Below are 55216 nucleotides of genomic sequence, written 5' to 3'. Positions count from 1 at the left end.
TGGATGTTTAGGGATTTGCAACAGAACCGAAAGCTCTGCTAGCAAAAACGCCATTGCCTCGCCATCGCCCTTCAGGGGCAAATGTCTTAGGGGACGTCCGGAGGTCGACTTTGGATCTCTTGCTTCTCAAATGCCCAAACAGAGGTATTTGATTTCCAGATAATCCTCGATCCCGTACTTCGAACCCTCGCGGCCGTTTCCGCTTTCCTTCATGCCGCCGAACGGAGCGACTTCCGTCGAGATGAGACCCTGGTTGATGCCGACTATGCCAAACTCAAGCGCCTCGGCGACACGCCAGACCCGCGAGATGTCGCGACCATAGAAATAGGCAGCAAGGCCGAACTGTGTGTCGTTTGCAAGCCGGATGGCGTCCTCTTCCGTCTTGAACCGCAGGACCGGCGCGACTGGCCCAAAAATCTCTTCACGAAACACCATCATGTCGCTGCGTGCATTGGACATCACGGTCGGCTCGAAATAAGTACCGCCCAACGCGTGGCGCTTGCCCCCTGTTGTGAGAGCCGCGCCCTTAGCCGTAGCGTCCGCAATCATCTCTTCGACCTTGGCAACGGCAGCATCATCGATGAGCGGGCCGATCTCCACACCATCGTCCATCCCGTCCCCGACCCTCATTGCCGAGGCCGCGTTGCTCAGCTTCTCGACAAACGCGTCATGAATGCCGTCTTGCACCAAGAACCGGTTGGCGCAGACGCAGGTTTGGCCCGCATTGCGGTATTTCGAGGCGAGCGCGCCTTCGACCGCCGCATCGACGTCGGCATCGTCAAAGACGATAAACGGCGCGTTGCCGCCCAATTCCATCGATGTCCTCTTCACCGTGTCCGCGCATTGCCGCATCAACACTTTTCCAACGTCGGTCGAGCCCGTAAAAGTGAGCTTGCGCACGAGCGGGTTCGACGTCATCTCGCCGCCGATTGCGCGGGCGGAACCCGTCACGCAAGAAAGTACGCCTTTCGGAATCCCGGCCCGTTCGGCCAGGACACAAAGCGCCAGCGCCGATAAGGGAGTCTGGCTTGCAGGCTTAACCACCACCGTGCAGCCTGCGGCAAGGGCTGGAGCGGCCTTGCGGGTAATCATGGCCGCCGGAAAATTCCACGGCGTTATGGCTGCACAGACACCGATGGGCTGTTTTAAAACGACGATCCGGCGGTCCTGTGCATAGCCGGGTATGGTATCGCCGTAGACGCGCTTGGCCTCCTCGGCAAACCACTCGATGAAGCTTGCCGCATAGGCGATTTCGCCGCGGCTTTCCGCGAACGGCTTGCCCTGCTCTGCGGTCATGATCCGGGCAAGGTCCTCCTGATTGGCCATGATCAGTTCGAACCAGCGGCGCAACATGGAAGCGCGATCCTTGGCCGTTCGTGCTGCCCAGGGCTTGAGCGCTGCATTTGCAGTCTCAACGGCTCGCCGCGTTTCGGCGGCGCCGAAACTGGGAACTGTGCCGATGACCGCGCCGCTCGCCGGATTACTGACAGCGATCGTCTCGCCGCCGGCTTCACCCAGCCATTCCCCATCGATGAAGCACCGGTCACGCAGCAGCGAGGGGTCGCGGAGGTCGAGTTTTGTCATGCCTTGTTCCGTTCCAACATGTGAGTGAAAGTTCAACCCAGCCAGCAACGCGTGTCGCTATGTAGCCGCAATCGCCGACAGAGCGGTCCGCAGCCGATCGTTGAGCGGCTTCGGACGACGTGTCTCGCGATCGACATAGACGTGGACGAAGAAGCCTTCGGCTGCGGCCGCCTCTTCCTCCTTCCGAAACAGGCCAACCTCATAGCGAGCGGAGGACGTTCCGAGCTTGGCGACGCGGATACCGGCCGTCACCGTGTCGGGGAAAGCGAGTTCAGAAAAATAGCGGCACCCGGTTTCGACGACGAGCCCGATCTGGTCGCCGCCATGGATGTCCAGCACGCCCTCGCCGATCAGCCAACCATTCACCGCTGTGTCGAACAGTGAATAATGCACCACATTGTTCATGTGGCCGTAAATGTCGTTGTCCATCCAGCGCGTGGTGATGGTGCGAAACGCCTTGTAGGCATTGCGCGACGAGGGTGAAGGCCGGTCGCTCATCGTCTCACCAGGCCGCGCGGTAGATTGCGAGCGCATCCAGCTCGGCGACATTGCGCGGATTGTTGACCAGCAGTCGCTGCTGATTCATCGCGTCCGCCGCCATCTTTTCCAGATGCTCTTCGCCGATGCCGACATCACGCAGGCGCGGCTGTAGTCCAAGTCGTTTCGACAGCGAGGCCAGTTCCTCGATGAACGCCGCGCAGCGTCCCTGGACACCCTCCTCCCGCGCGAGACGTGGGAAAGCGTCCGCGGCGATCTCGGCGTAGAGGTGGGCGGCATCGGGCGCGTTGAAGCGCAGGACATGCGGCAGGACCAGCGCATTCGAGAGGCCGTGCGGGACATGGAATGTCCCGCCGATTGGATAGGCAAGCGCATGGACGGCGGCCACTGGCGAATTGGCGAAGGCCTGGCCGGCGAGCATGGAGCCGAGCAACATCGCCCCCCTCGCCTCGACATCCTTGCCATCAAGCACCGCTTTTTCGATGTTGGCGCCGATGAGTTGCAGCGCCTGTCTGGCCAGCATCTTCGACAGCGGATTGTTGTTACCGTTTTTCGAGGCATAGGCTTCGATGGCGTGCACCATCGCGTCGACGCCGGTGGCTGCGGTGATTGCCGGCGGCAGGCCCAGCGTCAGTTCCGGATCGAGCACCGCAATGTCTGGCAGGATGATCGCGCTGGAAACGCCGCGCTTCTCCTCTTCACCGACTGTAATGATCGAAACCGGCGTGACTTCCGAGCCTGTTCCCGCCGTCGTGGGCGCCAGCACCAGAGGCAGGCGCGGTCCTCTCGCCTGCGCCACGCCCCAGGCGCCGTCAATGTCTTCGCCAGAGCCCAGAAGAAGGGCAGCCACCTTCGCCACGTCGAGCGACGAGCCGCCGCCGAAGCCGGCGACGCCGGTAGCTCCTGCTGACCGACCAGCTTGTACCGCCTTCATCACGGTCGCCAGCGAAGGATCGGCCTCGACGGAATCGAAAATCGCAACCGACGCTCCGACGCTTTCCAGCGAGGCGATGGCTGCGTCGCAAAGGCCGAGCTTGCGCAGGCCGGGATCGGTCACTAACAGCACCGTCGGGCCCAGCCGCTTGCCCGCGATCGCGCCGAAGCGTTTGGCGCAACCGGCTTCGAAGACGATCGAGGGCGTCGTATTGAAGGTGAAGGCTTGCATTGGCGAATTCCTCTAGGGTCAGGCCGAAACGACTGGCTTTTCGATCAGATCACGCAATTTGAAACGCATGACCTTGCCCGACCCAGTGCGCGGTATTTCAGGGATGATGTGAACGGAGGCCGGAACCTTGTAGCTGGACAGGATCGTCCTGCAGTGGGCGATGACGGCCTCGCCCTCAAGAGCAAGGCCCTCCCTGGCCACCACGAAAGCGACAGGCACCTCGCCCAGCGTGGCGTGAGACATGCCGACCACCGCGCAATCCTTCACCCCCTCGAGCGGCAGGATCGCCTCCTCCACCTCCCCCGGCGCAATGTTCTGTCCACCGCGGATGATGATCTCCTTCAGCCTTCCGGTGATCGTGAGGAAACCGCTCTTGTCGCAGCGCGCGAGATCGCCGGTGTGATACCAGCCGTTCTTCAGCGCCGCTTCGGTTTCCTGTGGCTTGTTGTGATAGCCGATCATCAGGTTCGGGCCTCGGCAGATCAGTTCCCCTTCTTCGCCGGTGACAACGTCCAGCCCAGTGGCAGGGCTGATGATGCGCACGGCAAGCCCCGGCACGGGCAACCCGCAGGAGCCGGGAACACGATACTTGCCGGGCCAGTTCATGGTCACCATGGTCGACGTCTCGGTGATGCCATAGCCGTCGAGCAGTTCGATGCCGAAATAGTCTTCGAATTCATGATTGAGGGTGCCCGGCATGATCGCGCCGGCCGAAACGCAGCGGCGCACGCCCGCAAACGGCTTGGCGCCGGATGCCTGTGCGGCCTGCATCAGATAGTGGAACATGGTCGGCACGCCGGGCACTATTGTGAAATTTCCCTTTTCGAGCAGGTCCATCGCGCCCTGCGTGGAGAACTTCTCCATCAGAAATTCGCTCGCGCCTGTCGCGAGGATGCCGAGCACGGCAATGTTGAGAGCATAGGAATGGAACAACGGCAGCGCCGACAGCACCCTGTCGTCTTCGCCAAGGCCAAGGATCGGCGCCCAGCAGGCCGCGGTCACCCAAAGCATGCTGCGGGTGGTCAAGAGAACGCCCTTGGCGCGGCCCGTCGTCCCCGAGGTGTAGATGATATAGGAAGCGCGGTCGATGTCGTCGGCTTCTAATTGGATGCCCGATGCGGGCACCGCACAGAGTTCGGCGAAGGAAAGCGCGCCATGTTGCGCCACGCCTTCGCCGGTCAGAAGAACGACGGTCGGATTGGGACCGCCCGCAGATATCCTTGCCAGCAGTTCGCTGCGGGCGGGGCTGGTCACGATGACGTCCGCTCCGGAATCTTCAAGTCGATAGGCAACCTCGCCCTGCGTCGCCTCGAAGCTGATCGGAACCGACACGCCGCCGGCGCGAACAGTCGCCAGGCATGTGACAACCCAATCCACCGAATTTGGCAACCACAGCGCAACGGTCTTGCCCTCGCTCACCCCGCGGGCGCGAAGCTGAGTGGCAAGATTTCCGACCGCCCTGTCCAGTTCGCGATAGGTGAGCGTCTTAGCTGCGTCCGCGAACGCAACCTTGTCCGGAAAGCGGCTCGCTTGCCGCTCGAGGAGTTCGGCCACGGGGGCTATGAGATCGGTTCTGATCATCGCTTTCTCCCAATCGACTTAATCCCCCAGGGGGATCAGACCATGCTGAATCCGCCGTTGACGCTGATAACCTGGCCGGTCACCCAGGATGCCGCGTCAGAGGCCAGGAACGTGATCATCGGCGCGATGTCTTCCGGCTTGCCTATGCGGCGCAACGGATAGGCCTTGACGATCTTCTCGCGGTTCTTCTCGAGGAAATCCACATCGGAATGCGCGGTCTCGACGAGGCCCAGTGAAATCGCGTTCACCGTGACGTTGTTGCGGCCGAGTTCGCGAGCGAGCGACTTGCCGAGCGCAATCGTGCCGCCGCGGGCCGCCGCGGCAAGTGCCAGATTCGCCTCGCCGATGCGCGAGCTGTCGCCGACTAGGCTGAGTATGCGGCCTCCATTCTGGCGGATCATGTGCGGCGCAACCGCGTGACAGCAGTTGAGCGCACCGTAAAGGCAGACATCGATCTGGGCCTTCCAGTCGGCCGGCGTGGACTCGACGAATTTCTGGTATTTCACATAGCCGGCATTGTTGACCAATATATCGATACGGCCCCAATCGGCGATAATGGCGTCGGTCATCGCGGTAACCTGCGCATTGTCGCTGACGTCGGCGTTGTAGGCGCGCGCTTCGCCGCCAGTTGCGATGATGCTGTCGACGACGCTTGCCGCCTCGCTTTCGGAGCGGTTGTAGTTGACCGCGACCTTTGCGCCTTCGGCTGCAAGCGCACGCGCGATGTCACCGCCGACGTCGCGGCCGCCGCCAGTCACCAAGGCGACCTTCCCCTTCAAACCGAAATCCATGTCAATTCTCCTTGCTTGAATTCTGTGTGGCCGCGCCGATCAGGCGGAACAGACGTTCCGGCGTAACGGGCAGTTCCGAAATCTCGACATCTAGGTGCGACAGCGCATCGGCGATGGCGTTCGCAATTGCCGCCGGCGCGCCGATCGTTCCACCCTCGCCCATGCCACGAAACCCTCCCGGATTGTCCGGATTGACGGTTTCCAGATGGGCGACCTCGATGTCCGGCACTTCGACAGCCGTCGGCGCCATGTAATCGACGAGGCTCGCAGTCAGCAGTTGCCCCTGGCCGTCATAGACAAGCTCTTCGAGAAGCACCGCACCAATCCCCTGGGCGACGCCACCATGCACCTGTCCGTCGACGACTAGCGGGTTGATCATGCGGCCGCAGTCTTCCGCGACCACGAACCGCTGCAGCTTCACGGCATAAGTCTCCGGGTCCACCTCGACGACTGCGACATGCGTGGCCGTGGTCGTCGTGCCCAGATAGGGATCGAAACTTTCGCTTGCTTCGAGCTTTTCGCGCTTGTCCAGCGGCAGGGTCTTCATGTCCGAATACACGGCGCGCGCCAGTTCGGCAAAACTGATCTGATGATCCGTGCCGCGGACAAAAATCCGCCCGTCGCCCGTTTCGATGTCCTCGACCGAAGCTTCGAGCAGATGGGAGGCGACATGCTTCACCTTGTCGCGGAGCACCCTCGTCGTCAGGATCGCGGCGCCGCCTCCGATCACGGCGCTGCGACTGGCATAGGTACCCGTACCGTGGGCAGTCGCGGCGCTGTCGCCATGCACGATCTCGACATCCTGCGGCCGAACCCCAAGTTCCTCGGCGACGATCTGCGCAAGCGTGGTCTCCAGGCTCTGGCCATGCGAGGCCACTCCGAAGATGGCCGTCACCGCACCGGTCGAATCAATGCGGACCGTCGCGGATTCATTGCCGGTGTTGATCGGCATTCCCGGCGCCACTGAAATGCGCGAGCCGATGCCGGTCAGTTCCGCATAGCTTGCGATGCCGATCCCCATCCAGCGCCCGGCTTTCCGGGCTTCCTGCTGCTTCTCGCGAAGAGCTTCGTAGCCGACCACCTCGCAGGCCTTGTCGAGGCATTCCGTGAACCCGGATCTTTCCCAAATGATGCCCGATCCAATGCGATGGGGAAATTCATCCGGTCTCACCAGGTTTCGGGCTCGGATTGTCTTCGGGTCCATCCCGAGTTTCTTGGCCGCCATATCGACAAGCCGTTCAAGCACGAAAACCGAGGTCGGACGGCCGACCCCGCGATACGGTCCGGTCGGGGCTTTGGAGGTCGCCACGCCGCGAACGCGCCCACGATAGTGCGGAATCTTGTATGCGCCGGGCAGGAAGCTGACCACCTGAACCGGCTCAAGCGCGGCCGTCCAGGGGAAGATCGAGTAGGCGCCGATATCGCCCAGAACCTCGGCGTTGAGCGCCAGGAAGCGACCGGTTTCGTCAAAGCCAAGTTCCGCAGTGACCAGTTCGTCGAAACCCTGGCTGGTGGAGGCAAGATCCTCCATGCGATCGCTGACATATTTCACCGGACGCCCAAGCTTGCGCGCCAGGGCCGATACGATGATCTCTTCCTGATAGAGCGAGCCTTTGCCGCCAAATCCGCCGCCAACGTCCGGCGCGACAACGCGCACCTTTCCGGGCATTGCGAGCAGCGTCGACAAGAGATCGCGTATGATCCCGGGAATCTGCGTCGACGAGTAGAGTGTCACCACATCGCGTCCGCGATCGTAGTCGGCCAGATACGACCGGTTCTCCATGGACAGGGGGGACTTGCGATGAAACCGGAACCGTCCCTTCACGGTCAACGGAGCCGCGGCAAGCATTTCCTCCGCCTCACCTGTTTTGAACAGGCGTTCAAGGATGACATTGGTTCCGAATTCGGGGTGAAGCAGTGCTGTTTGGGATGCTGCAGCAGCCTCAGGGTCGATCACGACCTCCAGTTGCTCATATTCGATTTCAATGAGCGCCATCGCGTCTTCCGCAACGTAGCGACTTTTGGCAACGACCACAGCAACCGGCTCGCCGACATAGCGAACCTTGTCGATCGCCAGCGCTGGATTGGCCGTCGCATGGTAGTTCGCCATTATCGAGGTGGCGACGACAGGTGCGATCTCGCTGAAGTCTGCCGCCGTGAAGACGCCGAGAACCCCTGGGATTCCCTTGGCGGCGTCGGCATTGATGGAAACGATCCGTGCATGCGACTGGTCGCTGCGCAGGAACGCGGCATGCACCATTCGATCCAGCTTGATGTCGCCGACATACCGTCCAGCGCCCGTCAACAGCCGCGGGTCCTCGAGCCGCTGCACCGGCTGGCCGACATATTTCGGGCGGGAGGTCGAGAGCGCGTCACCGCCCGGACCTGCATGGTCCTGCGAAACGCCTGGACGATGGTCCAATACGTCATTCATAGGCATCGGCCCCTTTTCTCAAGGACTGCCACTGCTGGTCGTCGTGGCCGCACAGGACCGTGGCACCGGCTTTCTCAATCCGGCGGATTTCCGCATAGGAGCTCAACAGGAGATCGGCGTTCCAGGCGTTGCGCGGGACTTCGTCATTGTCGAGGTTTCGTTTCAGGCTGACCGCGTCCGAGGCAAGGAGAAACTCCCCGCTCTTTTCGAGAGCCGCGCGCAATCCGATCATGCCGGCCGTGTGGCCAGGCAAGGCAATCGTCACCAACTTGTCGTCGCCGAAAATGTCGTGGCTGCCGGTAACCGTTTCGACCGGCATCGGATGATCCCATTCGGCAGGCAGGTATCCTTGCGCGGCAGCATCCGCCGACTTCGCCGAGGAAAGTTCCGCCTCATGGCAGATGAAGGTCGCGTTGCGAAAAAACGCGTTGCAGCCGCAATGGTCGGGGTGGAAATGCGAGTTTACTACGAGGTCGATATCCTCGGGGGAAAGGCCGATCGCACCGAGGCTGGAGACGACGTCTGATTTGGGCGCGCCGATCGGCGTCATCACCTTGGCCAGTCCGCCCCAACGCGCTTCAGCGTCGGTTTCGACCGACGGATGGCAGCCGGTGTCGAACAGGACATTGCCGGAAGCGTGGCGGAAGAGATACGCGGACACCGGCAACTCGATTGTCTCGTCGCGATCGGCATCCGGGACATAGATACGTTTTTTCATCCGGAGACGTCCCCCGCTCAAGGCATGCATCTTCATGCGGCAATTCCGTCACGCTCGTTCGCCAGTTCCCGCACCGCCTTGACGATGTGGTCATATCCCGTGCAGCGGCAGATATTGCCGGACAGCCCGTCCCGGATGTCGTCGTCAGTCTTCAGCGGATGGCTTTCGAGAAGGTCTCGAACAGTCATCAGGAACCCCGGCGTGCAGAAGCCGCACTGCAGCGCGTGGTGCTTTCGGAAAGCTTCCTGGATGCGGTGAAGCTTGGCGACGCTCCCCAGCCCCTCGACGGTCTCGATTGTCGCGCCGTTCGCCTGGACTGCGAACATTAGGCATGAGCGGGCGGTTGAACCGTTTACCCTGACGGTGCATGCGCCGCAGATTCCGTGCTCGCAGCCGACATGCGTGCCGGTCAACCCGAGCGTGTCGCGCAGGAAATCCGACAAGAGCGTGCGCGGCTCGACCGCCTCGAAGACGGCTTCGCCATTGACGGTCAGTTCGATATCCACCTTGCCGCTCAAGAAATGCCTCCTTCGGCGCGGCGCGACGCTCGTTCGAGTACCCGCCTGGCCACGATCGGGATGAGATGGAGCCTGTATTCGGACGAGGCATGAAGATCGGCGTTCGGTTCAAGCCCCTCGGCGGCGAACTGCGACGCCCGCGCCATCAACTCCGTCGTGAGCGTCTTGCCAAGAAGATGCTCCTCCGCCGCGCGCGCGCGGATGGCGGTGTCCGCCACGCCGCCGAGCGCCAGGCGCGCCTCGGCAACGATGCCGTCTTTCAGCGCAATGATAGCGCCTGCCGACGCGATCGCGAAATCGCCTGCACGCTGGGAGACCTCCTCGAAGGCGGTTCCCGTGCCCGCCGGAAGATAGGGAAGATGCACTGCCGTCAGAATCTCGCCATCCTCCAGCCCGGTCACGAGCGGTGCGATGAAGAACTCGTCCGGCGCGACGCGACGCAATCCATCAGGTCCGTGTATTTCCAGTTCGGCGTCGAGCAGCGTGACCAGAAGCGGCCATTCGGCGGCGGGATCGGCATGGACGAGGCTGCCCCCGATCGTGCCGCGATTGCGGATGGCGACATGCGCGACATGCTGCAGCGTCTCGGCGATGATTGGGAAATGCCGCAAGGCCTCAGGGGACTTCAAGGACTGCGCATGACGCACCAACGCGCCTAACTTCAGGCCCCCGTCCCGCTCCTCGATATCCGAGAGCTCAGGAATGCTGTTTATGTCGACCAGAAACTCAGGCTGCACAAGTCGGAAATTCATCATGGGAACAAGGCTTTGCCCCCCGGCGATAACCTTGGCGTCGCCGCCGCTGGCAAGCGCGCTCAACGCTTCGTCCAGCGTTTTGGCTGCAAGATATTCGAAAGCTGCCGGCTTCATCTCATCAACATCCGCTTCATTTGCCGGTGAACTGCGGAGCACGCTTTTCGGCGAAGGCCGCGCGACCCTCGCGGTAGTCGCTGCTGGCGCTGGCGAAATCGATGCGGCGGTTGGCCTCCTCTTCATCGAAGGTCCCGAATGCCGATCCGTTCAGGATATATTTCGCGCCGGCGATCGTCAGCGGCGCGCTGTCTGCGAGCTTTCGTGCATAATCCAGCGCAGCAGCCATCGGATCGCTCGATACGTCATCGACGAACCCGATTGTCAGGGCCTTGGCCGCATCGAACCGTTCGGCGGAATAAAGGATGCGCTTGGCCTGGGTCAGGCCGACAAGCGCCGCCAGCTTGCGGGTTGCCTGCACGCCATAGATGATCGACAGCCTGGCCGCCGGAATGCTGAAGATCGCCTTGTCATGGGCGAAGCGGAAGTCGCACGACATCGCTAGATGCGCGCCGCCGCCGAGGCAATAGCCTGATGTAACCGCGATGACCGGCTTGCGGATATGGGTGATCACCGCACAGCCATAATCAACCGCCTCCTCGTAGGCGACGCTCTGGGCCTTGTCGTCGCGCGTCGAAGCGAACTCGCCGATGTCGGCTCCAGCGGAAAAGTCGGAACCTGCGCCGGTGAAGATGACTGACCGAACGGAGCGATCATGATCGAGCTTGGTGAAGATGTCGCCGATGTCGCGCCACATGGCATAGGTGACCGAATTGCGCTGTGCAGGCCGGTTCAATCTGACCGTCGCGACGTCGCCCTCGATGGCGCAAAGAATATCGCTCACGCCGCGGCTCCCGCCGTCGCGCCTTCGCTGACGATCTTGTTGAAGTCGTCGAAAAACTGCTTGGCAAGCTTCTTGGCGGTGGAATCGAGCAGGCGCGCGCCAAGTTGGGCGATCTTGCCTCCCACATCCGTGTTGACGTCGTAGTGGAGGACCGTTGCATCTGGGCCATCAGCTTCCAGCCTGACCCGCGCCGTACCCTTGGCGAAGCCGGCAATGCCGCCCTTCCCCTCGCCTGTGATGGTGTAGCCTTCAGGCGCCACAACGTCGCTGAACGTCACGCCGCCGCTGAACTTGGCCTTGATAGGCCCGACCTTGAGGACGATCTGCCCGGTCATGCTGTCGGCCGATTCCTGTACCAATTCCTGACAGCCGGGAATGACCTGACGCAAGACGTCGGCATCATTCAGCGCCCGCCAGACCGTCTCGCGGTCCTTGGGGATTTTGACTGAGTCCTTGAGCTCCATCTCATCACCTTTCGAATTGACGTTTTTCTTGTGTCGGCGGCCCGGGCAGATCGAGCCAAGGCCGCCGCGTTGCGCGCGGGAGGATGCGCCGTCTATTTCTTGACGAGTGGGCAAGTGCTTTCCGAGAGAGGCCGGAATGCCTGGTCGCCGGGAATGACCGAAACCAGGTTGTAGACGTCCCACTCGCCCTTCGACTGATCGGGCGTCTTGACCTGATAGACATACATGTCGTGCACCATGCGGCCGTCCTCGCGGATCTTTCCGCCCTTGGCGAAGAAGTCGTTGATCGGCATCTCGCGCATCTTGGCCATCACAGCCTGCACTTCGGTGGTCCCGGCGGCGTCGACCGCCGCGAGATAATGCATGGTCGACGAATAGTCGCCGGCGTCGCCCATATGCGGCTTGCGGCCGACCTTCGCTTCGAACTTGGCCGCGAAAGCACGCGTCTCGTCGTCCCGGTCCCAGTAGAAGGCGTTGGTCAGGATCATGCCCTGGGCGGCCTCAAGGCCGAGCGCGTGAACGTCGGTGAGCCACACAAGCAAGCCCGCGATGGTCTTGCCAGAAACGCCGAGACCGAATTCGCCGGCCGATTTGACGGCGTTGACGAAGGTGGTGCCCGAGCCCGCGATCGCAACCACTTCGGCGGGCGATGCCTGCGCCTGAAGCATGAACGCGCTGTGGTCTGACGTCTCGATGGGGTAACGAACCGCACCCGAAACCTCGCCGCCATTTGCCTTGACGATGGTGGTCGCATCGGCTTCGAGCGCATGACCGAATGCATAGTCGGCAGTCAGGAAATACCAGTTCTTCTTGCCCTGCTTGATCAGCTCGTTGGCCGTGCCATTGGCAAGCGCATAGGTGTCGTAGGCGTAGTGGATGCTGTTGGGAGTGCAGCCGTCGCCGGTCAACCGCGAAGAACCCGAGCCGTTGACGATGGCGATACCTTCTTCTTCCTTGGCAACCTGGGCGACAGCAAGTGCGATGCCTGAATTGATCAGGTTCGCGATCATCGTCACGCCCTGCGCTTCATACCATTCCTTGGCAGTCGCCACTGCGACCTCCGGCTTGTTCTGGTGGTCGGCTACGACGACCTCGACCGGCTTTCCAAGCGCCTTGCCGCCGTAATCCTCGACGGCCATCTTGACCGCCGTCACAGCCCCTTCTCCGGATTCGTGCGAGAATTGGCCGCTAATGTCGGTCAGGACGCCGACCTTGACCGCACCCGTATCCTGCGCAAGCGCCCCGGCCGGCATGAAAGCGGTGCTTGCCGCGAGCGTCATCGCGAAGCTCACACCGATCAGTTTTTTCATTCTTCTCATTTCGTTTCCTCCACCATCGCAACAAGGAGCCGATCTCTCTCTTTACCTACTTGCGATACAAGACTTTTTTACCGTTGCGGAATGACGCCGGCGCAATTCAGGCCTTGTTATGCAGCACATTTGCTCCCAAGAAAAGAAAGGTATCGACTTGCATTATTAGACGGCATGTGGTTTACAGCTGTCAAGCCACCTGGCGCGAAAAAGTGCGGCAGCCAAAAATTCGGAATGCCGGGCGACGCGAAACAGGCATAGAAAAACGCAATCCGGTTGGGAGGACTCGTGCCGGAAAATGAACCCATCATCGAAGCCCGCGGACTGACGCGGGAATTCAGCGGATTCGTCGCCGTCAACAATGTGGATCTGAAGATTCGCGGCGGAACCATCCACGCACTTATCGGGCCGAACGGCGCCGGCAAGAGTACGCTGTTCAACCTTCTCACCAAATTCCTGTCGCCGAGCAGCGGCCATATATTCTTCCAGGGCCGCGATATAACCTCGATGCGGCCGGCCGGTATTTCGCGCCTCGGCCTCGTCCGCTCGTTCCAGATTTCCTCGGTGTTTCCACACCTCAGCGTGCACGAGAATGTTCGTGTGGCGTTGCAGGCGCGCGAACGCTACACCTTCACCTTCTGGCGCTCGGAAGCGAAACTGAAGCGCTTCGATCCGGAAGCGACGGCTCTGCTTGAAAGCGTCGGCCTTGCAGATGCCGCCGACCGGACAGCCGCAGAGTTGTCCTATGGCCGCAAGCGCGCACTGGAACTGGCCACCACGCTGGCGCTCGACCCGAAAGTCCTGCTGCTGGACGAACCGATGGCCGGCATGGGGCGTGAGGATATCGGACGCACGGCCGACCTTATTCGCAAGGTGGCGGCGTCGCGGACAGTCCTCATGGTCGAGCACAATCTCGGCGTGGTCGCCGACCTTTCAGATACGATCACCGTGCTGCGGCGCGGCGAGATCCTGGCCGAGGGCAGCTACGACGACGTTTCCAGCAACAGCGAAGTCCGCAAGGCCTATATGGGAGGTGCGCATGGGTGAGCCGTATTCACGTCTCAGCGTGTCCGACCTGCATGGCTGGTACGGCGAAAGCCATGTCCTGCATGGCGTCAAGTTCCATGTCGGCAAGGGCGAGATCGTCACCCTGCTCGGGCGCAACGGCGCCGGCAAGACCACGACGCTGCGCACCATCATGGGCGTTGTGCGGAAGCGGCGCGGCAATGTCCTCTACGGCGGCGCCGACATCCTCGCGCTGGCGCCGCACAAGGTATCGCGCCTCGGCATCGGCTACGTGCCGGAAGAGCGTGGCATCTTCTCCTCGCTGAGCGTCATCGAGAATCTGATGCTTCCGCCGGTGTCGCTGCCGGGCGGCATGAGCATCGAGGAAATCTACGAGCTCTTTCCCAATTTGCGTGGCCGCAACCGGACATCAGGGACTAGGCTTTCCGGCGGCGAACAGCAGATGCTCGCCATCGCCCGCATATTGCGCACGGGCGCAGACTTCATCCTGCTCGACGAACCGACCGAGGGTCTAGCGCCGGTCATCGTCGATCAGATCGCCGAGGCTCTGAAAGTTCTGAAGGCCCGCGGTCTCACCATAGTTCTGGTCGAGCAAAACCTGCAGTTTGCGGCCTCCATCGCCGACCGTCACTACGTCATGGAACAGGGTGTCGTCGTCGACGAGATCGCGAATGACGCGCTGGACGCGAACATGGAACGCCTCAACACCTATCTCGGAGTGTGATCATGACCTCCCTGTCCACCTCGAAGGAATTGCGGCATGGCTGAGATTTTCGGCGTTCCCGTTGCCGTGCTGCTCGGCCAAGTCCTGCTCGGCCTGATCAACGGTTCGTTCTACGCCTTGCTGAGCCTCGGCCTGGCGATCATTTTCGGCATGTTGAATGTCATCAACTTCGCGCACGGCGCGTTCTACATGCTGGGCGGCTTTGCTGCGTGGTTCGCGCTAAGCGTCCTTGGCGTCGGCTACTGGCCCGGATTGATCATCGCACCGGTGGCGGTGGCCTTGTTCGGCGTCGTCGTCGAACGCCTGTTCCTTCGCCATCTCTATCGGATGGACCACCTCTACAGCCTACTTTTCACATTCGGGCTGGCGCTCGCGCTTGAGGGCCTGTTCCGCCATGTCTACGGCTCGGCCGGCAAGGCCTATCCCCTGCCACCCTCGCTGAGCGGCGGCTACAATCTCGGCTTCATGTTCCTTCCCGCCTACAGGGCCTGGGTGATCCTGGCCTCGGTCGTGGTCTGCTTTGTCACCTGGTACGGTATCGAGCGCACCCGGCTTGGCGCATATCTGCGCGCGGCGACGGAAAATCCGTACCTGGTTCAGGCGTTCGGGATCAATGTCCCGCTGCTCCTGACGCTGACCTATGCCTTCTGCGTCGGCCTCGCTGGCTTTGCCGGCGCTCTCGCGGCGCCGTTATATCAGGTAAGTCCGGGAATGGGGTCCAACCTCCTGATCGTCGTCTTCGCCGTCGTGGTCATCGGCGGCATGGGGTCCATCGTCGGCGCCATCGTGACCGGCCTCGGGCTCGGCGTCATCGAAGGGCTGACCAAGGTGTTTTTTCCATCCGCGTCCACGATAGCGGTGTTCATCATCATGGTGCTCGTGCTGCTCGTGCGGCCGGCCGGACTCTTCGGCAGAGAAAGATAAGACATGGCCAATTTCGCAGTTGCCGAAAAAGCTCCGGCCCGCTCCACCGCCTCCTTGAAGGGCGCGCTCCTTATCCTGCTGATCGCGGCAGCGCTCGTCGCCCCGTCCTTCGTCTATCCGCTCTTCCTGATGAAGATCCTCTGTTTCGTGCTGTTTGCGTCGGCGCTCAATCTCGTCCTCGGCTATGCCGGCCTGCTCTCCTTCGGCCATGCGGCATTCTTTGGCGGCGCGGCCTATATCGCCGCCCATTCCGCCAAGGTGTGGGGTTTTCCCTTCGAGCTCGCGATCCTCTCCGGCGTCGTATTCTCGATCGTTCTCGGCTTTCTCTTCGGCGCGCTGGCCATCCGCCGGCACGGCATTTATTTCGCAATGATAACGCTGGCGCTGGCGCAGATGGTCTACTTCCTGGCCGTGCAGATGCCGTTCACCGGCGGCGAGGACGGCATCCAGGCAGTACCCCGCGGCACGTTCCTCGGCCTCGTCGACCTTGGCGACACCACGTCGATGTATTATGTCGTGCTCGGCTTCACCGCCTTCGGCCTGTTCGTCATCTGGCGGACCGTGCGCTCTCCATTCGGTCACGCATTGGCGGCGATCCGCGAAAACGAGCAGCGCGCCACCTCGCTCGGCCTGAACGTCGAACGCTACAAACTGATCGCATACACGCTTTCGGCGGCCCTTTCCGGGCTTGCCGGATCGCTCAAGGCAATTGCATTCCAGCTCGCATCGCTCGCGGACGTCACCTGGCATATGTCGGGAGAGGTCATCCTCATGACCCTGCTCGGCGGCATGGGAACGCTCATCGGACCCGTCGTGGGCGCAACCTTCGTCGTCGGCCTGGAGCACTACCTCTCGACCAGCGGCCTGCCCATCACCTTCATCATCGGACTTGTCTTCATCGCCTGCGTGATGGTGGCGCGGCGTGGGCTCTATGGCGAGCTGCGCGCTCGCCTTGCATCGCGCGCTGCGGCATCTCCCAAGGCATAAGCAGACGCCCTTGAACAGGGCGTCCCCTATTCCTCCAATGTATAGCTAAGTTCGTAGTCGGTTTCATTCGCCATGATCGGCTGCTTGCAGTGGCTGCAAACCACCAAGGGCGCGAAATCCGAATTGCACAGGCGATGCCTGAGCGTCAGAGGCGGCTTGCCGTCGGAGAGCCAGCGGTCACCCCAGCGCATCATCACGATCATCGGCTGGTAGAGATCGCGACCCATTTCGGTGAAGCGATACTCGAAACGATCGCCATTCGCACCGTAGCGCTCCTTGCGGAACACTCCGCTTTCGACCAGCCGCGTCAGGCGATCGGTCAGGATATTGGTGGCGATGCCGAGCTTCTCGATCATCTCGTCGAACCGCCTAACGCCGAAAAAACCCTCACGAATGATCAGGAAGCTCCAGCGGTCGCCGATGATCTGCAGGCTGCGCGCCACAGAACACGGCCTGACCCTCTCCAGAAGAGCAGGATCGGAGCTCCTGCGGCTTTTCAACTTTACCTCGTAAGGTGAATAGCCGGCGCCCGGGCCGTCGCGAAAGGAAACCTCGCGGGCCTTGATCGGCTCATGGCATTCCGAACAGACGGTGACCGGATCGCAAGTGTGACCGCATGTCGTGTGGATCAGTTTCAGCGGAGGCTCAGCCCCCTGCGTCAGCCATTTGTCGCCGAACTCCATCAGCGACAGCATCGTCGAAAACAGATCCTTGCCGCGCTTGGTCAGAAAATAGCTTTTGCCGCGCTCGCCCGGCCTGGCGCCGATGACGAGAATATCGTTGTCGGTCAGCATCGACAGCCGCGTCGAAAGCGTCTGGCGCGGAATGCCAAGACGGCGCTGGAACTTTTCGAAGCTGCGCACGCCAAAGAAGGCTTCCCGGACGATCAGGAAGGTCCAACTATCGAGAACGATTTCGACGGTTTTTCGGACCGAGCAATGGCGTTCCAAATGAGGTTGCCTCAGTCGAAGTTTGAATTCAGCAGGAGTCGGATTGCTTTCGCCGCCGACTTGATGAACGGACATAGCCAACGGAAACCCTCAGTTGTGTACAAAAATTGGCCGCTTTGACACCTAGTCTGATAATGCAAGCTTCGCTCCATATCAATTGGCGACCGGCGAACTAGACTGGATTGAACTGAGTTTAGGGCATCGCTGTTCAACGAAGCCCGTGATAGGCAGACAACTAACTCCCTGCTGGAAAGGTCTTCCCGTGATGGCCAACGATAATCGTTCCCCGCGCCTCGCTGTACTGATTGATGCAGATAACGCGTCCGCCAAGATCGTCGACGGTCTTTTCGATGAGATCGCGAAGATTGGTGAGGCCAGCGTCCGGCGCATCTATGGAGATTTTGCCAGCTCGAGATCGAAAGCGTGGATCGATGTTCTGGCACGGCACGCAATCATTCCGCAGCAACAGTTCGCTTATACAACTGGCAAGAACGCGTCTGACATCACCCTGGTTATCGATGCGATGGATTTATTGCACAGCGGCCGTTTCGACGGCTTCTGTCTGGTCTCGTCCGACAGCGATTTTACGCGGCTGGCTGCTCGTATCCGCGAGCAGGGTGTCGATGTCTTCGGGTTCGGAGAACAGAAGACACCAGAGAGCTTCCGTCAGGCTTGTCGACGCTTCACCTACACCGAAAACTTACTCCCTGATGCGCCGGCCAATACGGAAGCAGCAGGACGCAAATCCCAACCCCTTCAGCCGCCGAGTGCGGCCGCGCCGATCATCCGCCGCGTTCTCGATCAGATGGAGACAGAAGATGGTTGGGCACCGCTGGGAGCGGTAGGTACGCAGCTGGCGAACCTATCCTCCGACTTCGATCCCCGCAATTTTGGCTTCCGCAAGCTAAGCGACCTCGTTCGCAAGACCAATGCCTTTGAGATCGAACATCCAGAAGGGCGGGCCATACGCATCCGCGAAAAGCCAGCATCGGCGAAGCTCTCATCCAGCCGGAAGTCCTGACTCATTTAACTGGAATCTTTGGGGAGCCGGCAAACAACAGACAGTCCGGTTTTGAGCCCCTGATGTGGGATAGCTGTCGGCAAAAAAGCGCGTCGATCCCAGAGACGGCTTCCGCCCTCCAGCCGGCAATAGCTGCCATTCCTCTCCCACCCCATTCTCGCCGAACCATGCGTGGTTAAACGATCAGTCAGCAACCCGTCTCATTCGGAACCTGTGCTGTAGTCGCAATTACGTTCCGCAGAATGTCTGCAGGACGCGCTCTTCGTCTGCTGGTGGCCGCGCGTATGCCTCCATCTCGGGCTGCTCGTCGAACGGGCGCGCCAGGACGGCGAGCAAACTCTGGAAAGGGCCAAAATCGCCTTCTACGGTGGCGGCGGCGATGGCAGCTTCGACACGGTGATTGCGTGCTATGTACTTCGGGTTCACCGTGCGCATCCGAGCAGGCCGGTCGGCTGCATTCTCACGCCGGGGCATGTTGCCATCAGGGTAAGATCGCGACGGGTGGAGGCCGTGTTTTCCGGCGATATCATGCATTGGCCGATGCAATGCATCCATCCGGAATGGAATTTCGGCTACGATGCAGACCCCGACCACGCCTATCGGACCCGGCGCGCCTTTCTTGAAGCCTGTTCAGACAGTGGCCACCTGGTCATGACGTCACATTTTCCCTTGATAGCCTTATTGCAGGTTTTGGTCGGCCTAGGGGCCGCTGTGCTTGCAGTATCCGTGGCGAGCGCTGAACCAGCTGCAGCAATCACGATTACCATCTTCGCCCTTGGATTGGTTGGTTCCGGCGCTGGTGTTTTGGCGGCATCGTGGTGGCCTTCGAGGCGATTGAAAGCAAATCTCCAGCAACGGCCCGCACAAGGCGACCCAGTCATCTCGCCCACCATCTGGGCGTTCCCGTCAGTTTCGCCGTCTTGGCTCGAGACGGGCGGATATCTGCCGGTGCGGATGATCGAAGAGCATTCCCGGATCATGACGCGCAGCGCCAGGGCGTCGCATAGGTCGTGCGGGAGACGTCACTCAGGCAGGCGGCTCTTCTCGGCTGCTGCAAGTGCTGCTTGGACCAGGGAATCAATCATCTCATCCGGGTAGACCTCATCCGGGCAGTATTCTTCTGCAACAGTCCGAGCCAATTGGCGCAATGTGTCTGGAGCCGTCGAGCCTGACGCCGCTATCTGTCTCATTACTGCGTGGATGATGTCGAAGTCGAAGGCGGAAATTGGAGCTATCATAGCTTCCGTCCTCTAATGTGGGGCGGAAGCTTGGTCTGCGCTCACAGCCGGCGATGCCCATACAGTTACCGCCGATGGAATTAGCGTATTCCTAGAAATCTCGATTAGCTACTCATCTTGGATTGCAATATGCAATTCATGGGATGAGCACTTCGGTTATCGTCGCATGCCGAAGCTTCTCTTCGCCCTTGAGGTGCCTCGCGATGACGCGCAGAGCCGGCTGGACAGGCACCGCGGCTTTGTTGCCGGGCGCCGATCGGCGTGGCGAACTTGCCGCTGTGGAGATATTCCAGCGCCTGCCACAGCTCGTCGCGCCTTGCCTGCGGCATAGATTGATTGGTTCCGGCGCGCTGGTGTTTTGGCGGCATCGTGGTCGCCTTCGAGGCGATTGAAAGCAAACCTCTAGCAACGGCCCGCACAAGGCGACCAGTCATCTCGCCCACCATCTGGGCGTCCCCGCCCGTCTCGCCGTCATCGGCACCGGCAGGCAATCACCCCTTTTGCAGCCACTCACGGCTGAGTTTACCGGCCGTTAACGCTGCCGCGGCACCATGGCTGAAGCGGCCATGTTTGCAGTACCGCCGACTAACCCCCCAATCACCCCGCTGCCGAAAGGTGGCGGGCCTTTTTTGGTTTTTTGGGGAACCTCAGCCCAAATCGTAGATTATCAGTAAGCCTGCACAAGGCGACGTGGTGTTGTCGCTTTCGACCACGTTCGAGGTGAAAGCCTGCCGGAGTTTTACCCACGGCAGGCTTTCACATATCGCGGAACCATTCTCGTATTGCCGAATTTATGATGCCGGAGCGACCCGACACCCCCCCACCGTCGTTCGCTCCTGAGCAGCAGGCCTGCCGCTTCTATTCCAACTGGAAGCGGTAGGCCTTTGCGTGAAAAAGGTAGGCGAAATGACCGACGAGCCAAGGGAACCGCTTAGCATGGGAGACTTCTTGGTTCGTCGCTTGATGGAAGAGACCGGCATCACGGAACAACAAGCTCGTAAGCTTGTTGCGGATCTCGGATATCAGTGGTCATCCCTTGTGAGGGAAGCCCGGTTCCTGGCGAAAAAACGCTAACGCCGGTACGCTTGGTCCTATCCGACCTTCCTGATGCGCCCCTTGTCGATCCGAAATATCCCTCTCGCGCCACCTTGGCGCTCGAAGTCGGTTTGCAGATCGTCCCACATACCAAGATGTCGACCGCAATCCTCACACGAGATAGGCGAATCCGGCTGCACATCATCGGGAATACGCATGCGAATGGTGCCGCAAGAGGGACATTCGAGCTTGTGATTGAGGTACTGAGCGTCGCCCATGATCAGATCCTCCCGCTATGCCTAAATCGTATTCAGGCGAGGACGGATTTCAAGGGGCCAGGATCTCCACCACCGTTGCATGCCGCAATTTTTCCTCGCCGCGCAGGTGCTTTGCCATGACTTTCAGAACGGGCTGGACAGGCACCGCGGCCTTGTTGCCGGCACCGATAGTCGTCGCGAAGTGGCTGGTGTGGAGAAATTCCATGGCCTTCCACAATTCATCACGTTGCGCTTGGGGGATGGCCGGGATTGCTCGGCCAACATATCGCAGCTTGGAATCGGTTTCCTGGGCCAGCAGCAGCGACGGTGCGTCTCCGCGCTTGCGCTCGTATCCGATAACCACGAATTCACCTGTCATGTAGGCCTTCGTTTTCAGCCAATCCTTCGACGGACCGCTGCGGTAGATGCTCGCGCGGCGTTTCGAGACGATGCCTTCGAGGCCCATCCTTTCCACTGCGCCGAAAAATTCAGCGCCGGAGCCCTCGAAAGACTGGCTGAATTGAATAGGGGTGTCAGGCCGGTTTGGGCCGAGCAGGATCTCAAGTCGGGACCGTCGTTCCTCGCAACGCACCTTATATAGGTCATTGCCGTCCACCCACAGAAGGTCGAAGGCGTAGAACAGCAGGCTGGCGTTCTCCCATCGAATAGCCGTCGCAAGCTTCTTGAAGTCAGATCGGCCAGTCTCGTCTTGCACGACCATCTCGCCATCAAGGATTGCGTCACATCGGATCGTCTCCCGCGCGGCAACCAGCACCGATCCATACTTGTTCGACCAATCATGGCCGTTACGGGTGTAGCCGTAGGCGTTGCGGCCGATGAGGTGGATCTGGGTGCGGTAGCCGTCATATTTGATTTCGTGGGACCAGCGGTCGCCTTCTGGCGGCTTGTCGACCAGCGTCGGAATACAAGGCGGGATGAACGCAGACCGGTCCTTGTCTGTCATCGATCAGCCGTTGCGAAAGCGGCCCGCTTGGTTGTTGCCAAGTCGGGCCGCCCGCATTGCGTGGTGGGGTGGGCATGGCAGCCGACGCAATACTCAACTCTTGGATTTAGGCCTTGCATCGACGTCGCACCTCACCGTGCAAGGCTTAGTGTTGCTCGCGCGAGAGTTGCGGGCAATAGCCCAATGGATGAGGGCAACCTAGCCAATTCGTAAGCGCTGTGCCGCCCACACATCGGCCAGCTTCGGGCTTGCGGGCAACTTTGCCATCACTCCATGTCGGGGACTTCGCCGGCCTGGTAGAGGATCGTGGGCTCGCCATACTCGCCGATCGCCGGATTTGCTTCCCGGCTCCATGCGATAACGCCGGCGTGCTCGCTCTCGATCATCTTGGCCAAGCGCCTGGCCGCGTCTTCGCTCTGCATCTGGCGAGGGTCGAACGCGGGCTTCAGGTCGCCTTCCTCGTCGCGGTTGAACGCAGCCACCACGATGAGCTTGGGCATTTTCTGTTGTGGGACGACATGACCGGTATTCGACATCGAGGAATCTCCTAGATCAACGACGCCTGGGATTGAGGTGAAACGATCTGCGTCTCCGGAAGATCCACTACGGTCAGCATGTCGGCAGGCAGCGGACGCTGCAGTTTGCTCGCCTCTGACCAAGGGGCGGTCAGCCACGTTTCGATCTCTTCTGGCGTCGTCAGGATGACGGGCATTGCCTTTTCGTGGATCGGGGCAACGACAGCGTTCGGACTGGTCGTCAGGAAGGCATAAACTTCCCAGTCGAGGACGCCGTCACGAATGGTGCGCGCGCCGCGCCATGGCGTCCACAGCCCCGCGAAGACCGCCAGCGACCGAACTTCATTGAGCGCAAACCAGAAATTCCGGTGCCGGCCGGTGAGCGGGTCTTTGTCGCCCTCGATCGGGCTCGGCTCTGCGAAGCTGGTGAACGGCACCACGCATCGGCTTTCGACGCCGAGAAAGGGTGCCCAATGCTTGCTGTCCGTCCGTCGGATGTTGGTAACGCCCTTGTCGGGCTCTTTCTCCAGCAGCGCCTTGAAATCGACTGTTTGCCCCTTCGCTTCAAGCTTTGCCGCCCGGGCCTTGGTGGCTTGGAATTGCACGTTCGAAGCCGTGGGCATGCCCCAATTGAGCATCGCCAGTTGCCGGCGCCCTTCGAAGTTGCGTACTACAGGCCCATTGCGGCCGGGATAGACGTCGATCGACGGCTCGAGGTTGCCGGCGATGTCGTCGAGCACCTTGGTCAGCGCGCGCAGTTCGTCCTGGGATGATGAGAAATTGTAGAGGTTGCACATTGGGGAAGACTGCCGTGGCGTGCGGGTGCCGTCAATCGCGGCTGCACCCCAGTGGACCCTCACCGGGTTCATATGGAGCCGGGTCTTTGCCGCATGCCTTCACCGCGGCTGCCTGTGCTCTGTACCAGATGACCGAAATCCTCTCGTCTTCCTCGGTAGGTTCCAGGTCTTCGCCGTCTAGGGAATAGAGCGGCTCGTGCGCATTCTCGACCTTCCATGTCGAGTAATCGCCTTGTTCAGGGGTAACGCCATACATGTCGAGGATAGCCTGAGCTGCTGCCAGGCCCCGTTGGGTTTCGGTTGGCGATGCGCCGGGGATTTCAAGGGTAAGGGGCATCAGTAGATCCTCCCTGAGCCGTATACTTCCTGCCTTCGGCCCGATGTTCGTAGCAGAACCAGTGCGGCGTTTGCTTGCCAGTGGCAAAGCCCCAGCCGCCGTGCTTCTTGCAGCCGGGATGCTCGCAAAAGTGCTCATAGATGCCGCCGGGCTTGCGTGGTGCCGTATTTTGCTCGTCGCTCATGCCCATAGGTTAGCGTGATGTGAATTGACTCCGCAAGGAGTTTGTTCCTATTTCGTTCTCATGCCGCAGCCGAGCCGAACCATACCCTTTCCGCTTTCCAAGCTGAACGATGCCCGCGATCTGGTCGAGGTTCGGTGCAGCTACTGCAAGCGAGCCCATGTCTATTACCCGACGGACCTTATTCAGCTGTTCGGCGACGTCGACGTCGATTCTCTTTCCGGCCGGATGAAGTGCGAGAGTGTCCCTGGCGGCCATGGGTTCCTCAAAGTAGAGCGCGTTTTCTCAGGCTCCAGGGAGATGGTCGGCAAGAAGATCCGGCGGCTTGTTGCCATTCAGGTGAAGCGCGTGCCGGTCTGGAAGGAAGAGTAATGGCCGACGGCTCAAATCTTGGTTCCAGGCGCGCATATCTCAATGAATTGCATTCACCTGCAAGCTGAATTCATTTGCCTGCCGGATGGAAAGGCGGAAAACTCCTGGAAGCTGCCCGCTGGGCGAGCCCAGCGCCCCCTGATCAACTCCGGCAGCCGCGCTTTCAAGGAGGGAGAAAATGGCCGGCAGTCATTCAGATGCGAGCGGACCCGATCTCGCGCAAGGTATTGCAATAGCCGACCTTCCCGATGGCGGCAGGCTTCTCGGCCATCGTGATGGTGAGCCTGTATTGTTGGTGCGCCGCGGCGAGGAGATTTTCGCTGTCGCCGCTGCCTGCTCGCACTATGGGGGACCGCTGGCCGAAGGCCTCATCGTCGACGAAACCGTCCGTTGTCCCTGGCATCACGCCTGCTTCGACCTGCGCACCGGAGAGGCGTTGCGAGCACCGGCGCTCATGCCTCTTGGCTGTTGGTCGGTCGAGCAACGCGGCGACAGGATAATTGTCGGCGAAAAGCGCAAGAAGCTCTCGCCTGCTCCCCGCGCAGGCGATTCCGGGACTCCGAATAGCATCGTCATTGTCGGCGGTGGTGCCGCCGGGTTTGCGGCCGCCGAGAGGTTGAGGCGCGAGCAATATCAGGGCCCGATCATCATGTTCAGCGATGACGAATCCCTGCCAGTAGATCGGCCCAACCTATCCAAGGACTACCTTGCCGGCACGGCACCACAGGACTGGCTGCCGCTGCGCAAGGAAGGTTTCTACGCCAAGAACGGTATCGATCTGCGTCTCGGGGCCAAGGTCGCTGAGCTCGATGTCAGGGCGAGCGACGTCGTACTCACCGATGGGACGAGGATGGCTTTCGACAAGCTGTTGCTTGCGACAGGCGCCGAGCCGGTCCGGCTGACCATACCCGGCTCCGACCAGCCCCATGTCCACACCTTACGCTCGCTGGCCGACAGCCGCAGCATCATCGCCCAGGCTGGAACGGCCCGCCGCGCCGTCGTGCTCGGCGCAAGTTTCATTGGCCTGGAGGTCGCCGCTGCCCTTCGGACCCGTGGAGTTGAAGTGCATGTAGTCGCGCCTGACAAGAGGCCGATGGAGCGGGTACTCGGCCCGCAGATGGGCGATTTCATCCGTGCCCTGCATGAGGAGCACGGCGTCATCTTCCACCTTGAGGATACCGCCACGAGAATCGGTGCAAAGGACGTCCAGCTACGCAGCGGCCGAACCATCGCCGCCGAGATGGTCGTGACTGGCATCGGCGTGAGGCCGCGGCTGGGTCTCGCGGAAGCTGCAGGCCTTACCATGGATCGCGGCGTGCTCGTCGACCCCTGTCTCGAGACCAGCGTGCCTGGCATTTTTGCGGCCGGTGACGTCGCGCGCTGGCCCGATCCCCATACTGCTGAAAACATCCGGGTCGAGCATTGGGTCGTGGCGCAACGCCAGGGAGCAACTGCCGCGCTCAACATGCTGGGACACCGGATACCATTTACCGACGTGCCGTTCTTCTGGAGCCAGCATTACGACGTTCCGATCAATTATGTCGGCCATGCCGAAGGATGGGACGCAATCGAGGTTGAAGGCGATATCGCTGCCAGGGATTGCCTCGTGCGGTTCAAGCGTGGCGGACGCACGCTCGCAGTCGCCACCATTTTCCGTGACGGCGAAAGCCTTGCTGCGGAATTGGCGATGGAGCGCGACGTCTAGCGCTTCGGATCGACCCAAGTGCCGCCTCCGTTTCACTTGGCTGGTTCCGGAGTCGTGCCACGCCGTAGTGCCGCTGAACGGTTGTTCATGACGGTGCCCGGTGCGTTATACGGCTCCCACCGTCGCCATTCCGATCCTCGAGTCAGCATTTCCCCCTATGCGCCCACGCGATTGGCCCGCGCGGCTATATCGGCGCATCTTGCCATAAGCGCCTCGAAGGGCTCGGCCTCCTCCAGCAGCAGCCCGTCCTCGACCATACGAATGTAGTCGTTCTCCAGCGCCTTCAGCGCGTCGCCATCGGGCACAAGACGCAGGCCGCCGTTGACCGCGACCGCATAATCGATCGGTTCGCGATCGTCCGCCTTCTCGGCGAAAAACATGCCTTTGTGGCGCGCGACCGCCTGGGCGAGCTCTCTATCCGCAAACGCAGTGGTCGCTAGGCCAGCCTCATCCAGCCTGGCGATGTCGTGCCAATGACGCGCGAACCTGTCGCCACGCAGTCGTGCCTGCAGGCAGAAGACATGGATCGCCGTCGCCTTTTCCCAGAACGTCCGCTCGGCGTGCATAACGCGCGGCCGCGCGGTGGGAAATTCCACCGCGTCCACCAAGCCCGCCGCATCGCAGACGACATCGCGCGGACCCGCCGGCTCACCGGTTGAGCGAGCCCCAAACTCGAGCATCACGCTCGGCGCGACATATCCCGAACCGGTCGCCGTCGCCTCGTAGTCGATGAACAGCTTGTCGTCTTCGATGCGGATCGCCGCCGCCAATCCCCCACTGGCAAGCGCATTCGCGATGGTTGGCTGCGCCGTTCCCGCCACCCACCCGGGCAGTCGCTTGCGCACTTCGCTCGACCAGCGCTTTTCCTCGCTGCGGGTCTTCGGCAAGGCCTCGCCGTTGGCGCCCACCAGGTCGGGAGCAAGTGTGCGGATATCATAGGTCAGGTCGACGTCCTCCGAAAATCGACGGATGACCCCGTAGGCTTTAGATAGTGATGTGCCTCCCTTGAAGACCAGGTGCTCACCCAGGGGCGAGCCGTAGAGGGCGGCAAGTGCCCAGACCACCCAGACATCCTTTTCGAGCAGATGCGCCGGGCGACCGGACCGGTCGGCCGCGATGCCCAAGACTTCACGGCGATCCGCGGCCGAAAGGCTGAGGAATGCGTCAGCCATGCGCCGCCTTTCCGACGCTGCGGGCAAGCCAGGTCGGAAGCTGCGGCGCTGCCGCCACCAGCTCGTTGAAGGTGGTCTGCGGAAGTTTGCGCTTTAGCGCCAACAGCGCCCCCTCGGCCTTCTCGGGACCAAGCCAAGCCAGCGCGCGGACTGCCTCACCGGCCGGTCGATTGGCCAAGGCGAGCTGCCAGCGCGGCGCGTGCCGCAGTTCGACCACCTGCTTGCCGAGATTCATTTTCCGGGTGCGGCCCGAGGTCAAATAGACCGACCGGACCGGAACCTGTGTCGTGAGGCCAAGGGTGTTGGCGGCCGCCGCACCGCTGGACACGATGACTTCGCCGCGCTGACTGGCGAGCGCCTCGACCGCCTGCTCAACCGAAGGCGACCGCGTGCCAAACCGGCTCGTCACGGGACGCAGATAGACGCCACGGCCAGCGCGGATCAGTTCGCCACGCTCCGCCAGGCGCGACAACGCCTGGTCCACCGCAGCCCGATTGCCGAGGTGAAGCAAGCTTTTCGCGGACACGGGCGTGCCCTCGGGCAATCCGCCCGCATGCGCCAAAATCTGTTCGCTCAACCGTTGCATACCGATCTCCTGTCAGAAATATACGCAGTTTTCTGACAGTTTACAATCGGCGCTTTAGTCCGACTAGCTCAGTTGAGGTTCCCGCCGTGCCGTTCTTCTGGAGCCAGCACTACTCGTTCCGATCAATTATGTCGGCCATGCCGAAGGATGGGATACAATCGAGGTTGAAGGCGATATTGCGAGGTTAAAGGCAATATTGCTGCCAAGGATTGCCTCCTACGCTTCAAGCGTGGCGGACGCACGCTGGTAGCCACCATTTTCCGTGACGGCGAAAGCCTTTGTGCGGAATTCGCGATGGAGCGCGACGTCTAGCGTATCGGATCGACCCAAGTGCGCCTTCGTTTCACTTGGCGGGTTCCGGAGCGACCTACTAAGTCCGCTCGCTTCCCATAGCCCCCGAACATGCCAATGCTCCTACCATGGCCGGATCGAGGATCGGGACGATGGCGGCCTGTTGATCGGCGCGACGGTCAGGAACACGGCGCTCGCCAACCACCGGTCGGTCGGGGAAAAGTACCCGTTCCTCGCGCGGGCGGTGCTGTTCGGCGCGTCGGGCCAGATTCGCAATATGGCGACGGTGGGTGGCAATCTCCTGCAGCGCACGCTTTGCGCCTATTTCTACGACCTGACGTCACTCTGCAACAAACGTGCGCCTGGCAGTGGCTGCGACGCCGCCGGCGGGTTCAACCGCACGCATGCGATCCTCGGCGCGTCGGAAAACTGCATCTCCGTTCATCCTTCCGACATGTGTGTAGCGCTGGCCGCGCTCGATGCGACGGTGAACATCACCGGGCTGAGCGGCGAGCGCTCCATCGCCTTCGGAGACTTACACAGACTCGCCGGCGACACGCCGCACATCGAGACTGAACTCGGAGCGGACGAACTGATCACCGGGATCGACATCACACCGCTCCGCTTCGCACGCAACTCTCTCTATCGCAAGGTGCGCGACCGGGCGAGCTGCGCCTTCGCGCTCGTCAGCGTCGCAGCGGCGCTTGAGGTAAAGACGGAAAGGTAGGCGACGTGCGCCTGGCGCTCGGCGGCATCGCCCCTCGGGGCCAATAGGGGGTCGACTGCTGACGGTCGGCTTGGGAGCTTGCTAGGCAGATGGTGCCCTTCAACCCTCTCGTCCTCAGACGACCGCGGGCAGCCGACCGTCACCGCGGAGGCGAACCATCGGCAAATTTGTTCCAATTCATTATCCAAACACCGCGTTGGGCAGCCAAAGCGCGATCTGCGGGAAGACAATCAGCAAAGCTAGCAACAGGAGCATTGCGACGAGATAGGGCATGACGCCGCGCATCACCTCGCCGATAGGTGCTTTAGATACTTCTGAAACGGCGAAAAGGTTCATAGCAACCGGCGGTGACAGCAGCCCGATTTCGATGGTGACCACGACGACGATGGCGTAGTGAACCCGGTCTATGCCGAGAGCGTCGAGGATCGGCAGCGTCAGCGGAACGGTCATGAGAATGGTCGCATAGGCTTCCAGCACCGTTCCAAGGACGATCAACACGATCGTCATCAGCACAAGGAACTGCCACGCCTCCAAGTTGAGGCCAACCACCCAGCGCACGAAGTCGGCAGGCAGTCCGGACCGGCTGATCCAGTAGGACAGCAGAGTCGCGCCGGCGACGATGATAAGCACAGCGGCCGTCTGCGACATGCCTCCCGTTAGCAGGGCCGGCACCTCGCGCATACGAATGGCTCGATAGACGAGGATGCTGATAGCCAGCGATAGCACAGCGGCGAGCGCAGAGGATTCGGTAACCGTGACGAAGCCGCCATAGATGCCGCCCAGCACCAGGACCGGGATCGTTAGAGCTGGCAGCGCCGCGATATTTGCCCGACTGAAGTCTCGCCAGCCGGGGAACGGTTCGGGCGTCATGTGGAGCCTCCGCGAAGCGAGGAATGCGACGACCATAAACATGCCGAGCATCAAAAGCCCCGGCACTACGCCAGCCAGGAATAGGCGCGGGATCGAGGTTTCGGCAATCAGCCCGTAGATCACAAGCGGCAGGCTTGGCGGCAGCAGGATGCCCAGCGTTCCGGCAGCGGCAGTGAGTCCAACGGCGAACTGGCGAGGATAGCCGCGCTCGACGAGCGCCGGGATCGCCACCGAACCCATCGCCATGGCGGTAGCAACGGACGAGCCGTTAATCGCCGCGAACACACCAGTGGCGGCGAGCGCTGCAATCGGAAGCCCGGCGGGCAGCCGACCCAGCCATGCAGCCGCCACCTCGATCAGGGCCTTGGCGATGCCGCCGCCGCGTATGAAGGCTGCGGCGAGCACGAAGAAGGGCACCGCCATCAGCGACTCGGAGTTCATCGAGTCGAGGATCGCCTGGCTGATGCCGGCAACCGACTCGTTGGGGCGGCGCTTTCCGGACCGTGTCATCCATATCCTGTCATATTCGAAGACGTTGGGGCCGGATTTGAGACTGGCCGTACTGTCGAGCTCCGCGAGCGTTGTAGAACAGATCCAATCATATCGGAGCTTCAGCGCCGGTTGGACGAGCCGCATCCTGCAGGCTGCCACGTCCTGGCTCCTGCAGGATGGCGAAACCGAAAATGTAGTGCGCCGGGCACGGGCGGCCTACCGTGAGCGCCGACATGCTCTGGCGGGGGCCTTGTACGAGCACGGGTTGGAGATCAACGCAGGCGACGGGCTGAGCGTTCTGGTTCCGGTGGAGTCGGAGAACTACGCGCTGATAACCTTGGCCTCGCGCGGAATCGCCGTCAGTGCAGGCTCCAGGTTCTCGACGAAGCCAACCAGCTCCGTTCGCGTCGCCACCAGCGTCCTTCAATTGTCAGAGGTCCATCGCGTCGCCGATGCTATCTCGGCGGCTGCTGCCACGCCGAGATAAGCGCCTCGCAGACCCAGTCACGACAGAAACTCCAATTTTCGGCCGAAAACCCTGCCGAGTAGCTGGACAAACGGCCGGCGCCTCCATTCGAGGCGTTGCACCCGGCACGATCCGTTCTTCGCGTAATCAGCATTTCGTATGGCAGCAGCGATCGACACTGAATGTCAGGCTCTGGTGTCCCCGCCAGCCTTCCTCAACACTGTTTGGTTAACCGAGCGAAATGGCCGCGAATTTGCTCCGACATCGCCCGGCATTGTCGTCCCGTCGGACGTGCCGATGTCTGCACTTTATGCGCTGCTTTCTTAAATTAGCTGACGTTCCAATTCCCGGCAGACGCACAGGCGAGAGGCGATCGCGCGGTTGCAAGTGTACACGACTGGGCCGTTGGCGACTGGTATCCGTGGAGGGCTCGACACGGCCACGCGACGGGACACAGCCGGCGCACTTTGTCGCGCTGATCGCACCAGCCCTCCTGACTTCCGATGACGGTTCATACGAACATCATGATCACCGCATAGCCGACGGTTACCAGCACCAGACCGGCAACCAGCATGGGCACGAGCGTACTGCCTGAATCTTGATCGTTCATGATTTCATTCCTGCTTCTGAGTGAACGGCGCTTGTTGCAGCTGCGGAGGAGCGTGGTGGTGTCAGTTTGCCACCGCCGAAGCTTGTCCCAATTCGAAGGACTCCTCACTGACGATGCGGTTGTCGGCATCGACGATTGCACGCCAGACCGAGTTTCGATTGCGCACGGTCAGGCGCTTTAGGCCCTTGTCGCCGTCGATGCCGCACTCCACCATGCTGGTTACGAGGCCGAGGCGCATTCGTCGTTGAAGTTCGTGCTCTTCAATGGAAAGCCGCTGCGCCAGGAACCTTGGCTCCAGGACATAGTCTCCGCTCTGGTCAGGCTCGAGCTTCATCCAGTTTCCTTCATCGCGGCGACGCTGTGCGACATAAACATACATTGACGATATATGTTTTAATCTGCATCGTGAAGCCTGAACAGACGTCAAAAATGGACGACAAAGGGCCGCACCAGGCTCGCTGACGGCGGGAGCCCAGCATGACCGAAGACACAAAACGTGAAACAACGATCGTCATCGACGGTCGCGTGCTGCCCGGACAGCTGGATGAGCAGATAATCCGCGACGTGGTTCATGGCTTCTACGCCGAGATTCGGAGCGACGCCCTGCTCGCACCGCTGTTCAACAAGGCGATTGCGCCGCATGACTGGCCACCACACCTGACGAAAATGTGTGACTTCTGGTCATCTTTGATGCTTCGCACCGGCCGTTACGACGGCCGCCCGCTCCCACCACACCTGACCCTTCCTGGCCTGGGCGAACAGCATTTCCGGCGATGGCTTAGTCTGTTTCGCGCAACCGTCATCAGTCTCTGTCCGCCGGAGATCGCGGCGCTGTTCATGGAACGGGCTTTGCGTATCGCGCATTCCTTCCGCCTTGCCCTGGCTCACAATCGCGGTGAAAGCACCTTGACCGTAGAGCCGATCACGGCCGAAAGCCTGTAAGCTGCCGGACAATCGGCAAGCAGGCACGCGGTGAAGGTTGGATCGAAATGAGACTGACGAATTTTTCCGACTACACGCTCAGAATGCTTATGTTTGCGGCGTCGGCGGGGGATCAGCTGTTCACCATCGAAGAGACAGCGCGCGCCTTCGGTGTGTCGAAAACGCATCTCAACAAGGTGGCCAACAGGCTGACACGCGCTGGCTATCTTGTCGCGGTTCGCGGAAGGTCTGGTGGGTTGAAACTCGGTCGCCGGCCAGAAGACATCCGGATCGGCGACGTCATCCGGTTGACAGAGCCGGATTTCGCACTGGTCGAGTGCTTCGCTACCGGGAACCAGTGCACAATCACACGGTGCTGCAAACTTTCCACCATGCTGCACGACGCGCTGTTGTCGTTCCAGAGCACCCTTGATCGGTACACGCTCGCCGACATCGCGCTGAAGCCCACCGATTTCCTGGGGGACACATCCCGCGCCTAGCGACGTGCCGACATGGGCAGTGTCAGTGATGGCGGAGCCCGGTGTTGGCCGTTGCGACTGGCGGCGGTACGCCCGATTTTTCGCTGCACGCCGAGCACGAGACCGACGGCGACCTGCACTACCTTCACTGCATTTGGCCCGGGGAGGATCTGTGACCGGGCGGTGTCTACGTGAGGATCAGCCCTGCAGGAGGCCATTTGTCCCTAGGCTTTCGGGCGCCTCCCGCCTATTCGCACAGTTCGTTCAGGGGGGTGGGGGACGACTGAGGGAGGCAAATGAGGAAAGCCGTAATCAATTCACCTGCTCGTGTGAGCACTGACCCCTTCTATTCCTCTGACTGTCGCCTCGCATTAGAGCCGTCGATCCAAGGCTTGATGGACATGGCCATAAAGGCAGGTTGGACCCCGAACGAAGTCACTATACCATCATGATGCTGGGCGTTCAAAAGCTCGAGCTTTGTTCCACCGATGAGCAACATCGACTGGAGGCCACTAACGTCACGCGACACCATAAATGGTCATTCCAAGCAAATAGACCGAGCGCACTTCTTTCCCCGGCAGGCTGCTCGCGCCTTTAGGCCGTGCGAGCAGAGCCAGGCTCGAGCCTCGGCACCTTGCAGTGAAGTCCGCACGACTTGCTGGTGATCGTGATATCTGCTTTGCTGTCATTTGACCTCGGGGGAACCATGAAATGGCACCAGGCAAGATTGTCTGCCCGATTTGTAGAAATGGGGCCAAGAAGGGGCCCGCTGCGACCGGTGACTATTTGGCTGTCGACTGCACTTCGTGCGGACGCTTTCAAGCTTCCGAATCCTTTCGAGAATCCGCCAAAGCCCAATCAATAGCAGCTCGACGGCACGCGCTTGAGCTGGCGAGGTTGAGGGCGCCGTACGGGGCGATGCCTCACGTAACCACTTACGACATCCCATAGCAGGCGCAGTTTGCAGACCCCTCGCCGGTTTGAGCGCTCAACTGGCGCTGTGGGAACCGTTTGGGCGACCAAGGGGCCGTTTGCTGCCAGGCAGCTTTCAGCTTTGAAGGTTATAGAACCGGACTCTCGGATTGCCGACCGATAAGCTGATCCGCAGCCGAGAGACGCTGAACGGTCTGGCGCGCGAACTCGCTGATAACGGAAAAGCCGATCCGGTTGGTCGGGCTCACGGTATCAAATTTCGCCGATGTCACAGGAGGTTTTGCTTCCGCGGCTGTCGACGCCATCCATGCCGCGGGCATTGCTGCAGGCGAACGCGAACCCGAACGCCCGATCTACCTGGAGCAAGGCGAGCCTCGCACCTTAAGCTCCATTCTGGTTTCTTATTCGGACATCGCTGCTCATTATCTCCCTTCGGCTTGAGAGTGAGATGGAGGGGTGGCCGGATGACGCAATATTTGTGAATCTATCCAAGTGAGTCGACGCCGGTTGCCTGGATCGATCGCGAGTTCGCGTACCCATTAGGGAGGCCTCGGCGTTGCCGCGTCCAATCGATAAATCTAGAATAATCCCAACCGCAGAATTATTTTTCCCTTTTTCCCACTCCCAATCCGATCAGGTGAGCAGTCGATGGCCGATGAACTAGGAAACAGCATCGTGCAGCCGCTTGCCAAGGTCAGTAAGAAGCAAAAAGTCTATAAGCGACCGCCTGCCGTCGAAGAGGAGATAGAAGCGACGCTTGCCCTGCCCTTGCATGATGCCTTTCGCCTCGCGGCATCAGGCCATACAAGGCCGCAGACACTCGTTTATCTCATTCGCAACTTCCGGCCGAACCGGCCAACCCCGCAATATGACGCTATGGTGGTCGCGTTCTTCTCGCGGCTCGAGCGCTCCGGCGATCGCATTCTGCGCGACCTCTCCGAAAATTTCCGCGAGCGCGCTCACACCATGGTCCAGAGCAAGGTGCTCGAACTCATTCAAGAGAATGATCTCGACATCTTCGAATGCAGCTTCAAGCTCGGTGCCGAGCGGCTCTACCTGACGGCCCGCTCGAAGATGAAGCTACGCGTGGCGACAGAGATCTCCCGTGAGGATTTGGCACCTCCTGATGCCGAGGTGAGCACAGAAGAAATCGCTGATGCCCTTGCCGCTCGTGCCGGGCGCGCGGGGACGCCGCTCGCTGCGGTCAAGGCTGAGCTCCAGAGCATCTACGCCCTACTGACCGACGAAGAACGGATCGCGGTGGGGCACATCCACGCGATGGGATTGACGTACGCCGAAGCGGCAGTCGCGATGGGCTGCTCGGACACGAAGGTCAAATATCTCATCAAGCAAGCGCGCGACAAAGCGCGCGAGACAAGGACCTGAACCATGACCAAGAAACTTCAGAGCGCGGAAGTGCTCGACGACGTCCTGGCGACACTTCATGAAATGTTGGAGGACGATGCCACCCGCGAAGATGTGCTGCGATTTGCTGCGCTGAACCCCGCGTTTCGTGGAGATATCTTGGCCTTTGTGGCCGAATGGGTCGCGTCCGAAGGGAGCGATCTTGGCGACGAGGATCCGACAGGTGAGCGCACGGCGCGCAATCATCATTCAATTCTCGAGCGCTTCTGGGCGCCGGTGCAATCGCAGGCTTCCGATCCGTTCGATGCGATGGACTCTGACGACATTGACCGGATCGCGGCCAACTGCCGGATCGATACGGGCATATTGCGCAAGCTGTGCCGGTGCCTGATTGATGTCGGTACAATACCAGGCCAGCTGCTCGTCTGGCTCGCGGACGAATTGAGGAGCTCGCCATCGGCGCTCCACGCTTTCCTCGACGGAGTGCCAGCAGCGGCGGGCGCCGATTATTTCGCGCCGCAAGGCCGGACTGCGCCCGGTAAGGTCAGTTTCGAAGCAGCCGTCAAATCATCGACGCTCGACCTCTCGCAGAAGCGCTTCTGGTTTCCGGATATGGCCGCCTGACATGGATGGTTTCGCCGCCGTCCGAATCGCAGCTCACCGATTGCGGGCCGAAATCGGGGCAACCGATCTCACCACCGCGACAGATGCGATCCAGGCGGCGGCGAGCCATCGCAAGCTCAAGTTGCGGCCCCTCGCGGCGGATGATCCGGAGCTCGAAGGCGCACACGGTCTGTTGGAACGCAGGTTCAAGCAGGTCCTGTACCGTAATGACCTCGGTGTCGAGCGATCGGCTGAGGTCGTCGCGCACGAGATCGGACATTTCGAGCTACATGACGGACCCGAGGTTGGCTTCTATCCGCGCGCAGCCTCTAACGGTGGCGATCCCAATCAACGCATCGAGACTTATGGGATCAAGGAGCGGCGTGAGGCCCAAGCAAACACGTTCGCGCGTGAGTTCATTCTGCCGCGCGCGACCGCCAAGCGCCTCTATTTCGAGGGACGGAATGCCACTCAGATCGCCGGACTTCTCGGCGTTCCGTATGAGACAACTCTACAGCAACTGGCGGACGGACTATTGCTTCCGGACCTCCTCCCAGACGTGCCGCGGACGCCCCGCCCTCCCGAAACCGCCTGTAACGAAGCTCAGAAGCGCGCCGTCGATCACCGCGGGCCGCCCTATTTGCTGAGTGCCGGCCCGGGTACTGGTAAGACTAAGACTCTTGTCTCACGCATCGCTGACTTGCTCAGCAAGGGTGTGCCGGCGCGAAAAATCCTTGCTCTTACGTTCTCGAACAAGGCGGCGCTGGAGCTTGCGGAACGCGTCGAAGCTGTCGCCGGCGGTCAAGTCGTGAATATTTGGACCGGGACATTTCACGCCTTTGGTCTCGATACGATCCGCAAGCATCACACACTATTCGGTCTGCCAGCCGATCCGAAAATCGTTGATTCAAGCGAAAGCGTCGCGATGCTGGAGGAAGCGCTGCCAGCGCTTGGCCTGACCCACTACCTCAATCTGTACGAACCTGCACTGGCGCTGCGCGACATTCTGCGCGCCATCTCACGGGCCAAGGATGAGCTATGCACGCCCGATCAATATGCCGCGCTTGCGGCAGCGATGCGCACGAATGCCACCACCGACGAAGAACGCCTTGCTGCAGCCAAGGCAGATGAAGTGGCGACGGTCTATGCGCACTACCAACGCCGCCTCGAAGAGGAAAAGGCCATTGACTATGGCGACATCATTATGCGCCCGATCATGATGATGCGCGAGGACAAGGATTTCGGCGCCTTGATGCGGGGCCGCTTCACGCACGTCCATGTTGACGAATATCAGGACATCAACCTAGCCAGCGCCATGCTCGTGCGCGAACTCGTCGGCGAGGAAGGTGAAAACCTATGGGTCGTCGGCGATGCGCGGCAGTCAATCTACCGCTTCCGTGGGGCGTCGGCATCGAATATCGCGCGATTTCAACGGGAATATCCGCGCGGGCAGCGCGACAGCCTATCCGAAAACTATCGCTCGACGAGTGAAATCGTGAACGCCTATTCGCGCTTCGCTTCGACGATGAGCGTCTCGCGCTATGCAGGTGCTGCGGCGCTGACCGCGACCCGCGGGCCGAGTCAGACCGCGCCTAGCTTGCTCGCGGCCACCGATGACATCGCGGAAATGGACGCGCTCGCCGGCTCGATCCGCGAACTTGAGGCGGCGGGCGTAGCGCTGCGAGACCAGACCGTCTTGTCGCGCAGCAACGGCAATCTTGCGCGTTTCGCGGACGAACTCGAAGCTCGGGGCATCCCGGTACTTTATCTCGGGCCATTGTTCGAACGCCCCGAAGTGCGCGATTTGCTGTGCGTGCTCTCGCTCATTGCGGACGACAGCGGCACGAGCCTCATCCGTGTCGCCGAATTTCCCGACTATGCCATCCCTCAGAACGACGCCGTGGCACTTCTGGAACACGCACGCACCACCGAGCAACGCGCATTCGACCTGCTCAGGCGACTTGAACAGCTCAGCGATTTGTCGCCGGCAGGACGTGCCGGCCTTCAGAAGTTGGCTCAGCATCTTCATGGAGTAACACAAGGCACCACGCCGTGGCTGCTGGTCAGCCAATATCTGTTCGATCGCAGCGACTATCTCCGCACGGTGCTGTCTGGCCAGGCACCGTCCGACGAAATGCGCAGGGTCGCGGTACGGCAATTGATCGACTGCCTGCGCAACATGCCGGTTCAAGGCAGCGGTACGCCCATCCGGCGTGCCCTCGATCGGATCAGGCACATGATCCTGCTCGCCGATGAGCGCGATTTGCGCCAGCTTCCAGCAGAGCTCGACGAACTCGATGGCGTCCGATTGATGACCGTGCATGCCAGCAAGGGCCTTGAGTTCGAAGCGGTTCATTTACCGGGGTTGTACGCCGGCTCGATACCATCGGCGAACCGTCCGCCCGTCTGTCCGCCCCCTACGGGCATGATCCTCCAGGTCCAGGATGAGGACGCGCACGAAGCCGAAGAAGAGTGCATCCTGTTTGTCGCGCTGTCGCGTGCCAAAACGCATTTGAGGCTTTACAGGCCGTCTCGGCGGGGATCGCGAAATGCAAGCCCGTCGCGGTTCCTGGAGTGGGTGACGATGACGACTGCCGTCGCAGCGGTTCCAGTGCCGCGGACTCACCCGGTCGCGGCACTCAATCCAATTCTCCTACCGCCGCCGCCGACGGACCTAACGGCGCGTGACATCGACAACTTCTCCTCATGCCCCCGACGTTTCTACTATGAGCGAGTTCTGAATCTCCGGCGTCGAACGCGCGCCGGGGCCTATCTCGATGCCCATGGCTGCATCCAGGCTGTGATCCGCTATGCCCGCGATCTCGACGATGCGCAAGCCTATGATCCTGCAGAGGCAGAGCGCATTTTCGATGAAGCCTGGGCCGCCAGCGGACTGGCCAAGCATGCGTTCGGCGACGCCTATCGCCGGCTCGTGATGTCGATGCTCGGCAGGCTTCATGTCGCGGCAGCAGGCACGGCCACGCGTCCGGGCGAGCTCACGACGACAATTGGCGGCAATGCCATCGGCGCACTGGCCGATCGCATATTCGAGATTGACGGAAAACTTGTTGTTCGCAATCTGCGCTCGGGAAAGCCCTCCAGCGGCGACCCCGATCGCCTGTCCGCGACAATCCTGTTGAAGGCGACCCGCGAGACGCTGGGCGCCGGCGCGCGCGTCGAGAATCATTATCTCCTCGGCGAATCCGTGCTCGAGATCGGTCAGACGGCAGCGAAGTACAACAAGCGCATTGCGGACTGCGAAACCGCGATCGACGACATCAGTGCGGGCAAATATCCCGCAATCACCAGCGATTTCCGATGCCCCCGCTGCCCTTACCTGTTCGTCTGCCCGTCCCCTGGAGGGCTGGTGCAGGCCTGACGGCTGGCGCGGGAGACCACCAGTTTTTTCTCCGCAGATTTTTCCTTTTTGGCCCGCCTCACCCGATCAGTTGGGTGAGGCAGCAATCGGCTGCCCGGCATCGAAAGGAAAAGCACACAATGGCCACGATCATCTTTGCCGCCATCGAAGGCGAACCTCTCGAGCGCTTCGAGCTGGCGGAAGCCGCGCTCGTGAAGACGCTCATCGCCAGCTTGGCCGGCCGTTATCCCAACATCGCCGAAATGCTTGTCTTCAAGGAAGATAATGACGAGCCCCTGGCCCATGACCGTCCGCTGCATGGTCACGATAACCCGATCTTCCGCCTCCACCGCTGCCGCCAGATTGAGGTCGCGGTCAACTACAAGGCCGATACCTTCAACCACAAGTTCGCGCCCGGCACGACGATCAAGCGCGTCACCAAGTGGGCTACCAAGAAGGCCGGTCTCGACGAGGCCGAGGCCCAGGAGCATGTGCTTCAGATCAGCGGCACGCGTATCCAGCCGCCGCAGAATGCGCACCTGGGCAGCCTGAAGACGGATGGCTGCGCGATCGAGTTCGACCTCGTCCGCAAGCAGCTGGTTCAGGGCTGATGGAGCCGGTCATCGGCGCCGACGAACGGGCGTTCCGCAACCACGTGGAACGCCCGGACTTCCAGATCGGCGAAGCGAAAGGGCAGTGGCGGCTCGTCAGTATCGACTGGCCGCACCCGATCATCACCGTGCGCGCGCATGACGGCACGGACTGGGCGTTCCGGTTCGACCTCCGGGGCTATCCCGCGGCATTGCCCAATGCGAGGCCGTGGGATCTGGAGGCCAATGCTCCGCTCGTCAGCAATCGGTGGCCGCGGGGTACGGGCCGGGTAGCGGCGGCCTTCAACCCGAACTGGAACGCCGCAGCGCTATACCTGCCATGCGACCGGCTGGCGCTCGCCGGCCACGAGCAATGGCTGGTGCAGCATCCTGAAAAAGCCTGGCCGCCGTCACGCGGCATCATTCACTATCTGGAGATCATCCATGACCTTCTGGCCTCTCACCAGCATCTGGCGGCTGTTCGCGCGGCGGCCTGAGCTGTCGATCCCGGCACCAATCTGGTCGGATTTGCTGAACGGTTTGCGAGCGCGCGGCCGCGATATCCGCGAAAGCGGTGCGTTTCTGCTGGGTCCGCCCGGCCAGCCACGCCGTGTTTCCGCGATCGTTTTCTATGACGAAATCGACCCGCATGCCTTCGATACCGGGATCATCGTCATTGATGGCGCCTGCATGGCCGACCTCTGGGCGATCTGCCGCCGCTCGGGCCTGGCCGTCATCGCAGACGTGCATACCCATCCCGGTGGCGCGGGTCAGAGCGAGTCCGATCGCCGGCACCCGATGATCGCCGAGCCTGGGCATGTGGCGATGATCATCCCGGACTTTGCCGCCGATCCGGTGCAGTTGAAGGCAGTCGGCCTCTATCGCTACCGCGGCAATTTTTCCTGGGACCGGATCACGCCGAGGTTCCTGCGTTCCTCTCTCAAGATCGAACTGGCTTAATCATGGGCGACAAAATCATCGATACGCTAAACCGCACGGCGAAACTGTTCCTCGACACAGGCGCCGCCGCCAGTGTCGAGGACGCGATCGCCAAACTTTCCACCTTCACAATGCATCTGACGATCGACGCGGAGGCCGCGGCGAGCCCAACTCATCAGGCGACGCTGCTCACCGCGCTCAATTGCGGAGTGCGGACCTTTCTCGGCGGCGTGACGGTCGAAGGCACGCTGGACGTGCCCCTGCTGGTTCCGATCGCGGCTGGAGCAACTCTGGCTGATGTCGTGGTCGAACTGGGCGGGACTGTGGCAGCACACGCCCCGGGTACGCCGCTTGTCGCCATCGGCGGGACGGTCGCGACCGGACCGGCGGATTTCGCCATTAGAACGACATTCGACGGATGGCGCGCCGCCGCGATACCGCTGGCAAGCGCGAGGATGGCGGAACGCGCCGAGTTTGCGTTGTCGGGCATGTTGGCTGGAGCCCTTGCCGTTGCCGAGGTTTTCGCGCATCTGAATGACGAACCGCTCGCTGGGCATCGCAGCGTCGGCCTATCGCTTTGGGATATTGATGACGAGGCGGACTGGACGAATTCGCGCAGCGACGGCCCCATGGTTGCGGACCTGCCGTCCGATTTTTGGCTGATCGGGCTCGGCCATCTCGGCCAGGCCTATCTTTGGGCGATGGGGATGCTGCCGTTTGCCGATCGCGGCAGCGTCCGGATCTTCCTCCAAGATGTGGATTGCGCGGGCGAGTCGACGAAGAGCACGTCGCTGCTCACCACCAGCGCAGATCAAGGCCGCCGCAAGACTCGGATCTGCGCGCGCTGGGCCGAGCAGCGCGGGTTCGACACCGCCATTATCGAGCGCCGGTTCGATGCCGACTTCCGTCGATCCGATAAGGAGCCCGGACTGGCATTGTGCGGTGTCGACAATCCAGATGCGCGACGGATCCTCGACGAAGCTGGTTTCCCGATGGTGATCGAGGCTGGCCTCGGCAACGGCGCCGAGGACTTCCGCTTGATCCGGATGCATAGCTTCCCGGCGACACAGCGTTCTTCCGCGATCTGGCCGACGGCCGCGCAGATCGATGGAGCGGACAGCGGCATCAGCCGTACTGCCAAACTCAAGAATCAGCCCGCCTATGTCGGGTTGCGGAAAAGGGGCGAACTGGACGAATGCGGCCTTACGCTTCTCGCCGACGTCGCCGTGGGCGCGCCTTTCGTCGGCGTTACGGCAGCGGCGATTGTGCTGGCCCAGGTCATTCGTGCCGTCGCTGGTGCACCCCGCGTAACTGTCGCGAATATTGACTTACGGTCGGTCGCGCATCGAAGCGCCGTGGTTGGGCTGGACGCCGACATCATCACCTTCGCGACGGCGCACGCACAATCGGATCAGGCGGTCTGAAACTTGTAAAGAAGATGGCAGCTTACGGTATCACCGATAAAATTCGCGAACGGCGACATTGGCGGCGCATTGTCGAACGTTCGCATTTAACGGACACCCTGTCCTCCGAGCGTCAAGGGCTGGAGGTGACAGTACAACCGGCAAAGCGCCTGGCTAGTGACGATCGGATAATGTGACAGTAAAGTGGACTCCAAAGCTTGCTGTGCTGCTGAACACAGTGCCGGCTTGGAGGGGGACATGGCAGATAATCAGCTGACGAAGGCTCAGCTCAAGCAGCTGGCCAACAAGATCGTCGTTGCTCAAGGGAACATCTTCATCAAAGAGCTGCTGCGGAGCAGTGGTGCCAAGATCGGCACCACTAAAGATGATTTCTCGAATAATCTTGCAGCCGCGATAGATGCCGATCTCCTTTCTCAAAATATGCTCGAAGCCTGGCTAGCCGAAATTGAAGGCTGGGGCGATCAGCACCTCTATCTGGTCGAGCCCCCAGTAGTTGATGCTGCAAATCTCGCTGGCGGCATTGCTGCCAGCCCGCATTCTGGCGCTCTGAATGCAGTAACCAGCCTTGAATTTCCCGACGCGCTCCAACTCAAGCAAATCACTCTCGATGCAGGCGGCCTGTCGATGGTCTGGCACCAGAACAAGGAAGGCTGGAATCGCTGGCGCCCGAAGGATTTCGTGGAGGAAGAGGGGCTCGATCGGTACCGGTTCGACGCTTATCGCCAGCGATTCGATCGCAGCATCGTTCGATATACCTGGAACTTTGGCGATCCCTATTGCGCCATCCTGATCCATCGCAACACCGAGATCGACCATGGCCAGGTTTTTGAGGATGTGCGCGCTGTCCTGACCACGATCGGTTGCCCCGATGCTCCCTTTTCGCGGATTCCACTTAATCAGGCCGTCAAGATCGCAGCGACCAAAAGCAAGGGCACGCACTCTGCGCGCTTCGAGCTCGACGCAGGCTATGTCGAAGTCGCCTCCACACTCGCTGATGGCGGCATTGACGCAGTCGAGCCAGTTCGCGTGGTCCTACACAATGTCGATACGAGCAAATTCGACAGAGCGCAGGGGATGCTCCATTTCGCTGCCGAGGAGGATGGAACGAGCCGGCGTCTCGCAGTCCAAGTCTATGGTAGCGAGGCGCGGCTGAGAATCTGGGCGCAATGCAAGCGCGAGGACGTCTCGCAGATCCTCAAGCTGCTTTGGGGCTACAATAGCCAGTCATGAACCCGCCCGAGGCACCCGAACGAGGCTGGAAGGCGGAGATCGCTCGACGCCTCGAACAAGGCGACGGGCTAGAATTCACCCTGGCGCAGTTCGCCCAAGCGGTCGGCACCGCGGCTGAAGACGAGGCACTTCGCGAATTTCTCGACCAGGCCATTGAGTCGGGCGGACTGAAGAAAATCGAAGCCTTTCGGTGCCCAATGCCCGAATGCAAGAAGGTCCTCAGTCCCGCAGGCGCCCCTTACTCTGCATGCCCGTACTGTCTGACGGACTATCGTGAGGAGGGCGTCGAGGTCATCACCGAGACCTTCTACCAACTTGCGGGCGAGACTAGCCGCGACATCAGGTGGATGATTGTCGTGCACGGCATGAACAGCCGCGCCAAATGGCAGGAGGAATTCAGCTGGCAAATTGCCAATAGGCTTCGGTACTCCGCACCGGTACTCATATACAAATACGGCTGGGTGACGATCGATGTGTTGGTTTGCTGGCTCCACCGCAAGCTAGCGAAACGACTTGGCGAGCGAATGCGCATTGCGATCGCACAGGCAGAAGCAAGCCAGCGTCCTCCCCGCCCCGACATCATTGCCCACAGCTTCGGTACCCATCTGCTGTCGATGGTGCTGACCAACCCGGATTTCGAAGATCTGAAATTCGGGCGTGTCATCACCGCGGGCAGTGTCATTCGCCCTGATTTCGACTGGGACAGTCTAATCGAAAATGGCCGTGTGGAGGCCGTGCTTAATCATGTCGGCGGGAAGGACAAACCGGTGCAGGTCGCCCAGTTCGCCATTCCCGGCACCGGCCCTGGCGGGAGGGTCGGCTATACCGCGAGAACGACGATCAATGTCTGCGCGCCAACCTTCAAACACTCAGACTTTTTTCTTCCCGAGAATCTCCGCGCGCAGATTGCGGATGGTGGCCTGTGGCACAATTTCCTGACCCATCCTCTGGAGCATTTCACGCCAGAAGGGCGCCTCGTGCCTGTATCATGGAAGCGCGCGCCGCTTGTAATCCGCTCGGCAACGCGCGGCCTCGGATACGCAGTCTTTGCTATGTTCGCGCCGTTCTCGTGGCTGCGGCGTCGGCTGGATCCTTGAAGTTCACCATCTGTGGTGGAGTGGCAGCTTTCGGGAACCGCCCATGGCGTTGTGAACGGCAGAAGTGAAGGCGCAAACCGGACGTCCAACGGCCGCCGAGCTCGTGCTTTTTGGAGCGCCCGGGTTTCGTTGTGGGCAAAATTCCGCTACCGGAGCTTGGTAGCCGAGTACTCTCCCGAGGTATTGTGATGACCGAAGTATTGCTGAAGCCCAATAGTCAGCTGATTGAGCTCACTGCCGATATCGTGGCCGCCTATGTTTCGAACAATCCAGTCCCGGCCGGAGAACTGCCTGGTTTGATTGCCCAAATCCATTCCAGCATCAGCACGCTCGGCACTCCGGCGACGCCGGTGGAAGAGCGGCCAACACCCCGGATGCCCATCAAGAAGACTGTCACGGACAGGTACATCATCAGCCTGGAAGACGGGAAGAAATATCAAACCCTGAAGCGGCATCTTGGTCTTGTGGGGCTTACCCCTGACCAATATCGTTCCAAGTGGTCCCTGCCCTCTGACTACCCCATGGTAGCTCCCGGGTATTCGGCCAGGCGCTCAGAGTTGGCGAAGCAGTTCGGCCTCGGTCGAAAGCCTGGGGACAAGAAGCCTGTGAAAAAAGCCGGAAGGAAGACTAAGGCGTAGTCAGACCGCCAAGATACCAACTCTGGTTCCATCGGTGGTAACAGCTGGCCATCAAGATCGAGGTCCTGCCTGCAGCCGGAAATTTACGTCCGAAAGTTCTAGTTCGAGTACAGGTCTACGAGAAGCGGAAGGCGCAGCGCGAGATCATTAGGGCTAAAAAGCCGAGGCATTCGCTAGTTGCGGTAGGTCTCCGCCAGACACGCTGGCGTTGCTTGACGTTGCGTTAGCTCTGTCTACTTTGCAGTCAGGCTCCTGCCGCCCCCCCAAGGCAACTCATGAGCTTAGCGCCAGCTGCAGCTCACCCCCACCCCGCCCAAAGCCGCAGTTGGCGCGTATCCTGCTGACGAGTCAGTTGTAAACTGCGCGTGCTCGCGACTGACGCTTATGAGCGATTGGTGGTCGGGGCGAACAGCAGAAGCCGTACGGACAGTCAGGTTTTGGGCCGTTTTTCGTGCAGATGCACGGGATCACGCCCGATTACACGGGCCGGTTTCGTGTAAATCGAATTCCGTTATCAGGCAGAAATTCGATACCAGCTTTCTCTAGGGCCTGAGCCATGCTCTTGAGGTTGTTCGAGATAGGGACCCGAGCACCCCGTTCATAGTCTGCCACTGTTTGTCGAGATACATCTGCCGCCTGAGCCAAATCCTCTTGGCTCCAGCTAAGCATCGCGCGAGCGCCCCGGCACTGCTCCATCGTCAAAACTGGCGATTTCAACTAAACATTCCGATTGACATCAATCAATTTGTATAAGAACTTGGCTCTGTAGACGGCCGAGTAGTTGCTGGAACACCTACTCGGCCTGACCAAACCCTAGCTGGTTGGAGCTCGGATCATGGCTGATTCCGACAATACCACAGCTTTGCCTTTCGTCACCCAAGGGGGACGAAGGAAGAGCTGTGCTGTGGATGACGAAGCGGAAGGTGACAGCTCGCTTGGCGTGAGACCGGCCGAGAAGATCGCTGCGCGTTTGCTTGGCGCCATCGACCCATGCGTGGTCCTTCTGCAGGAATGGGAACAAGCACACCACATGGCCGTGGTTTTGTGCCGGCTGCAGCAGCGTCTGGAGATAAGGATCAGGAATGCCCTGAGGGCTTCTGAACCACGCGTTGGAGCTGAGAACGACGGGCACCGCACACCGCAGCCAGCAGATCTCCAGACACGTTGGGACGAGCTCGACCGGGACTTCGGATACTCACGAGCCCGTGCTGCCGAGGCGCAGGCCGTTGAGGCCGAAGAAGAGATCTTCGACGCTGTCGCCGCCACTCCCGCCCAATCACTTGCCGGGGTGATCGCCAAGCTGAAGATCATCGTCGGCGGTGGGGAGAACATGGGCTACACATCGGCATTCCCCTGGCCGCAAGTACAGTCGGCACTGGCGGATCTCCAGGCATTGGGTGACCGCGGCGCGAGCGCGCTGCCGGCGGACAGCCGGCGCCAGCGCGCTGAGGATCGCGGCCTGGACGGCGAGACGAACCGCCTTCGCGCATCCATGCCGGACGGCACCATAGCCCGCGATAGCCATCAACAGCGAAGCTGAACGCACTGCAGGATCGCCGGAGGCGAGGCAGGCGATGCCACGCGGCCACACATCAGGCGTGCCCTGGAGCGGCGGGTGGGCAGGCATCTTTTACAACAATGGGAGAGAGAGAAATGACCTTCGGAAGTTCTGTACGCCTGCGGCTTGCATTCATGTGGTGCGTTTTGCTCGCACTGATCGTTGCCTTGCCAGGTGGTGCGGCCTTTGCCGAGACGACGAAGGAGCGTGTGCTGCGCGAAGGCAAGATCGTCATCGGCATTCACAACCGGACGCCATGGGGCTTTCGCGATGAAGCCACCGGCGAGGCAAAGGGATGGCATCCTGATCTGTTGCGCGCTGCCTTTGCCGAACTTGGCGTCAAGGAGATCGACATCCGGGTCACCGAGTTCGGCGCCCTGATCCCGGGGCTGCTGGCCGGCCGCTTCGATGCGGTGGCCTCCGGTCTGTCCATCACGCCTGAGCGCTGCCGGCAGGTTGCCTTCGGCTCCCCCGATCTGAAGGTCCACGATGCGGCCATCGTGCTCACTGGTAATCCAAAACAGATCCATGGCTTTGACGATATCGTCAGCAAAGAGATCATCATGGGTGCCGGCCGCGGCAGTGTGTCGGTCAGGAATGCGACTGTCGCCGGCGTGCCCGAAAGCAACATGCTGCTGTTCCCCGACATCGAGGCGAACATCTCGGCCCTGCGCTCCGGCCGCATCGATGTGACGGTGCTGTCGTCGCCGACCGTGATCGGCCTGCTTGCCAGCGGCAAGCTCAAGGGACTGGAGAGTGCGACACCCTTCGTCACGACAGACGAACAGGCAACTTATGCCGCCGTCGCCTTCCGCAGCGAGGACGGGGATTTGCGGGCACTGTGGGATGAAAGGCTTGTGGCACTGACGAAGGACGGCACGGTGACCAAGGTCATGGCCAGATATGGCTTTGGCGAGACCGAGGTCGTGCCTGATACCGTCACCGTCGAGAAGCTCTGCGGTACGGCTGGTGCCGGCAAATGAGCATCCTCGAGATCTGGCTCGGCATCCTGCAGGGCTTTCGCGTCACCGCTTTGGTGACGCTCTATGGCCTTGTCTTTGCCATCCCCTTCGGCCTCATCTTTGGCGTTGCCCAATACATGACCACGGGCCCGGCGCGGTTTGTGGTGACGTCGGTCATCGAGTTCTGGCGCAGCTCCGCCGTCATCATCCTGCTGTTCGTGTTCTATTACGCCCTTCCCCTCGCCGGACTGGCGCTGTCGGCAATGACTGTCAGTGCCATGGTGCTGGGGCTCAACATTGGCGGTTATGCCAGCCAGGCGGTGAGAGCCGGCCTGCAGGCACTCGACCGTGGCCAGAAGGAAGCTGGCCACGCGCTTGGGCTGTCGCGGTCCACCATCCTGTTGTGCATCGAACTGCCCCAGGCACTCGTTGCCATGAGTCCGACCTTCATCAACCAGCTCATCCAGCTGGTGAAGGCGACATCGCTTGTCTCGCTGGTGACGCTGACCGACATGACCTTCCGCGCCAAGGAGATCTCCCAGATCGAGTATGACCCGGTGCCGATCTACACCTCCCTGCTGCTCGCCTATTTCATCGTCTGCTACCCGGTCGCACTGCTCGGACGTTGGGTGGAACGGCGCATCAATCCGGCAAGGGAGGCGTATCGTGCAGTTTGATATCGCCTTTGCGCTGTCGACGGTGCCGAGCATCCTCAGTGCCATTGGCATGACGCTGCTGGTGGCAGCAGCCAGCTGTGTTGGCGCCTCGGCAGTCGGTTTTGGCCTTGAACTCATCCGCCGCTCCGGCGGGCCGGGAGGGTTGTTCGTTCGCTTCCTGATCGACTTCATCAGGGCAACGCCGGTGCTGGTCTGGCTCTACTGCCTGTATTTCATCCTGCCGTTCTATGGCATTCGCCTTGGTGCGCTTGCCACAGGCATGATCGGGCTCAGCCTCTATTACAGCGGTTATCTCGCGGAGGTGTTCAAGGCCGGCATCGATGCCATTCCCAACGGCCAGGGCGAGGCCGCAAGGGCGCTTGGGCTCGGCAGGATCGATATGACCGTCTTTGTCATTGCACCGCAGATGCTGCGCAACATCGCAGCACCCATGGGCAACTACTTCGTCTCGATCCTGAAGGCGACACCCTATCTGGCCGTGCTTGCCGTGCCGGAGATGCTGGGCCGTGCCTTCGACATCGCATCCGAGACCTACCGCTATGCCGAACCGCTGACGGTCGCCGGCCTGATCTTCCTCGGCCTCGCACTGCTCATCTCGCAAGCCATCAAACGGCTCGAGGTCAGGCTAATGGGGCCGACAGCCAGATAGCCGACACGCCGGTATTCCAGCGGCCAATCGCGTCCTCACGAAACCAAACACTTAGATCGCTGCTTTCAAGCGATTACAGAGGTACTTCATGACCCTCACAGACGACAAACCTGCCGTCCAGATCACCTCGCTCAACAAGTGGTATGGCGCCTTCCATGTGTTGAAGGAGGTCAACCTCACCATCCCAAGCGGTTCCCGCGTCGTGATCTGCGGACCCTCCGGTTCGGGCAAATCCACCCTGATCCGCTGCCTCAACGGGCTTGAAGCCTACCAGCAGGGAACCGTGACTTTGGGCACGGTCCGGCTGGGCGACAATGCCAGGGAGACAGCAGTGGCCCGGCGGCAGACCGGCATGGTGTTCCAGAGCTTCAACCTGTTTCCGCATCTGACTGTGTTGTCGAACTGCACGCTGGCACTGCGCAGGGTTCTTTCCATGCCGCGCAAGGAGGCAGAAAGCCTGGCGCGGCATTTTCTGGAAAAGGTCCGCATTCCCGAACAGGCCGACAAATACCCTGCACAACTGTCAGGCGGACAGCAGCAGCGGGTGGCGATCGCGCGGGCGCTCTGCATGAACCCGCGCCTGATGCTGTTCGACGAGCCAACCTCCGCGCTCGACCCCGAAATGGTCAAGGAGGTGCTCGACGTCATGACCGGGCTGGCCCAGGAAGGCATGACGATGATCTGCGTCACCCATGAGATGGGCTTTGCCCGGGAGGTTGCCGACCAGGTGGTGTTCATGGACCAGGGCAGCATCGTCGAACAGGCGTCGCCGATGACGTTCTTTTCGACACCCAGTCATCCCCGCGCCCAGTCTTTCCTCCACACGCTGCTGCATTGACGGGGACGGACCGGTGGGAAACGACACACGTATCTGGACGGACATCGACTTCGACAAGGACGGCAAGCAAATCTCCTGCCTACGACTGCCGTTCTCAAGCGACCGTTCCGCCTATGGCACCATTCCTATCCCGATCATCTGCATCAGGAATGGTGTCGGGCCAACCGCTCTTCTGATATCAGGCAATCATGGTGACGAGTATGAAGGCCAGGTGGCGCTCAGCAAGCTTGCCCGGCGGCTCGATGCCGGCGAGCTCCGCGGCCGCATCATCATCCTGCCGGCTTTGAACTATCCCGCGGTCGACGCAGGCAGGCGCGTGTCGCCGCTCGATCAGGGCAATCTCAACCGGATGTTTCCCGGCGACGCCAATGGCACGCCGACCGAGATGATCGCCCACTATGTCTCCGAGGTGCTGCTGCCGCTCGCCGACATCGTCATCGACCTGCATTCCGGTGGCACCTCGCTGCTCTATCTCCCCTGCTGCCTGATCCGCGTCGGCAAGACCGCAGCCGAGACGGCACGGCTCGTCGAACTCATGCATGTCTTTGGCGCTCCCATCGGCTCGATCAGCGATGGTTCGGGCGGCGGCGGTGCCACGACCCTGTCGGCGACAGCCCAGGCGCTCGGCATTCCTGCCCTGACGACCGAACTGGGCGGCGGCGCGTCACTGTCACGGGCAGGCGAAACGCTCGCGCGCGACGGGGTACTGCGTGTGCTGAAGCATATGGGCATCCTGCCCGAGGCCATCGTCGAGCCGCCTGAAGCAACACGATCCATGCGGGTCGATGGCAGGCAGGCCTTCACCTATGCGCCGGTCAGGGGGATATTCGAGCCTGCGGTGGCGGTGGGAGACGAGGTTGAGGCTGGAGATCTTGCGGGCACAATCCATCCGATTGCTGGGCCGTCCGAGCCTGCCAGGTCTGTTCACTTCGCGCAGTCGGGTCTCGTTGCCTGCCAACGGGCTCCTGCACTAGCCGAGCCGGGAGACTGCCTGTTCAAGCTGGTGGTCGACGTCTCGCCTTCAGCGGTTCAAGCAGGGCATACCGGCTAATTGGCCGGCCCGTTGGGCACATTCGCCGAGCGGATGAAATCGCGGAGCGTTTCCATGTCCCATGATAGCGGGCGGTCGTCTGCATAATGTGCCACGTGCTCGCGATCGGTGCGATAGATCGCATCTGTTCGAGGGGCGCGCCCTTTGTTGCCGGCCAGGAAGTCATGCGCCTGGGCTGCCGCCATCAGTTCAATTGCCAGGATGTATTCGGCGTTGTCGATGACCGCGAGCAGCTTGTTGGCCGCAACGGTTGGATGGGCGAGGAAGTCTTCCTGCAAGCCTGATGTGACACCGCCGTCCGTTGCAGCCGGGGCCGCCAGGCGGCGGTTCACGTTGCTCAGCGAAGCGGCCGTATACTGCGCGATCATGAAGCCCGAATTGCAGCCGCCCTCACTGGCGAGAAACGCCGGCAGATTGTTGACCAGCGGATTGACCAGGCGGTCGATGCGTCGCTCGCTCATGGCCGCCACCTGGGCCAGAGCGATCGTCAGACTGTCGGCAGCCTGACCCAAGGCGGGCGCAACTGCATGCGCCTCCGAAAAGACCAGTGGGTTTTCCAGCGTACCCGAGACAGCAGGATTATCCGTGACGGAAGCCAGTTCGCGGTCGACCAGCTGTGCCGAGCGCTCCATCACCTCAAGTGCGGCACCATGCACATGGGGGACAGCGCGAAGGCTGAGCGCATCTTGTGTGCGCTGCCCGCGTGCCGCCTCGATCAGGCCGCTGCCCTCGAGCAACCCGCGCAGCGTTGCGCCGACCGCCTCGATACCGGGCGACGGCCGCATGGCGAGGACCTGCTCGTCAAAGGCCGCCATTTGGCCGCCCGCGGCCTCCAGCGTCAGGGCAGCCGCCGCATTGGCCCAGCGCAACAGGCGTTCGACGCGTGCCAATGCCACGCACAGAAGTCCCGTAGCGCAGGCCGTACCATTGACCAGGCTGAGGCCTTCCTTGGCGCCGAGTGCCAGCGGCTCAAGTCCAATGGCGGCAAGTGGGTCACGTCCGTTCATCTGGCGCCCTGCGACGCACGCCCTGCCCTCGCCGATCAACACCAGGGCGATGTGTGCGTTGTGCGTGAGATATCCCGCCGACCCACGAGACGGCACTTCCGGGATGCAGTTGCGCTCCAGGAAGCTCAGCAAGTTGAGAACGACTTCTGGTCGCACTCCGGAATGGCCATGCGCAAAATTGGTCACCTGCGATGCAATGATGGCACGGATGCTACGCTCCGGCAGCAGATCCCCCACCCCGCAAGCGTGGCTGAAAACGATGTTGCGAGAAAGTCGCTGCAGCAAGGCAGGTTCGACGACCGTGTTCGACAGCGCGCCAACCCCGGTATTCACACCATAGGCGCGAATGCCGTTTTCAACTATTCGCGCCACGATCCGATTTGCGAATGCCACCCGATCCCAAGCGGCAGGCGCAAGTGCCAGCGTCTCAACATCGCTGATCCGTGCGATGTCCTGCCAAGTTGGAGATGCGTCGATGGTTATCGTGGCATGCTCTCGATAGCGCTTGGATAGGTGTGCGAGATGGCTGAGCCCTGCTGTGCCGAGCCATATTTCATGAGTGCAATAGAGCTGGAGAATTGCCTGACGCGACACATGAACCGCTTGTATCAGGCACCTTCCAAGCGAGGGCGTCGGTCATCCATTCTCTTGCAGTCGACGGAGCGACAGAGCTCCAGCAAGAATTTCTTGATAGATGAAAGGTCGTGGCAATCAGGTGGCAAAAGCGACTTGCATCGGTCGATTATGCAGCAGTGAAAACGGAGTGGTCGCGACATCGCGGGACTAGCTGACGCTGCTGCCCAGGTCTTCCATCACGATTGTTGGAACAGGTGGCAAACCCGCGCATTGAACAAGGCAGAACCCGACGCGCTGAAGCCTTGATGAGTATGCCTGCACCCGATCACTCAGGCCGCCGGCAACTGGTCCGCATCAGGCTCAGTGATGGGAGACTGGCTGAAAACGTTTTGCTGGCAGAGGGTTATGCGATCATCTTGAGGCCCAGCGTCAAGCATCCCTGGTGCGGGTGATCAGCGGCCATACTCACGGAAGAACCTCGGCAACTGAAGGGGCCCGCAACGCTCGATCGGCTTCCACTCATCGGTTCGCAGCCAGGCGCCGTAAACGCGGCCGCCCTCCCGGTCCTTTGCAGGATCGAAGTGAATGCCTCCGAACTCGGCGGCAAAGACGTCAGCGTCGGCTGGGCTCGCGAAGCAATAGAGCCGATAGTCCTCCTGCTTGCCGTTCGGCCATTTCGCGGTGACCTGCTGCGTTCTTGGACGGGGTTCGAAGCGCCGGCAATACCGCTCGAGGATGTCGTAGTTTTCCATGCAGCAAAGATCATTGGGCAGCGCAACCTGATGCGGCAGGGTCTGGCGGATGGTCCAACGTTTCGACTTCTCGCGTGTCTTCGCGGATGTCATTCTTCCCGCCAAACCGGAATGCGCTGGACCCTGATGGCAACAAGCCGGCGGATTTTCTTGCCGACCATCTCCCTGGAGCCGGAGAAAACGCGCTCTACCCGCATGAAGCCATGGCCACCGGGGACACTCTCGCAGGTCATCTGTCCAGCAAGAGAATCAACGTCGACATCGCCGAACAGCTGCATCAGGTCAGTTGGGTAGTAGGTGTGCTCGCGCTTGCAGTAGGCGCAGCTAACCGTGACGAGCTCGCGGGCATCGTTCAGCTTGGACAGTGGAAAAGGCGTGGCTCGGTTCGGCTGCGGCATGAGAACGAAATAGGAACAAACGCCTTGCGGAGTCAATTCACATCACGCTAACCTATGGGCATGCGACGGAGGCCATGATGGGATTGGGATTGTACCTGAGGATCAAAGGCGTTTCCCCTGAAGATAAACAGAGAGGCATCGCCGCGGCGCAGGCGGTGATCGATGCCGCGGGCATAACAGCCTTGCGCGCCTGCTCTGGGATGTTCGCGCTGGAATGCTGGGATGACGGCGGATTTGTGGGAGAACTGAACGACGAGGACTGGGAAGCGGCCGCAGCTTGGCTTGACGCGGAATCAGCCGCCATAGATGCCTGCTGCATAGGCTGGCCCGAAGACAAGAAGCCCGGCGTGTCGTCCCTTGAGTATTACGCCGATGGCGAGAGCCCTCCCCATTGATTGACGTCGTGTGCCGCTCAAGGCAGGTTTTGGCCCATGTGCAACCTCTACAATTTCTCATCATCCCAGAACGAGCTGAGGGCGCTGACGAAGGTGCTCGACGACATCGCCGGCAACCTCGAGCCGTCGATCGACGTCTATCCCGGCCGCAATGGGCCGGTGGTGCGCAACTTCGAAGGCCGCCGGCAGTTGGCCATGCTCAACTGGGGCATGCCCACGGCTTCGAACGTACAATTCCAGGCCACCAAGGCCCGCGCGGCAAAGCTCGAGGCAAAGGGGCAGACCGTCGATTTCAAGGCGCTGCTGGAGAAAGAGCCCGACAAGGGCGTTACCAACATCCGACGGACGGACAGCAAGCATTGGGCACCCTATCTCGGCGTCGAGAGCAGATGCGTGGTGCCGTTCACCAGCTTCGCAGAGCCGAGCCCGATCGAGGGCGACAAAGACCCGCTCACTGGACGGCATCGCAATTTCTGGTTTGCGCTCAATGAAGTTCGGTCGCTGGCGGTCTTTGCGGGGCTGTGGACGCCATGGCGCGGCGCGCGCACCATTCGTGACGGCGTCCTCGACTGGGAAGTTTATGCCTTCCTGACGACCAGTCCGAACGCTGTCGTTGCCCCGATCCACGAAAAGGCAATGCCGGTCATCCTGACGACGCCAGAAGAGATTGAAACGTGGCTGACGGCGCCCTGGTCAGAGGCGAGCAAGTTGCAGCGTCCGCTGCCTGACGACATGCTGACCGTCGTGGATCTTCCGGAAACGCAGATCGTTTCACCACAAACCCAGGCGTCGTTGATCTAGGATAGCCCTCGATGTCGAACACCGGTCACATCGTCCCACAACAGAAAATGCCCAAGCTCATCGTCGTCGCCGCGTTCAATCGCGACGACGAAGGCGACCTGAAGCCCGCATTCGATCCGCGACAGATGCAAAGCGAGGATGCAGCCAGGCGCCTGGCCAAGATGATCGAGAGCGAGCACGCCGGGGTCATTGCATGGTCACGAGAGGCAAACCCCTTCATTGGCGAGTACGGCGAGCCCACAATCCTCTTTCGGGCCGGCGACGTGCCTGACATGGAGTGAGGACAAACCACATTACCAGCAAGGCTGCGCGGCGCGATGAGGCAAATCTGTCGATGGAGCCGATGCACAGGCTCGGCATTAGGTTTCAAAGGGGCGTAATTTAGCGAAGACAGAAAAGCGCCCCGCCAGCCTAGCCAGCGGGGCGCACGCAAAAAACTCTTACGGCGAGAGCGTCACACCGGTCACCTTTGTAGCGTCGTCGTCGGCGGTCGAAATCGAGACCTTGGCACCGACAGCAACTTCAGGGGGGGATCGCCACATCTGGCGGCACTGTGAAGCTCTTGCCATCGTCAAGTGTGATGACCTTTGTCTCCTTGATGAATTCCTTCACCACGCCATCGACGGTCGCGGCCCAGGCTGCTCCGCTCATGAGAGCAGCAGCACCGAGTGCAATAATGAGTTTCCTCACGATCGTTCTCCTTGGGTTAGCCTCCCGGCCGTACAAACGCTGTCCGTTGTGCATGGCTGCAAAAAAGCCCCCTGCAACCTTTCGGACGGGGGCGCTCGCTAAACGCTGCAAGCCTGCACTTACCTACGACACCGCCGCCCAATATGAATCGACAACGCAGCGAAAAGCAGCGCTAGGTTCGCCCTTTATCAGGATTTGGAGGCGGACGCCTGAACGCCTGCTTGCGAGGGCGCGCTCCTCTCGCAGGCAGGCGCAGTGCACATGTGCGTTTAGGTTCCGCGATTTAGCCAATACCTTGGCTCTTGGCCAGTTAGCGCCCTCA

At 61.0% G+C, this 55216-nt stretch carries 58 protein-coding genes and 2 pseudogenes (1 of these 60 cut by a window edge); 31 read left to right on the top strand and 29 right to left on the bottom strand.

All coding sequences use genetic code 11. The features are described from left to right. Positions 1-126 precede the first annotated feature (126 nt). The 12 genes from IG197_RS34930 to IG197_RS34875 all read right to left on the bottom strand — a co-directional run bounded on the left by IG197_RS34930 (position 127) and on the right by IG197_RS34875 (position 12659). Positions 127-1584 (bottom strand): NAD-dependent succinate-semialdehyde dehydrogenase, encoded by a 1458-nt coding sequence (locus IG197_RS34930; RefSeq protein WP_192321564.1) that lies wholly within the window; start codon positions 1582-1584, stop codon positions 127-129. A 57-nt stretch (positions 1585-1641) separates the two neighbouring features. Continuing rightward, positions 1642-2082 carry a thioesterase family protein gene (locus IG197_RS34925; protein ID WP_192321563.1) on the bottom strand — a complete coding sequence of 147 codons (441 nt, stop codon included), beginning with the start codon at positions 2080-2082 and terminating at the stop codon, positions 1642-1644. 4 nt (positions 2083-2086) lie between these two features. Next, positions 2087-3247: an iron-containing alcohol dehydrogenase gene (locus tag IG197_RS34920; protein ID WP_192321561.1), complete on the bottom strand. Its 1161-nt coding sequence runs from the start codon at positions 3245-3247 to the stop codon at positions 2087-2089. An 18-nt stretch (positions 3248-3265) separates the two neighbouring features. Further along, on the bottom strand, positions 3266-4828 hold the full coding sequence (locus IG197_RS34915; protein ID WP_192321559.1) for a class I adenylate-forming enzyme family protein: 1563 nt from the start codon (positions 4826-4828) through the stop codon (positions 3266-3268). A gap of 35 nt (positions 4829-4863) precedes the next feature. Further along, entirely contained in the window at positions 4864-5619 is a 756-nt protein-coding gene (locus IG197_RS34910; RefSeq protein WP_192321557.1) for an SDR family NAD(P)-dependent oxidoreductase, read from the bottom strand. 1 nt (position 5620) lies between these two features. Then, on the bottom strand, positions 5621-8053 hold the full coding sequence (locus tag IG197_RS34905; protein WP_192321555.1) for a xanthine dehydrogenase family protein molybdopterin-binding subunit: 2433 nt from the start codon (positions 8051-8053) through the stop codon (positions 5621-5623). Next, a complete protein-coding gene (locus tag IG197_RS34900) occupies positions 8046-8807 on the bottom strand; it encodes an N-acyl homoserine lactonase family protein (protein WP_192321553.1) in 762 nt (253 codons plus the stop codon). The genes IG197_RS34905 and IG197_RS34900 overlap by 8 nt, the downstream gene beginning before the upstream one ends. Next, positions 8804-9289, bottom strand: coding sequence for a (2Fe-2S)-binding protein (locus tag IG197_RS34895; protein ID WP_192321551.1), 486 nt, complete (start codon positions 9287-9289; stop codon positions 8804-8806). Before IG197_RS34895 ends, IG197_RS34900 begins: the two co-directional genes overlap by 4 nt. Continuing rightward, entirely contained in the window at positions 9286-10158 is an 873-nt protein-coding gene (locus IG197_RS34890; protein WP_192321550.1) for a xanthine dehydrogenase family protein subunit M, read from the bottom strand. The genes IG197_RS34895 and IG197_RS34890 overlap by 4 nt, the downstream gene beginning before the upstream one ends. A gap of 16 nt (positions 10159-10174) precedes the next feature. Next, a complete protein-coding gene (locus tag IG197_RS34885; protein WP_192321548.1) occupies positions 10175-10942 on the bottom strand; it encodes an enoyl-CoA hydratase/isomerase family protein in 768 nt (255 codons plus the stop codon). Continuing rightward, a complete protein-coding gene (locus tag IG197_RS34880) occupies positions 10939-11406 on the bottom strand; it encodes a CoxG family protein (RefSeq protein ID WP_192321546.1) in 468 nt (155 codons plus the stop codon). The genes IG197_RS34885 and IG197_RS34880 overlap by 4 nt, the downstream gene beginning before the upstream one ends. A gap of 92 nt (positions 11407-11498) precedes the next feature. Then, positions 11499-12659: an ABC transporter substrate-binding protein gene (locus tag IG197_RS34875; protein ID WP_246765558.1), complete on the bottom strand. Its 1161-nt coding sequence runs from the start codon at positions 12657-12659 to the stop codon at positions 11499-11501. 345 nt (positions 12660-13004) lie between these two features. Between IG197_RS34875 and IG197_RS34870 the strand changes: the two genes are divergently transcribed. Genes IG197_RS34870 through IG197_RS34855 form a run of 4 tightly spaced genes read left to right on the top strand, consistent with a single transcriptional unit; the run spans position 13005 to position 16377 of the window. Continuing rightward, the gene (locus IG197_RS34870; protein ID WP_192321542.1) at positions 13005-13763 is read left to right on the top strand and encodes an ABC transporter ATP-binding protein; all 759 of its coding nucleotides are present in this window, start codon (positions 13005-13007) and stop codon (positions 13761-13763) included. After that, positions 13756-14466 (top strand): ABC transporter ATP-binding protein, encoded by a 711-nt coding sequence (locus tag IG197_RS34865; RefSeq protein WP_192321540.1) that lies wholly within the window; start codon positions 13756-13758, stop codon positions 14464-14466. Before IG197_RS34870 ends, IG197_RS34865 begins: the two co-directional genes overlap by 8 nt. Before the next feature lie 36 nt (positions 14467-14502). Continuing rightward, the gene (locus tag IG197_RS34860; protein WP_192321538.1) at positions 14503-15390 is read left to right on the top strand and encodes a branched-chain amino acid ABC transporter permease; all 888 of its coding nucleotides are present in this window, start codon (positions 14503-14505) and stop codon (positions 15388-15390) included. Positions 15391-15393: 3 nt separating this feature from the next. Continuing rightward, positions 15394-16377 carry a branched-chain amino acid ABC transporter permease gene (locus IG197_RS34855; protein ID WP_192321536.1) on the top strand — a complete coding sequence of 328 codons (984 nt, stop codon included), beginning with the start codon at positions 15394-15396 and terminating at the stop codon, positions 16375-16377. A gap of 26 nt (positions 16378-16403) precedes the next feature. Here the strand turns inward: IG197_RS34855 and IG197_RS34850 are convergent, their stop codons facing one another. Beyond that, the gene (locus tag IG197_RS34850; protein ID WP_192321534.1) at positions 16404-17327 is read right to left on the bottom strand and encodes a helix-turn-helix domain-containing protein; all 924 of its coding nucleotides are present in this window, start codon (positions 17325-17327) and stop codon (positions 16404-16406) included. A gap of 265 nt (positions 17328-17592) precedes the next feature. On the opposite strand from IG197_RS34850, the gene IG197_RS34845 reads away from it, so the two are divergent. Then, a complete protein-coding gene (locus tag IG197_RS34845) occupies positions 17593-18348 on the top strand; it encodes an NYN domain-containing protein (protein ID WP_192321885.1) in 756 nt (251 codons plus the stop codon). Between the two features lie 228 nt (positions 18349-18576). Here the strand turns inward: IG197_RS34845 and IG197_RS34840 are convergent, their stop codons facing one another. The 6 genes from IG197_RS34840 to IG197_RS34815 all read right to left on the bottom strand — a co-directional run bounded on the left by IG197_RS34840 (position 18577) and on the right by IG197_RS34815 (position 23491). After that, positions 18577-18882 carry a hypothetical protein gene (locus IG197_RS34840; protein WP_192321532.1) on the bottom strand — a complete coding sequence of 102 codons (306 nt, stop codon included), beginning with the start codon at positions 18880-18882 and terminating at the stop codon, positions 18577-18579. Between the two features lie 1795 nt (positions 18883-20677). After that, positions 20678-20899 carry a hypothetical protein gene (locus IG197_RS34835; RefSeq protein ID WP_192321530.1) on the bottom strand — a complete coding sequence of 74 codons (222 nt, stop codon included), beginning with the start codon at positions 20897-20899 and terminating at the stop codon, positions 20678-20680. Positions 20900-20948: 49 nt separating this feature from the next. Beyond that, positions 20949-21842: an ATP-dependent DNA ligase gene (locus IG197_RS34830; protein ID WP_192321528.1), complete on the bottom strand. Its 894-nt coding sequence runs from the start codon at positions 21840-21842 to the stop codon at positions 20949-20951. A gap of 266 nt (positions 21843-22108) precedes the next feature. After that, positions 22109-22378 carry a hypothetical protein gene (locus IG197_RS34825; protein ID WP_067969230.1) on the bottom strand — a complete coding sequence of 90 codons (270 nt, stop codon included), beginning with the start codon at positions 22376-22378 and terminating at the stop codon, positions 22109-22111. An 11-nt stretch (positions 22379-22389) separates the two neighbouring features. Next, the gene (locus IG197_RS34820; protein WP_192321526.1) at positions 22390-23154 is read right to left on the bottom strand and encodes an SOS response-associated peptidase; all 765 of its coding nucleotides are present in this window, start codon (positions 23152-23154) and stop codon (positions 22390-22392) included. Between the two features lie 31 nt (positions 23155-23185). Continuing rightward, positions 23186-23491 carry a hypothetical protein gene (locus tag IG197_RS34815; protein WP_067969235.1) on the bottom strand — a complete coding sequence of 102 codons (306 nt, stop codon included), beginning with the start codon at positions 23489-23491 and terminating at the stop codon, positions 23186-23188. Between the two features lie 244 nt (positions 23492-23735). Here IG197_RS34815 and IG197_RS34810 point away from each other — a divergent pair, with 244 nt between their 5' ends. Beyond that, on the top strand, positions 23736-24044 hold the full coding sequence (locus IG197_RS34810; RefSeq protein ID WP_192321524.1) for a hypothetical protein: 309 nt from the start codon (positions 23736-23738) through the stop codon (positions 24042-24044). A 178-nt stretch (positions 24045-24222) separates the two neighbouring features. After that, on the top strand, positions 24223-25749 hold the full coding sequence (locus IG197_RS34805) for an FAD-dependent oxidoreductase (RefSeq protein WP_192321522.1): 1527 nt from the start codon (positions 24223-24225) through the stop codon (positions 25747-25749). 155 nt (positions 25750-25904) lie between these two features. On the opposite strand, the gene IG197_RS34800 is transcribed toward IG197_RS34805, so the two are convergent. Then, positions 25905-26921, bottom strand: a complete 1017-nt coding sequence (locus tag IG197_RS34800) for a nucleotidyl transferase AbiEii/AbiGii toxin family protein (RefSeq protein ID WP_192321520.1) — start codon at positions 26919-26921, stop codon at positions 25905-25907. After that, complete coding sequence (locus IG197_RS34795) at positions 26914-27507, bottom strand: DUF6088 family protein (protein ID WP_192321518.1); 594 nt, start codon at positions 27505-27507, stop codon at positions 26914-26916. Before IG197_RS34795 ends, IG197_RS34800 begins: the two co-directional genes overlap by 8 nt. An 83-nt stretch (positions 27508-27590) precedes the next feature. Here IG197_RS34795 and IG197_RS36535 point away from each other — a divergent pair. Both IG197_RS36535 and IG197_RS34790 read left to right on the top strand, forming a co-directional pair. Next, positions 27591-27819 (top strand): annotated as a pseudogene (locus IG197_RS36535) (pyridine nucleotide-disulfide oxidoreductase); the annotation flags it as partial. 115 nt (positions 27820-27934) lie between these two features. Next, positions 27935-28557, top strand: a pseudogene (locus IG197_RS34790) (xanthine dehydrogenase family protein subunit M); the annotation flags it as partial. 148 nt (positions 28558-28705) lie between these two features. Here the strand turns inward: IG197_RS34790 and IG197_RS34785 are convergent. Continuing rightward, positions 28706-29818, bottom strand: coding sequence for a TRAP transporter large permease (locus IG197_RS34785; RefSeq protein WP_246765557.1), 1113 nt, complete (start codon positions 29816-29818; stop codon positions 28706-28708). Here IG197_RS34785 and IG197_RS34780 point away from each other — a divergent pair. Continuing rightward, positions 29781-30374 carry an aminotransferase class I/II-fold pyridoxal phosphate-dependent enzyme gene (locus tag IG197_RS34780; protein ID WP_256441292.1) on the top strand — a complete coding sequence of 198 codons (594 nt, stop codon included), beginning with the start codon at positions 29781-29783 and terminating at the stop codon, positions 30372-30374. The genes IG197_RS34785 and IG197_RS34780 overlap by 38 nt on opposite strands. Positions 30375-31024: 650 nt before the next feature. Here the strand turns inward: IG197_RS34780 and IG197_RS34775 are convergent. Further along, positions 31025-31297: a DUF6522 family protein gene (locus tag IG197_RS34775; protein WP_192321512.1), complete on the bottom strand. Its 273-nt coding sequence runs from the start codon at positions 31295-31297 to the stop codon at positions 31025-31027. Between the two features lie 143 nt (positions 31298-31440). On the opposite strand from IG197_RS34775, the gene IG197_RS34770 reads away from it, so the two are divergent. The 12 genes from IG197_RS34770 to IG197_RS34715 all read left to right on the top strand — a co-directional run bounded on the left by IG197_RS34770 (position 31441) and on the right by IG197_RS34715 (position 44540). Then, positions 31441-31905, top strand: a complete 465-nt coding sequence (locus IG197_RS34770; protein WP_192321510.1) for a group III truncated hemoglobin — start codon at positions 31441-31443, stop codon at positions 31903-31905. A gap of 47 nt (positions 31906-31952) precedes the next feature. Then, on the top strand, positions 31953-32384 hold the full coding sequence (locus tag IG197_RS34765; protein WP_192321508.1) for an Rrf2 family transcriptional regulator: 432 nt from the start codon (positions 31953-31955) through the stop codon (positions 32382-32384). Positions 32385-33944: 1560 nt separating this feature from the next. Further along, complete coding sequence (locus IG197_RS34760; RefSeq protein ID WP_192321506.1) at positions 33945-34682, top strand: sigma factor-like helix-turn-helix DNA-binding protein; 738 nt, start codon at positions 33945-33947, stop codon at positions 34680-34682. Between the two features lie 3 nt (positions 34683-34685). After that, the gene (locus IG197_RS34755) at positions 34686-35285 is read left to right on the top strand and encodes a hypothetical protein (RefSeq protein WP_192321504.1); all 600 of its coding nucleotides are present in this window, start codon (positions 34686-34688) and stop codon (positions 35283-35285) included. 1 nt (position 35286) lies between these two features. Then, positions 35287-38643, top strand: a complete 3357-nt coding sequence (locus IG197_RS34750) for a UvrD-helicase domain-containing protein (protein ID WP_192321502.1) — start codon at positions 35287-35289, stop codon at positions 38641-38643. 119 nt (positions 38644-38762) lie between these two features. Continuing rightward, the gene (locus IG197_RS34745) at positions 38763-39233 is read left to right on the top strand and encodes a hypothetical protein (protein WP_192321500.1); all 471 of its coding nucleotides are present in this window, start codon (positions 38763-38765) and stop codon (positions 39231-39233) included. Continuing rightward, on the top strand, positions 39233-39709 hold the full coding sequence (locus tag IG197_RS34740; RefSeq protein ID WP_192321498.1) for a hypothetical protein: 477 nt from the start codon (positions 39233-39235) through the stop codon (positions 39707-39709). The genes IG197_RS34745 and IG197_RS34740 overlap by 1 nt, the downstream gene beginning before the upstream one ends. Next, a complete protein-coding gene (locus IG197_RS34735) occupies positions 39657-40172 on the top strand; it encodes a Mov34/MPN/PAD-1 family protein (RefSeq protein ID WP_192321496.1) in 516 nt (171 codons plus the stop codon). The genes IG197_RS34740 and IG197_RS34735 overlap by 53 nt, the downstream gene beginning before the upstream one ends. Before the next feature lie 2 nt (positions 40173-40174). Next, positions 40175-41575: a thiamine biosynthesis protein ThiF gene (locus tag IG197_RS34730; RefSeq protein ID WP_192321494.1), complete on the top strand. Its 1401-nt coding sequence runs from the start codon at positions 40175-40177 to the stop codon at positions 41573-41575. 237 nt (positions 41576-41812) lie between these two features. After that, positions 41813-42805, top strand: coding sequence for a hypothetical protein (locus IG197_RS34725; RefSeq protein WP_192321493.1), 993 nt, complete (start codon positions 41813-41815; stop codon positions 42803-42805). After that, a complete protein-coding gene (locus IG197_RS34720; RefSeq protein WP_192321491.1) occupies positions 42802-43902 on the top strand; it encodes a hypothetical protein in 1101 nt (366 codons plus the stop codon). The genes IG197_RS34725 and IG197_RS34720 overlap by 4 nt, the downstream gene beginning before the upstream one ends. A 188-nt stretch (positions 43903-44090) precedes the next feature. Next, positions 44091-44540, top strand: coding sequence for a MucR family transcriptional regulator (locus IG197_RS34715; RefSeq protein WP_192321489.1), 450 nt, complete (start codon positions 44091-44093; stop codon positions 44538-44540). 477 nt (positions 44541-45017) lie between these two features. On the opposite strand, the gene IG197_RS34710 is transcribed toward IG197_RS34715, so the two are convergent. Then, positions 45018-45209, bottom strand: coding sequence for a helix-turn-helix transcriptional regulator (locus tag IG197_RS34710; protein WP_246765556.1), 192 nt, complete (start codon positions 45207-45209; stop codon positions 45018-45020). Between the two features lie 166 nt (positions 45210-45375). Between IG197_RS34710 and IG197_RS34705 the strand changes: the two genes are divergently transcribed. The 6 genes from IG197_RS34705 (at position 45376) to IG197_RS34680 (ending at position 50275) form a co-directional block, all read left to right on the top strand. Continuing rightward, on the top strand, positions 45376-46080 hold the full coding sequence (locus IG197_RS34705) for a hypothetical protein (protein WP_192321488.1): 705 nt from the start codon (positions 45376-45378) through the stop codon (positions 46078-46080). Between the two features lie 113 nt (positions 46081-46193). Beyond that, entirely contained in the window at positions 46194-47081 is an 888-nt protein-coding gene (gene ehuB / locus IG197_RS34700; protein ID WP_246765531.1) for an ectoine/hydroxyectoine ABC transporter substrate-binding protein EhuB, read from the top strand. Beyond that, positions 47078-47737, top strand: a complete 660-nt coding sequence (locus tag IG197_RS34695) for an amino acid ABC transporter permease (RefSeq protein ID WP_192321486.1) — start codon at positions 47078-47080, stop codon at positions 47735-47737. The genes ehuB and IG197_RS34695 overlap by 4 nt, the downstream gene beginning before the upstream one ends. Beyond that, positions 47727-48386: an amino acid ABC transporter permease gene (locus tag IG197_RS34690; protein ID WP_192321484.1), complete on the top strand. Its 660-nt coding sequence runs from the start codon at positions 47727-47729 to the stop codon at positions 48384-48386. Before IG197_RS34695 ends, IG197_RS34690 begins: the two co-directional genes overlap by 11 nt. A gap of 88 nt (positions 48387-48474) precedes the next feature. After that, complete coding sequence (locus IG197_RS34685) at positions 48475-49224, top strand: amino acid ABC transporter ATP-binding protein (RefSeq protein WP_192321482.1); 750 nt, start codon at positions 48475-48477, stop codon at positions 49222-49224. 13 nt (positions 49225-49237) lie between these two features. After that, positions 49238-50275 carry a succinylglutamate desuccinylase/aspartoacylase family protein gene (locus tag IG197_RS34680; protein ID WP_192321481.1) on the top strand — a complete coding sequence of 346 codons (1038 nt, stop codon included), beginning with the start codon at positions 49238-49240 and terminating at the stop codon, positions 50273-50275. Here the strand turns inward: IG197_RS34680 and hutH are convergent. The 3 genes from hutH to IG197_RS34665 form a co-directional block, all read right to left on the bottom strand. Next, positions 50272-51765: a histidine ammonia-lyase gene (hutH, locus tag IG197_RS34675; protein WP_246765555.1), complete on the bottom strand. Its 1494-nt coding sequence runs from the start codon at positions 51763-51765 to the stop codon at positions 50272-50274. The two genes, IG197_RS34680 and hutH, sit on opposite strands and share 4 nt — an antisense overlap. Positions 51766-52310: 545 nt before the next feature. Continuing rightward, positions 52311-52610 carry a hypothetical protein gene (locus IG197_RS34670; protein ID WP_192321479.1) on the bottom strand — a complete coding sequence of 100 codons (300 nt, stop codon included), beginning with the start codon at positions 52608-52610 and terminating at the stop codon, positions 52311-52313. Between the two features lie 89 nt (positions 52611-52699). Beyond that, positions 52700-53044: a hypothetical protein gene (locus IG197_RS34665; RefSeq protein ID WP_192321477.1), complete on the bottom strand. Its 345-nt coding sequence runs from the start codon at positions 53042-53044 to the stop codon at positions 52700-52702. Positions 53045-53085: 41 nt separating this feature from the next. Here IG197_RS34665 and IG197_RS34660 point away from each other — a divergent pair, with 41 nt between their 5' ends. From IG197_RS34660 to IG197_RS34650, 3 genes are read left to right on the top strand one after another with little or no spacing between them, the layout of a single operon-like run. Then, positions 53086-53403, top strand: a complete 318-nt coding sequence (locus IG197_RS34660; protein ID WP_210346938.1) for a hypothetical protein — start codon at positions 53086-53088, stop codon at positions 53401-53403. A gap of 36 nt (positions 53404-53439) precedes the next feature. Then, positions 53440-54204: an SOS response-associated peptidase gene (locus IG197_RS34655; RefSeq protein WP_192321474.1), complete on the top strand. Its 765-nt coding sequence runs from the start codon at positions 53440-53442 to the stop codon at positions 54202-54204. Positions 54205-54215: 11 nt separating this feature from the next. Continuing rightward, entirely contained in the window at positions 54216-54485 is a 270-nt protein-coding gene (locus IG197_RS34650; RefSeq protein ID WP_192321472.1) for a hypothetical protein, read from the top strand. Positions 54486-54726: 241 nt separating this feature from the next. Here IG197_RS34650 and IG197_RS34645 read toward each other — a convergent pair whose 3' ends face one another. Both IG197_RS34645 and IG197_RS34640 read right to left on the bottom strand, forming a co-directional pair. Next, positions 54727-54894: a hypothetical protein gene (locus tag IG197_RS34645; RefSeq protein WP_246765530.1), complete on the bottom strand. Its 168-nt coding sequence runs from the start codon at positions 54892-54894 to the stop codon at positions 54727-54729. A 269-nt stretch (positions 54895-55163) separates the two neighbouring features. Next, positions 55164-55216: the 3' portion of a C-terminal binding protein gene (locus IG197_RS34640; protein WP_192321470.1), read on the bottom strand. 898 nt of this gene lie beyond the right edge of the window; only the last 53 of its 951 coding nucleotides appear in the window; the start codon falls outside the window, past its right edge — the gene reads right to left on this strand; it ends in the stop codon at positions 55164-55166.

Origin of the sequence: Aminobacter sp. SR38, from assembly GCF_014843375.1 — a bacterium.
In the GTDB taxonomy this organism is placed as follows: domain Bacteria; phylum Pseudomonadota; class Alphaproteobacteria; order Rhizobiales; family Rhizobiaceae; genus Aminobacter; species Aminobacter ciceronei.
This window is presented reverse-complemented; position numbering and strand designations above follow the sequence as displayed.

Bases quoted from the DNA above. Each gene is read 5' to 3' on its own strand.
- IG197_RS34930 (WP_192321564.1), bottom strand. From the start codon at position 1,584: ATGACAAAACTCGACCTCCGCGACCCCTCGCTGCTGCGTGACCGGTGC.
- IG197_RS34925 (WP_192321563.1), bottom strand. From the start codon at position 2,082: ATGAGCGACCGGCCTTCACCCTCGTCGCGCAATGCCTACAAGGCGTTT.
- IG197_RS34920 (WP_192321561.1), bottom strand. From the start codon at position 3,247: ATGCAAGCCTTCACCTTCAATACGACGCCCTCGATCGTCTTCGAAGCC.
- IG197_RS34915 (WP_192321559.1), bottom strand. From the start codon at position 4,828: ATGATCAGAACCGATCTCATAGCCCCCGTGGCCGAACTCCTCGAGCGG.
- IG197_RS34910 (WP_192321557.1), bottom strand. From the start codon at position 5,619: ATGGATTTCGGTTTGAAGGGGAAGGTCGCCTTGGTGACTGGCGGCGGC.
- IG197_RS34905 (WP_192321555.1), bottom strand. From the start codon at position 8,053: ATGAATGACGTATTGGACCATCGTCCAGGCGTTTCGCAGGACCATGCA.
- IG197_RS34900 (WP_192321553.1), bottom strand. From the start codon at position 8,807: ATGAAGATGCATGCCTTGAGCGGGGGACGTCTCCGGATGAAAAAACGT.
- IG197_RS34890 (WP_192321550.1), bottom strand. From the start codon at position 10,158: ATGAAGCCGGCAGCTTTCGAATATCTTGCAGCCAAAACGCTGGACGAA.
- IG197_RS34880 (WP_192321546.1), bottom strand. From the start codon at position 11,406: ATGGAGCTCAAGGACTCAGTCAAAATCCCCAAGGACCGCGAGACGGTC.
- IG197_RS34875 (WP_246765558.1), bottom strand. From the start codon at position 12,659: ATGCCGGCCGGGGCGCTTGCGCAGGATACGGGTGCGGTCAAGGTCGGC.
- IG197_RS34865 (WP_192321540.1), top strand. From the start codon at position 13,756: ATGGGTGAGCCGTATTCACGTCTCAGCGTGTCCGACCTGCATGGCTGG.
- IG197_RS34860 (WP_192321538.1), top strand. From the start codon at position 14,503: ATGGCTGAGATTTTCGGCGTTCCCGTTGCCGTGCTGCTCGGCCAAGTC.
- IG197_RS34855 (WP_192321536.1), top strand. From the start codon at position 15,394: ATGGCCAATTTCGCAGTTGCCGAAAAAGCTCCGGCCCGCTCCACCGCC.
- IG197_RS34845 (WP_192321885.1), top strand. From the start codon at position 17,593: ATGGCCAACGATAATCGTTCCCCGCGCCTCGCTGTACTGATTGATGCA.
- IG197_RS34840 (WP_192321532.1), bottom strand. From the start codon at position 18,882: ATGCATGATATCGCCGGAAAACACGGCCTCCACCCGTCGCGATCTTAC.
- IG197_RS34835 (WP_192321530.1), bottom strand. From the start codon at position 20,899: ATGGGCGACGCTCAGTACCTCAATCACAAGCTCGAATGTCCCTCTTGC.
- IG197_RS34830 (WP_192321528.1), bottom strand. From the start codon at position 21,842: ATGACAGACAAGGACCGGTCTGCGTTCATCCCGCCTTGTATTCCGACG.
- IG197_RS34825 (WP_067969230.1), bottom strand. From the start codon at position 22,378: ATGTCGAATACCGGTCATGTCGTCCCACAACAGAAAATGCCCAAGCTC.
- IG197_RS34820 (WP_192321526.1), bottom strand. From the start codon at position 23,154: ATGTGCAACCTCTACAATTTCTCATCATCCCAGGACGAACTGCGCGCG.
- IG197_RS34815 (WP_067969235.1), bottom strand. From the start codon at position 23,491: ATGCCCCTTACCCTTGAAATCCCCGGCGCATCGCCAACCGAAACCCAA.
- IG197_RS34810 (WP_192321524.1), top strand. From the start codon at position 23,736: ATGCCGCAGCCGAGCCGAACCATACCCTTTCCGCTTTCCAAGCTGAAC.
- IG197_RS34805 (WP_192321522.1), top strand. From the start codon at position 24,223: ATGGCCGGCAGTCATTCAGATGCGAGCGGACCCGATCTCGCGCAAGGT.
- IG197_RS34800 (WP_192321520.1), bottom strand. From the start codon at position 26,921: ATGGCTGACGCATTCCTCAGCCTTTCGGCCGCGGATCGCCGTGAAGTC.
- IG197_RS34795 (WP_192321518.1), bottom strand. From the start codon at position 27,507: ATGCAACGGTTGAGCGAACAGATTTTGGCGCATGCGGGCGGATTGCCC.
- IG197_RS34780 (WP_256441292.1), top strand. From the start codon at position 29,781: ATGAAGGCTGCGGCGAGCACGAAGAAGGGCACCGCCATCAGCGACTCG.
- IG197_RS34785 (WP_246765557.1), bottom strand. From the start codon at position 29,818: ATGGCGGTGCCCTTCTTCGTGCTCGCCGCAGCCTTCATACGCGGCGGC.
- IG197_RS34775 (WP_192321512.1), bottom strand. From the start codon at position 31,297: ATGAAGCTCGAGCCTGACCAGAGCGGAGACTATGTCCTGGAGCCAAGG.
- IG197_RS34770 (WP_192321510.1), top strand. From the start codon at position 31,441: ATGACCGAAGACACAAAACGTGAAACAACGATCGTCATCGACGGTCGC.
- IG197_RS34765 (WP_192321508.1), top strand. From the start codon at position 31,953: ATGAGACTGACGAATTTTTCCGACTACACGCTCAGAATGCTTATGTTT.
- IG197_RS34760 (WP_192321506.1), top strand. From the start codon at position 33,945: ATGGCCGATGAACTAGGAAACAGCATCGTGCAGCCGCTTGCCAAGGTC.
- IG197_RS34755 (WP_192321504.1), top strand. From the start codon at position 34,686: ATGACCAAGAAACTTCAGAGCGCGGAAGTGCTCGACGACGTCCTGGCG.
- IG197_RS34750 (WP_192321502.1), top strand. From the start codon at position 35,287: ATGGATGGTTTCGCCGCCGTCCGAATCGCAGCTCACCGATTGCGGGCC.
- IG197_RS34745 (WP_192321500.1), top strand. From the start codon at position 38,763: ATGGCCACGATCATCTTTGCCGCCATCGAAGGCGAACCTCTCGAGCGC.
- IG197_RS34740 (WP_192321498.1), top strand. From the start codon at position 39,233: ATGGAGCCGGTCATCGGCGCCGACGAACGGGCGTTCCGCAACCACGTG.
- IG197_RS34735 (WP_192321496.1), top strand. From the start codon at position 39,657: ATGACCTTCTGGCCTCTCACCAGCATCTGGCGGCTGTTCGCGCGGCGG.
- IG197_RS34730 (WP_192321494.1), top strand. From the start codon at position 40,175: ATGGGCGACAAAATCATCGATACGCTAAACCGCACGGCGAAACTGTTC.
- IG197_RS34725 (WP_192321493.1), top strand. From the start codon at position 41,813: ATGGCAGATAATCAGCTGACGAAGGCTCAGCTCAAGCAGCTGGCCAAC.
- IG197_RS34720 (WP_192321491.1), top strand. From the start codon at position 42,802: ATGAACCCGCCCGAGGCACCCGAACGAGGCTGGAAGGCGGAGATCGCT.
- IG197_RS34715 (WP_192321489.1), top strand. From the start codon at position 44,091: ATGACCGAAGTATTGCTGAAGCCCAATAGTCAGCTGATTGAGCTCACT.
- IG197_RS34710 (WP_246765556.1), bottom strand. From the start codon at position 45,209: ATGCTTAGCTGGAGCCAAGAGGATTTGGCTCAGGCGGCAGATGTATCT.
- IG197_RS34705 (WP_192321488.1), top strand. From the start codon at position 45,376: ATGGCTGATTCCGACAATACCACAGCTTTGCCTTTCGTCACCCAAGGG.
- ehuB (WP_246765531.1), top strand. From the start codon at position 46,194: ATGACCTTCGGAAGTTCTGTACGCCTGCGGCTTGCATTCATGTGGTGC.
- IG197_RS34695 (WP_192321486.1), top strand. From the start codon at position 47,078: ATGAGCATCCTCGAGATCTGGCTCGGCATCCTGCAGGGCTTTCGCGTC.
- IG197_RS34685 (WP_192321482.1), top strand. From the start codon at position 48,475: ATGACCCTCACAGACGACAAACCTGCCGTCCAGATCACCTCGCTCAAC.
- IG197_RS34670 (WP_192321479.1), bottom strand. From the start codon at position 52,610: ATGGAAAACTACGACATCCTCGAGCGGTATTGCCGGCGCTTCGAACCC.
- IG197_RS34660 (WP_210346938.1), top strand. From the start codon at position 53,086: ATGGGATTGGGATTGTACCTGAGGATCAAAGGCGTTTCCCCTGAAGAT.
- IG197_RS34655 (WP_192321474.1), top strand. From the start codon at position 53,440: ATGTGCAACCTCTACAATTTCTCATCATCCCAGAACGAGCTGAGGGCG.
- IG197_RS34650 (WP_192321472.1), top strand. From the start codon at position 54,216: ATGTCGAACACCGGTCACATCGTCCCACAACAGAAAATGCCCAAGCTC.